48 protein-coding genes and 1 pseudogene are annotated in these 57,671 nt (G+C 48.4%); 11 read left to right on the top strand and 38 right to left on the bottom strand.

Features of this window, described 5'->3' with window-relative positions; genetic code table 11:
* Nucleotides 1-152: 152 nt before the first annotated feature.
* The 8 genes from KDK15_RS10995 to KDK15_RS10960 form a co-directional block, all read right to left on the bottom strand.
* Nucleotides 153-929 (bottom strand): ferredoxin--NADP reductase, encoded by a 777-nt coding sequence (locus KDK15_RS10995; RefSeq protein ID WP_257295399.1) that lies wholly within the window; start codon nucleotides 927-929, stop codon nucleotides 153-155.
* A 237-nt stretch (nucleotides 930-1,166) separates the two neighbouring features.
* Entirely contained in the window at nucleotides 1,167-1,523 is a 357-nt protein-coding gene (gene rplT, locus KDK15_RS10990; protein ID WP_066018014.1) for a 50S ribosomal protein L20, read from the bottom strand.
* A 35-nt stretch (nucleotides 1,524-1,558) separates the two neighbouring features.
* Nucleotides 1,559-1,750, bottom strand: a complete 192-nt coding sequence (rpmI, locus tag KDK15_RS10985) for a 50S ribosomal protein L35 (protein WP_066018013.1) — start codon at nucleotides 1,748-1,750, stop codon at nucleotides 1,559-1,561.
* A 163-nt stretch (nucleotides 1,751-1,913) separates the two neighbouring features.
* Nucleotides 1,914-2,456 (bottom strand): translation initiation factor IF-3, encoded by a 543-nt coding sequence (gene infC / locus KDK15_RS10980; RefSeq protein WP_257295406.1) that lies wholly within the window; start codon nucleotides 2,454-2,456, stop codon nucleotides 1,914-1,916.
* Nucleotides 2,457-2,575: 119 nt separating this feature from the next.
* Nucleotides 2,576-4,498, bottom strand: coding sequence for a threonine--tRNA ligase (gene thrS / locus KDK15_RS10975; RefSeq protein WP_257295398.1), 1,923 nt, complete (start codon nucleotides 4,496-4,498; stop codon nucleotides 2,576-2,578).
* Between the two features lie 256 nt (nucleotides 4,499-4,754).
* A complete protein-coding gene (locus KDK15_RS10970) occupies nucleotides 4,755-8,228 on the bottom strand; it encodes a hypothetical protein (RefSeq protein WP_257295397.1) in 3,474 nt (1,157 codons plus the stop codon).
* 198 nt (nucleotides 8,229-8,426) lie between these two features.
* Nucleotides 8,427-9,815 (bottom strand): hypothetical protein, encoded by a 1,389-nt coding sequence (locus KDK15_RS10965; RefSeq protein WP_257295396.1) that lies wholly within the window; start codon nucleotides 9,813-9,815, stop codon nucleotides 8,427-8,429.
* Nucleotides 9,816-10,228: 413 nt separating this feature from the next.
* Nucleotides 10,229-10,768, bottom strand: a complete 540-nt coding sequence (locus KDK15_RS10960) for a hypothetical protein (protein WP_257295395.1) — start codon at nucleotides 10,766-10,768, stop codon at nucleotides 10,229-10,231.
* A 207-nt stretch (nucleotides 10,769-10,975) separates the two neighbouring features.
* Between KDK15_RS10960 and KDK15_RS10955 the strand changes: the two genes are divergently transcribed.
* Nucleotides 10,976-12,121 (top strand): MalY/PatB family protein, encoded by a 1,146-nt coding sequence (locus KDK15_RS10955; protein WP_257295394.1) that lies wholly within the window; start codon nucleotides 10,976-10,978, stop codon nucleotides 12,119-12,121.
* Between the two features lie 26 nt (nucleotides 12,122-12,147).
* On the opposite strand, the gene KDK15_RS10950 is transcribed toward KDK15_RS10955, so the two are convergent.
* Nucleotides 12,148-14,034, bottom strand: coding sequence for an AarF/UbiB family protein (locus KDK15_RS10950; RefSeq protein ID WP_257295393.1), 1,887 nt, complete (start codon nucleotides 14,032-14,034; stop codon nucleotides 12,148-12,150).
* A gap of 169 nt (nucleotides 14,035-14,203) precedes the next feature.
* Between KDK15_RS10950 and tsaA the strand changes: the two genes are divergently transcribed.
* Together tsaA and KDK15_RS10940 are read left to right on the top strand one after the other, a co-directional pair.
* The gene (tsaA, locus tag KDK15_RS10945) at nucleotides 14,204-15,001 is read left to right on the top strand and encodes a tRNA (N6-threonylcarbamoyladenosine(37)-N6)-methyltransferase TrmO (RefSeq protein ID WP_257295392.1); all 798 of its coding nucleotides are present in this window, start codon (nucleotides 14,204-14,206) and stop codon (nucleotides 14,999-15,001) included.
* Entirely contained in the window at nucleotides 14,998-15,234 is a 237-nt protein-coding gene (locus tag KDK15_RS10940; protein WP_257295391.1) for a YheU family protein, read from the top strand. Before tsaA ends, KDK15_RS10940 begins: the two co-directional genes overlap by 4 nt.
* Before the next feature lie 170 nt (nucleotides 15,235-15,404).
* Here KDK15_RS10940 and KDK15_RS10935 read toward each other — a convergent pair whose 3' ends face one another.
* From KDK15_RS10935 to KDK15_RS10840, 20 genes are all read right to left on the bottom strand, one after another.
* Nucleotides 15,405-16,040: a hypothetical protein gene (locus KDK15_RS10935; protein WP_257295390.1), complete on the bottom strand. Its 636-nt coding sequence runs from the start codon at nucleotides 16,038-16,040 to the stop codon at nucleotides 15,405-15,407.
* A gap of 174 nt (nucleotides 16,041-16,214) precedes the next feature.
* Nucleotides 16,215-16,796 carry a hypothetical protein gene (locus KDK15_RS10930; RefSeq protein ID WP_257295389.1) on the bottom strand — a complete coding sequence of 194 codons (582 nt, stop codon included), beginning with the start codon at nucleotides 16,794-16,796 and terminating at the stop codon, nucleotides 16,215-16,217.
* A 149-nt stretch (nucleotides 16,797-16,945) separates the two neighbouring features.
* Nucleotides 16,946-19,000 (bottom strand): NAD-dependent DNA ligase LigA, encoded by a 2,055-nt coding sequence (gene ligA, locus KDK15_RS10925; RefSeq protein WP_257295405.1) that lies wholly within the window; start codon nucleotides 18,998-19,000, stop codon nucleotides 16,946-16,948.
* Nucleotides 19,001-19,094: 94 nt separating this feature from the next.
* Complete coding sequence (gene zipA / locus KDK15_RS10920; protein ID WP_257295388.1) at nucleotides 19,095-20,345, bottom strand: cell division protein ZipA; 1,251 nt, start codon at nucleotides 20,343-20,345, stop codon at nucleotides 19,095-19,097.
* Between the two features lie 261 nt (nucleotides 20,346-20,606).
* Nucleotides 20,607-24,116, bottom strand: a complete 3,510-nt coding sequence (gene smc / locus KDK15_RS10915; protein ID WP_257295387.1) for a chromosome segregation protein SMC — start codon at nucleotides 24,114-24,116, stop codon at nucleotides 20,607-20,609.
* Nucleotides 24,117-24,432: 316 nt separating this feature from the next.
* A complete protein-coding gene (gene ccmI / locus KDK15_RS10910; protein ID WP_257295386.1) occupies nucleotides 24,433-25,608 on the bottom strand; it encodes a c-type cytochrome biogenesis protein CcmI in 1,176 nt (391 codons plus the stop codon).
* Nucleotides 25,608-26,150 carry a cytochrome c-type biogenesis protein gene (locus tag KDK15_RS10905; RefSeq protein WP_257295385.1) on the bottom strand — a complete coding sequence of 181 codons (543 nt, stop codon included), beginning with the start codon at nucleotides 26,148-26,150 and terminating at the stop codon, nucleotides 25,608-25,610. The genes ccmI and KDK15_RS10905 overlap by 1 nt, the downstream gene beginning before the upstream one ends.
* A complete protein-coding gene (locus KDK15_RS10900) occupies nucleotides 26,147-26,725 on the bottom strand; it encodes a DsbE family thiol:disulfide interchange protein (RefSeq protein WP_257295384.1) in 579 nt (192 codons plus the stop codon). The genes KDK15_RS10905 and KDK15_RS10900 overlap by 4 nt, the downstream gene beginning before the upstream one ends.
* Nucleotides 26,722-28,734: a heme lyase CcmF/NrfE family subunit gene (locus KDK15_RS10895; RefSeq protein ID WP_257295383.1), complete on the bottom strand. Its 2,013-nt coding sequence runs from the start codon at nucleotides 28,732-28,734 to the stop codon at nucleotides 26,722-26,724. The genes KDK15_RS10900 and KDK15_RS10895 overlap by 4 nt, the downstream gene beginning before the upstream one ends.
* Nucleotides 28,724-29,218, bottom strand: a complete 495-nt coding sequence (gene ccmE / locus KDK15_RS10890; protein WP_257295382.1) for a cytochrome c maturation protein CcmE — start codon at nucleotides 29,216-29,218, stop codon at nucleotides 28,724-28,726. The genes KDK15_RS10895 and ccmE overlap by 11 nt, the downstream gene beginning before the upstream one ends.
* Complete coding sequence (ccmD, locus tag KDK15_RS21265) at nucleotides 29,215-29,496, bottom strand: heme exporter protein CcmD (protein WP_257295381.1); 282 nt, start codon at nucleotides 29,494-29,496, stop codon at nucleotides 29,215-29,217. Before ccmD ends, ccmE begins: the two co-directional genes overlap by 4 nt.
* The gene (locus KDK15_RS10880) at nucleotides 29,496-30,230 is read right to left on the bottom strand and encodes a heme ABC transporter permease (RefSeq protein ID WP_257295380.1); all 735 of its coding nucleotides are present in this window, start codon (nucleotides 30,228-30,230) and stop codon (nucleotides 29,496-29,498) included. Before KDK15_RS10880 ends, ccmD begins: the two co-directional genes overlap by 1 nt.
* Before the next feature lie 146 nt (nucleotides 30,231-30,376).
* On the bottom strand, nucleotides 30,377-31,075 hold the full coding sequence (ccmB, locus tag KDK15_RS10875) for a heme exporter protein CcmB (RefSeq protein WP_257295379.1): 699 nt from the start codon (nucleotides 31,073-31,075) through the stop codon (nucleotides 30,377-30,379).
* Nucleotides 31,068-31,721 carry a cytochrome c biogenesis heme-transporting ATPase CcmA gene (ccmA, locus tag KDK15_RS10870; protein WP_257295404.1) on the bottom strand — a complete coding sequence of 218 codons (654 nt, stop codon included), beginning with the start codon at nucleotides 31,719-31,721 and terminating at the stop codon, nucleotides 31,068-31,070. The genes ccmB and ccmA overlap by 8 nt, the downstream gene beginning before the upstream one ends.
* 327 nt (nucleotides 31,722-32,048) lie before the next feature.
* On the bottom strand, nucleotides 32,049-32,510 hold the full coding sequence (locus KDK15_RS10865) for a rhodanese-like domain-containing protein (RefSeq protein ID WP_257295378.1): 462 nt from the start codon (nucleotides 32,508-32,510) through the stop codon (nucleotides 32,049-32,051).
* 241 nt (nucleotides 32,511-32,751) lie between these two features.
* Nucleotides 32,752-33,432, bottom strand: coding sequence for an RNA polymerase sigma factor FliA (locus KDK15_RS10860; RefSeq protein ID WP_373691120.1), 681 nt, complete (start codon nucleotides 33,430-33,432; stop codon nucleotides 32,752-32,754).
* Between the two features lie 74 nt (nucleotides 33,433-33,506).
* Entirely contained in the window at nucleotides 33,507-34,364 is an 858-nt protein-coding gene (locus KDK15_RS10855; RefSeq protein ID WP_257295376.1) for a P-loop NTPase, read from the bottom strand.
* 635 nt (nucleotides 34,365-34,999) lie between these two features.
* Nucleotides 35,000-36,463, bottom strand: a complete 1,464-nt coding sequence (locus tag KDK15_RS10850) for a sigma-54 dependent transcriptional regulator (RefSeq protein ID WP_257295375.1) — start codon at nucleotides 36,461-36,463, stop codon at nucleotides 35,000-35,002.
* A 218-nt stretch (nucleotides 36,464-36,681) separates the two neighbouring features.
* A complete protein-coding gene (locus KDK15_RS10845; protein ID WP_257295374.1) occupies nucleotides 36,682-37,503 on the bottom strand; it encodes an aldo/keto reductase in 822 nt (273 codons plus the stop codon).
* Nucleotides 37,500-38,738: an FAD-binding oxidoreductase gene (locus tag KDK15_RS10840; RefSeq protein ID WP_257295373.1), complete on the bottom strand. Its 1,239-nt coding sequence runs from the start codon at nucleotides 38,736-38,738 to the stop codon at nucleotides 37,500-37,502. Before KDK15_RS10840 ends, KDK15_RS10845 begins: the two co-directional genes overlap by 4 nt.
* A 190-nt stretch (nucleotides 38,739-38,928) precedes the next feature.
* On the opposite strand from KDK15_RS10840, the gene KDK15_RS10835 reads away from it, so the two are divergent.
* The 3 genes from KDK15_RS10835 to KDK15_RS10825 are packed head-to-tail and all read left to right on the top strand — an operon-like array spanning nucleotide 38,929 to nucleotide 43,536.
* Complete coding sequence (locus KDK15_RS10835) at nucleotides 38,929-41,628, top strand: hypothetical protein (RefSeq protein WP_257295372.1); 2,700 nt, start codon at nucleotides 38,929-38,931, stop codon at nucleotides 41,626-41,628.
* 9 nt (nucleotides 41,629-41,637) lie between these two features.
* A complete protein-coding gene (locus KDK15_RS10830; protein WP_257295371.1) occupies nucleotides 41,638-43,320 on the top strand; it encodes an IucA/IucC family protein in 1,683 nt (560 codons plus the stop codon).
* 15 nt (nucleotides 43,321-43,335) lie between these two features.
* Nucleotides 43,336-43,536, top strand: coding sequence for a hypothetical protein (locus tag KDK15_RS10825; RefSeq protein WP_257295370.1), 201 nt, complete (start codon nucleotides 43,336-43,338; stop codon nucleotides 43,534-43,536).
* 7 nt (nucleotides 43,537-43,543) lie between these two features.
* Here the strand turns inward: KDK15_RS10825 and KDK15_RS10820 are convergent, their stop codons facing one another.
* Nucleotides 43,544-44,482, bottom strand: coding sequence for a CNNM domain-containing protein (locus KDK15_RS10820; RefSeq protein WP_257295369.1), 939 nt, complete (start codon nucleotides 44,480-44,482; stop codon nucleotides 43,544-43,546).
* A gap of 334 nt (nucleotides 44,483-44,816) precedes the next feature.
* Here KDK15_RS10820 and KDK15_RS10815 point away from each other — a divergent pair, with 334 nt between their 5' ends.
* The 3 genes from KDK15_RS10815 (at nucleotide 44,817) to KDK15_RS10805 (ending at nucleotide 49,771) form a co-directional block, all read left to right on the top strand.
* Nucleotides 44,817-45,500, top strand: coding sequence for a TetR/AcrR family transcriptional regulator (locus KDK15_RS10815; RefSeq protein WP_257295368.1), 684 nt, complete (start codon nucleotides 44,817-44,819; stop codon nucleotides 45,498-45,500).
* Nucleotides 45,501-45,592: 92 nt separating this feature from the next.
* Nucleotides 45,593-46,696, top strand: coding sequence for an efflux RND transporter periplasmic adaptor subunit (locus KDK15_RS10810; RefSeq protein ID WP_257295367.1), 1,104 nt, complete (start codon nucleotides 45,593-45,595; stop codon nucleotides 46,694-46,696).
* Between the two features lie 3 nt (nucleotides 46,697-46,699).
* Complete coding sequence (locus tag KDK15_RS10805) at nucleotides 46,700-49,771, top strand: efflux RND transporter permease subunit (RefSeq protein ID WP_257295366.1); 3,072 nt, start codon at nucleotides 46,700-46,702, stop codon at nucleotides 49,769-49,771.
* A gap of 61 nt (nucleotides 49,772-49,832) precedes the next feature.
* Here KDK15_RS10805 and KDK15_RS10800 read toward each other — a convergent pair whose 3' ends face one another.
* From KDK15_RS10800 to KDK15_RS10770, 7 genes and pseudogenes are all read right to left on the bottom strand, one after another.
* The gene (locus KDK15_RS10800; protein ID WP_257295365.1) at nucleotides 49,833-50,054 is read right to left on the bottom strand and encodes a hypothetical protein; all 222 of its coding nucleotides are present in this window, start codon (nucleotides 50,052-50,054) and stop codon (nucleotides 49,833-49,835) included.
* Between the two features lie 336 nt (nucleotides 50,055-50,390).
* Nucleotides 50,391-52,262: a TonB-dependent receptor domain-containing protein gene (locus KDK15_RS10795; RefSeq protein ID WP_257295364.1), complete on the bottom strand. Its 1,872-nt coding sequence runs from the start codon at nucleotides 52,260-52,262 to the stop codon at nucleotides 50,391-50,393.
* 59 nt (nucleotides 52,263-52,321) lie between these two features.
* Nucleotides 52,322-53,338 carry a cobalamin-binding protein gene (locus tag KDK15_RS10790; RefSeq protein ID WP_257295363.1) on the bottom strand — a complete coding sequence of 339 codons (1,017 nt, stop codon included), beginning with the start codon at nucleotides 53,336-53,338 and terminating at the stop codon, nucleotides 52,322-52,324.
* Nucleotides 53,339-53,567: 229 nt separating this feature from the next.
* On the bottom strand, nucleotides 53,568-54,176 hold the full coding sequence (locus tag KDK15_RS10785) for a cob(I)yrinic acid a,c-diamide adenosyltransferase (RefSeq protein WP_257295362.1): 609 nt from the start codon (nucleotides 54,174-54,176) through the stop codon (nucleotides 53,568-53,570).
* Nucleotides 54,169-54,318, bottom strand: coding sequence for a hypothetical protein (locus KDK15_RS10780; RefSeq protein ID WP_257295407.1), 150 nt, complete (start codon nucleotides 54,316-54,318; stop codon nucleotides 54,169-54,171). Before KDK15_RS10780 ends, KDK15_RS10785 begins: the two co-directional genes overlap by 8 nt.
* Nucleotides 54,319-54,346: 28 nt before the next feature.
* Nucleotides 54,347-55,096: pseudogene (locus KDK15_RS10775) on the bottom strand (cobyric acid synthase); the annotation flags it as partial.
* A 98-nt stretch (nucleotides 55,097-55,194) separates the two neighbouring features.
* Complete coding sequence (locus tag KDK15_RS10770) at nucleotides 55,195-55,617, bottom strand: hypothetical protein (protein ID WP_257295361.1); 423 nt, start codon at nucleotides 55,615-55,617, stop codon at nucleotides 55,195-55,197.
* Between KDK15_RS10770 and KDK15_RS10765 the strand changes: the two genes are divergently transcribed.
* Both KDK15_RS10765 and waaA read left to right on the top strand, forming a co-directional pair.
* Complete coding sequence (locus tag KDK15_RS10765) at nucleotides 55,616-55,864, top strand: hypothetical protein (protein ID WP_257295360.1); 249 nt, start codon at nucleotides 55,616-55,618, stop codon at nucleotides 55,862-55,864. The genes KDK15_RS10770 and KDK15_RS10765 overlap by 2 nt on opposite strands.
* A 114-nt stretch (nucleotides 55,865-55,978) precedes the next feature.
* Nucleotides 55,979-57,268 carry a lipid IV(A) 3-deoxy-D-manno-octulosonic acid transferase gene (waaA, locus tag KDK15_RS10760; RefSeq protein WP_257295359.1) on the top strand — a complete coding sequence of 430 codons (1,290 nt, stop codon included), beginning with the start codon at nucleotides 55,979-55,981 and terminating at the stop codon, nucleotides 57,266-57,268.
* A gap of 6 nt (nucleotides 57,269-57,274) precedes the next feature.
* Here the strand turns inward: waaA and KDK15_RS10755 are convergent, their stop codons facing one another.
* Nucleotides 57,275-57,550 carry a hypothetical protein gene (locus KDK15_RS10755; protein ID WP_257295358.1) on the bottom strand — a complete coding sequence of 92 codons (276 nt, stop codon included), beginning with the start codon at nucleotides 57,548-57,550 and terminating at the stop codon, nucleotides 57,275-57,277.
* Nucleotides 57,551-57,671 lie beyond the last annotated feature (121 nt).

Raw genomic sequence — 57,671 nt, 5'->3', positions numbered from 1 at the left:
TACATTTAGCCGATGGGAAATGCTGTTAGCTGCTTCATGCCTGTCCTTTGGTTTTTAAAATAACTGTCTTGATAACCACTATTTTACCCAGTGAGGACAGGCACTTTCAGACTCACCCGGATTTTTAACAGTACAAAAGTACAGCAAGATAATTATTTCTCAACGAAAGCCCTTTCAATCACGTAATCAGCGACATCTCCGGTATGAGCTGATGCAGTGAAGCCGAGGTTATCCAGAATGTCACAGGTATCATTAAGCATGGCCTGACTACCACAGATCATGGCTTTATCGGTTTGTGGGTTCAGTGGTGACAGATCCAGGTCATTACACAACTGACCACTGGTAATCAGATCCGTCAGCCGACCGGTATTTCTGAATAGCTCACGGGTAACGGTTGGATAGTAGATCAGCTTCTGACGAATCTCGTCTCCAAGGTATTCATGGTTAGGCAGGTCATCCAGCAGGTAGTCGTGATAAGCCAGCTCACTGACATAACGAACGCCATGGACAAGAATGACCTTCTCAAACCGTTCATAGGTTTCAGGATCTTTGATAATGCTCATAAACGGCGCAAGACCTGTGCCGGTAGCAAAAAGGAACAGGTTCTGAGCGGGCTTCAAATCACCCACCACCAGGGTACCGACCGGCTTGCGACTTACCAGCACGGAATCCCCCTGCTTTAAATGCTGAAGCCTGGAAGTCAAAGGCCCATCAGGCACCTTGATGCTAAGGAATTCCAGGTGCTCCTCATAGTTGGCACTGGCGATACTGTATGCCCGCATCAACGGTTTCCCCTCTACTTCAAGGCCCAGCATGACAAAATGACCATTATGGAATTTGAACGATGAGTCACGGGTTGTGGTGAAGCTGAACAAAGTATCATTCCAATGCTTCACGGTTAACACGGTTTCTTGATTAAATGCTGACATACTTTGCTTCTTTTTCGTTGTTTGCGTCCTTACCAAAGATGACTTCGGAATCCATATCCGACGGTGGAGCCAGGTCCTTTTTATCAGCGACCTTAAAAGCCATGGGTAACCTTAGCAAAGTTCGGGAAAAAATGCTGGACTCAGTCTCTGCCAACAGGAAATAAGCCTGAATGAATGGCCTATAAAAAAGGGAGACCTGCAAAAGCTGGTCTCCCTGTTAAAAACCGGTATAAAAACTTAAGCCAGAGCAGCTTTCGCCTTTTCCACCAGCTGGCCAAAAATCGCCTTGTCGTGAACGGCCAGATCAGCCAGAACCTTCCGGTCGATTTCGATGGCCGCTTTCTTCATACCAGCGATGAAACGGCTGTAGGACAGGCCATTCATGCGAGCACCGGCATTAATACGGGCAATCCACAGAGCGCGGAACTGACGCTTACGCTGGCGACGGTCGCGGTAAGCATACTGACCGGCTTTGGTAACTGCCTGCTTGGCGACACGGAAGACACGTGAACGTGCTCCGTAATAACCTTTAGCCTGCTTCAGAACTTTCTTGTGACGACGGCGTGCAATGACGCCACGCTTAACACGTGCCATGAGTTATCTCTCCTGTTAAATGATCAAAAAAGCGGTTAGTCACGCAGCATACGCTTAACGAGACCCTGATCGGCCGGAGATACCAGTGAGGTACCTCGCAGCTGACGCTTACGCTTGGTGGTCATCTTGGTCAGGATGTGACTCTTGAAAGCACCTTTACGCTTGTAACCGGAAGCGGTTTTCTTGAAACGCTTCGCGGCTCCACTGTTGGTTTTCATCTTTGGCATGAAAAACACTCCGCATTCGCGACGACTGATCTGCGAAACCAGTGTCGGGACAATTAAAAGTAATGCCGCCGAAAGCCGAAGCCATCAACCGGCACGAAGCAACTAAAAAAACGGCCAGGCTCCCTACCCTCAACGAGTACCAAACCCAAACGCCGTTTTTTAATTACTTCTTCTTTTTAGGGGCAATCACCATGATCAGTTGACGGCCTTCCATTTTTGGATGCTGTTCAACGGTTCCGATTTCTTCCAGGTCTTTTTCAACCCGTTTCATCAGTTCCATGCCCAGCTCCTGGTGAGCCATCTCACGACCACGAAAACGAAGGGAGACTTTCGCCTTGTTGCCCTCAGTCAGGAAACGTATCAGGTTGCGCAGTTTTACCTGATAATCCCCTTCTTCTGTACCCGGGCGAAACTTGATTTCTTTCACCTGGATCAAAGTCTGCTTTTTCTTGGCCGCAGCCTTCTGCTTTTTCGATTCGTACTGGTGCTTACCATAATCCAGGATCTTACAGACCGGTGGCTCACTGGTCGCATTGATCTCAACCAGATCCAGTCCCGCTTCCTCGGCCATGCTTAACGCATCACGTATATCAACTACACCGACCTGTTCTCCGTCGGCCCCAATGAGGCGGACCTCTTTTGCACGGATATTTTCATTAATCGGAGCCTTTACTGGGCGACGATCACGGAAGCTGCTGCGTCTGATGGTTGTATCTCCTGTGTAAGCAACTTGGTACGTCCCGCGAAGCCTCTTGGACTAAAGAGTTGCCAGACCATCAGGCAACCCGGGACAGTTTTCTCGAAGTGAATCAGAAAGCGAGCCACTCAGGCAGTACGACCACGCTTCAGTACATCTGCCTGCAGGCGTTCCCGGAACGCTTCGATGGACATGACGCCCAGATCTTCACCGGTACGGGTACGGACCGCAACGGTATTATCTTCCATTTCCTTATCACCGATCACCAGCAGATAAGGAACCTTCATTAAAGTATGCTCGCGGATTTTAAAGCCGATTTTCTCGTTTCTCAAGTCCGCTTTTGCCCTGATCTTCTGTTCAGACAGGTTTTTTTCCAATTTTCTGGCGTAATCGGCCTGACGATCAGTGATATTGAGGATAGCAGCCTGCATAGGAGCCAACCAAACCGGCATGGCACCTTCATAATGCTCGATCAGAATTCCGATAAAGCGCTCGAAGGACCCCAGGGTTGCGCGGTGCAGCATAACCGGCGTTTTGCGCTCTCCGTGCTCGTCCACATATTCCGCCCCCAGTCGACCCGGCATGGAGAAATCCACCTGAATGGTGCCACATTGCCACACCCGGCCAATACAGTCTTTCAGGGAAAATTCGATCTTTGGTCCGTAGAAAGCACCTTCACCAGGCAGTTCATCCCATGGGAGCTGCTGGGCATCCAGGGCTTCAGCCAGGGCTTTTTCCGCTTTATCCCAGATTTCATCGGAACCTACACGCTTTTCAGGGCGGGTGGATAGCTTGTAAATCAGGTTTTCACGGGCAAAACCGAAATCATCGTAAACACCGTGCAGGAAGTCAATGAACTCACAGACTTCTGACTGAATCTGGTCTTCAGTGGCAAAAATATGGGCATCGTCCTGCACAAAACCACGCACACGCATCAGGCCGTGCAGGGAACCGGAAGGTTCGTTACGGTGGCAGGAACCAAATTCAGCCAGTCGCAGCGGCAGGTCACGGTAGCTCTTCAGGCCCTGGTTAAAGACCTGCACGTGACAGGGACAGTTCATAGGCTTAATCGCCATGTCCTTGTTTTCAGAACTAGTGGTAAACATGCCATCGGCGTATTTATCCCAGTGACCGGACTTCTCCCACAGGCTGCGGTCCACCAGCTGAGGGGTCTTGATCTCTTTATAACCGGCCAGGCGCTGTTGGTTGCGCATGTACTGTTCCAGTTCCTGGTAGATCACCCAGCCGTTGGGATGCCAGAACACCATTCCCGGCGCCTCTTCCTGCATATGGAACAGGTCGAGCTTCTTGGCCAGTTTACGGTGGTCACGCTTTTCCGCTTCTTCCAGACGGTGCAGGTAAGCCTTCAGGGCTTTCTTGTCTTCCCAGGCAGTACCGTAGACGCGGGTCAGCATTTCATTATTGGAATCACCGCGCCAGTAGGCACCCGCAACCCGCATCAATTTGAACGCTTTCAACTTACCGGTGGAAGGTACGTGTGGACCACGGCAGAGGTCCATCCACTCACCCTGGCGGTACACGGAGATCTCTTCACTGGCTGGCAGGTCGTTGATAATCTCAACCTTGTACTCTTCGCCCATGGCTTTAAAGGCGCTGATGGCTTCTTCACGGCTCATCACCACCCGTTCAATAGCGAGATCCTGTCTGGCCAGCTCTTCCATGCGTTTTTCAATTTTGGATAAATCGTCCATATTGAAAGCGCGCTCATAAGAAAAGTCGTAATAAAAGCCATTTTCAATCACTGGCCCAATGGTCACCTGGGCACCAGGAAACAGGTCCTGCACGGCCATCGCCAGAAGGTGCGCGGTAGAGTGGCGAATAACATCCACACCCTCTTGATCACGGGTGGTAATGATCGATAAATCAGAATCTTCGGTAATCCTGGCGCTAGCATCCACCAGTTCACCATTGACACGGCCAGCGAGGGTCGCCTTGGCCAGCCCCGGACCGATGTCCTGGGCGACTTCCATTACGGATACTGCATCAGCAAACTCCCGCTTGCTGCCATCGGGAAGCGTAATAACAGGCATGAAGTAGTCCTTACATTGTAATCACTTTACAGTGGCAACCGGTACCGGAGGCTGCTTGTTCTATGGCTCTTGCCAACCCATACGCAGGGCTGAGAGCTGAATACCAGTGGCAATCCATACCAGGGATTGCATGAATTTTCTCAACGTTCATTCAGGAACTTTTGGTTGATAAAACCGAGGGAGAAAATCGTAGGCCTAGCCTCATATCATCGTAGCTAGTACACGAATATGTCAATAAAAGATATTCAAAGCGCTTTTACCCTTCAGAAGACTTTATTCTCAACTGACCGATACGGTCCATTAAGTTGCCCCACTTGGTCAAATCAGCTTGATTAACATCAAATTGTGCTGCTTCCCTGCTCAAGCGCTCACGCATCTGAGTATAAACACTCTTCTGATAAGTGATTGTTTCTTCCGATCTGGCTCTGAGCCCGGAGTGCGAGCCATAAAAGCCGAGTTTCTTCATGATATCAGAGCGAGCAGTCATGACACTGGCAACCATCTTTCTGATGGAGAGCAAGTCAGCCTGCTGATCAAAAAGGTTATTCAGGTCACTTTCCATAATATGCAATAAAAAATCACCAGTATCCCGCAACTGCAAAACAGAGCAATCATTCATCAGTTCTACAGCCTTTTCATACATCTCCACGGTCGACCTGAGCGCCTTAAGCAATGAATTCATCTCATATTGTGATGGCAAGTTAATGGCTAATGATAAAAGTGTCTCTTCTTTTGGTATTTTATAATTGTTTTCTGCCAGCCAGTTTTTTGCATCGCCAGATTTTTTCACCAAGTCATCGGGAATACGTTTTGCAATGAGATCCAGTTGACGTTTCACAGGATTGACTTTTGTTGTGACCGTTACCACCCGGGCAAGCAACTCTTGATACGGTTCCAGCAAGGCATTGCCACAGTCCGCCCATACACAGGCCCGGTCAATCTTATCTTTACAGGCTTTCAGTGCAGACGCCCTGTTGGCATCAGCATCAGCAAGCTGGCCATCTTTATACAACGATACGGCAACGGCCAATTCCTGTTCCCATGGGCTGAGTTCCAACTTGATAGCATCGGCTGCAGTGTCCCTGATGGGCGCGGTAACCAGACAATAACGCTGTTTCTCAGATTCCTCCTCAGGTTGCTCAATGTCACGGGTATGCTTTTCGACCGGATGGCTCTCTTTTTGCTGCATTCTCATGCGCGCTTCAACTTGCTTTCTGCGTATATCCTCCTGCGCCTTACGTTTAGCCAGGACTAACTCGCGACACTCCCTCTTTAATGCCAACTCATCATCGCCCAACATTTTCTCAGCGGAACGAACGGCCATCGAGAGGCGGTCTTGCTTCCCGGATGCCGGTGAGAACCACGGTATGCTTCCGCTATCTTCACCTTTTTTCTGGAATGCATGTAATCCATCACTCAAATCAATCACTGCCCGGGCGACTGAGAGACGGTTTGCCCACGAAGCCCCCGGAAAATGCATCAATTTGTGCAAATAACCAAAAGTTTCCTGTATCTGTATTGCCAGGTTATTGACTTCATTCCAATTCGAGTCTGGCAGAGGCAAATCAAGTGGCAGAGAGTGAAGCGAGCTAATAATCGATGCAGAAATAGCGTAGCACCCATGATGATTAGACTCAGAAATGATGGTGGAAAGAATACTGATTAACCGTTGCTGAAGGTTTACCGGGAAGGTCATTTTTCCCAATTCCGGTGAGGTTAACAGCACCAGAAAAGTCTGTGGCAACAACTTTAGTATCGGTGAACCAGCACCAGCTTCATATTGCGCAATTATTCGACAGTCATGTTCAATCAATTCTGATAATTTGAAAAGGAGCGAACTCATTTGATTTGTTTCTTTGGGCATATAGACCAGATATTTCAGCATTAATGCCCCGATAATCGCCCTGACTTCATTCTGGCTCTCGAAAGAACACTCACCACTTTTCAGGGTATTACATAATTCATGAACCATCTTTTCAATAAGGCCAGCCAGCCCCTCATAACTGTAGTTAAAGCCCTCTTCAGGTTGTTTGACGTAATAGCACTGGGCTCTGCCAAGGAAAGGACTGTGTCTGAAAGGATGGCGCACTAGTTTAGCGCTTTTCTCAGTACTGATAAGTTTATTTAACTCCCTAATCACTTCATCAGGTATAGACAGCTTTTCTAGCCGTGCCCTATTTTCGTCAGCGGCAACATTAACGACTTTTGTTAAGGCCTGCATTGCTGCAGAAAATCCATAACGATCACTTCCTCTTGCACGCAGCCCCCTTGCACTGCCTTTTTTCCGGGCATTTTTTGCTCGTTCAGGCGCATTAACTCCGCGTCGATGCTTTCTTCCCCTGCTTTTGTTGTCACCGCTGCTTTCATTATTTGATTCAGACTGTTCAACCTTTGAGCTCTGGTGCTCAAAGCTGGATCCCGCAGGTTCAGGCGATGGTAGTATGTCTGCAATCAAGGAAAAGCCAAGGTCCTGAATGGCGGCATCGATGTCTTTAATTAGAAAGTCACTTTTCAGAACCGAACGCGCTGAACCTGATTGAAGAGCGACAGGTGTTGTTTCATCAGTAGATGCTGCCAGATCACCAGTCTGATCTTCAGCTGTTTCCTGTCCACCGGGCTGCATTGCCGATGTTATAGCCGACGCCTCAGGGTACATTGGCAAATATGGCTGATCTTGTTGCGGAAAAGGCAATGTTGGAACCTGCGAAATATCGGGACAGTACGGAGGTTGCCGAGTGGTTGCTGAGGGCAGATAAACAACTTGTTGCATCAGAGGCTGAACCGACATCACAACGGGCTGGGCTGTATTGGCTATGCAAGAGTCAGGAAAAACCACTGGCCCCAAAACTACCTGCTGTGAATAAACCTGCTTTTTTGCGTATATCCATTGCTGAATCTTAGGACAAAGAGGCCAAACTTCCTCATTTGATATTGCCTGATTTTGGAGTTCAGTTTCTATAATATTTAACGCATCTGGATGGTGGACTAAACTGTCAAACTGTTGATTCAGCCATGCGGCCCACGCTACATGGGATATTTTGAGTATTACAGGCTTTCCCTCAGAGGGTTGATAGGTGCGTTGTTCAATACTCAGGTATTCGGGGACGTCAAAACTCAGGTCTCTGGGGGCTTCAAGCGTTAATAATCTGATTGAAAAGAACTCTTTGCCATTCAATAGATAATGAAACTGTTCTTCTTGAATTGCCCCTTTTCCATATGAAGAAGAAATACGAGCGTCTTTTCCTTTCTCTTTATGCAAAAAACGCCCCATCACCCCGACTAAATTCTTGCATTGCTCGGGGCTGACCACGATATCCATCTGCAAACAACTGGTAAAGTCTTCATCCCTGATAACATGTACCTGAGCTTCTGAAGCCTGAATTTCTGAAATCATAGAGGGCTGGCGAAACGCCTCAGCAAACACGCCAGTTACCACCGGCAAACCGGATGTATCTTTATTGTAAATAAATAAATACCTAATAACATGACTGATCAGCGCTGTGCGTAAGTTGACAGTATCATGATCGGGGGGAGTAATAACACTCTGGACTTTATTGTCAGGCTGTAAAGACTGAATCCGCCTGTCATGAATAGATTCAGAATCATCAATTGCGCCAGAAGTTCTGGCACCACCCACGATATTTGTGACTAATGCCTGATGTTTCTCATCCGGCGGGGTTTGCGGACCAGTAGAGTAACAGCCAACAGGGGTGTTATTAGAGGGTTCCATCCTGTTATATCTCCTGAATCATGAACTAATTACACTTTGAGTACATAAAACGGGTTTAGTTCCTTTTTGTACCTGAGGATAAATAAGTTAGTAAGACTAACTGTCTTGTTAATGACTTAACTGATCTCTATTCAATACTTCAATACAGGACTTGCCTGAAATTGACTTATCGATAATGCGGGGCATCAGAAAAAAGCACTATTGCTGAGATGCCTCTTTAAGATGCTGATAACTATCGATGGCCTGTTGTAATGACGCCAAAATGAGCCGGGTTCGAAATAGCTTCGTGCCATGATGAATAAAACTGTCTCCATCTTCATAGCCCTGCTCCTGCTCTTCATCAATGGCCTGAATTTGCAGGCTCTGATCGTACCAGGGCTGTTGCTTGACAAATGCATCCCTTTGGTAGGTATTGAGATTGAGTCCCTCAGTCCTGACCCTGTTTGGAACTATCCTGATCAAGTTAAGGTCTTTGTTGATTGTGGCAAAATAGAAACCATCCTCAACGAGGTATTTCAATACACCCTGCTCGTGCAACGTATGCTTTTGCGGTTGATAGCCATGCACCCGGTCATTGCTGTATAACGACCACATATGCAAAAAAGACCGTGCTTTCTCGGTCTTTTTCACCAATATTATCCCGGTATTAAGCAAGGCCCAGCGGTTGTCTCCGGCAACAAGCAGATCAGCGTTCCCAAAATCTTTGATATATTGGTCGAGCATTCCGGAAATACCGGCAAAGTCATTGATAACAATATCATCATCAAGCCACACCACCCATTGACCGGCAGGCACCTCTTCACACTCCAGGACGTTTTTAAGAGCGAAGACTTTCAGCCAGTACAACTGCTTTGCCCCCAGTTCTTCGCGAAATTCAAATGGATATACAAATCGGTAATTGATACCCCGAAGCCTGGCGTAAGCGGCGTGATTTTCTTTGGTCAGCTGGGCGGTCGCCCTGGTTCCTCCGGATAGAATAAGAGCAATTTTTGAGCCCTCCCGGTTGTTATGCTCAAAGCTCATTGAACGGTAGTCCCGAATGATCTTCTCCTGACGGGAATAGTCGACAGTTGCTGAGAGCTGATAACGAAACAATTTATTGATCCGGTCAAATTCATGGATCATTGGATGTCGATCTGAAATAGCCTTACAGACTAAATGAGAAGATTTAACCGCATATGATGGGTCAGGATAATGCCTCATAGCACAATGACCGGCGTAAGAATAGAGAATGTCCTCCTGCTTCTCACTTTCGAATCTTGATTTCTGACAGAAGGCTATGTCCTGACCTTCGTCAGTAAACTTACAGCTGCTGTCCTGTTTATATACAGGAAAGGCCGCCGCGCCCGTACCGGAAAGAATATACAATAGCCCGGCCAACATTGAGGTAAAGCCATTCAGCCTGAAGGGCTTCACGCTTCTTTCGGCCATTGTCGCAGCCATATGGCATTGGTAAGCATTCCCGCTGGTCATAGAATCCACCAAAGTTGCGAACTCTTTCTCTTCCCGCTCTTCCTGAGCCGACATTCGAGTCCCATCGACATGCCGCCCCTGTGGATGGATATAGGTATGGATAAACTCAGTCATATTGGCGCATTGCCGAAGGCGCAGTTGAGTATGACCTGTCCAGAGAGCACTATGATCCCGCGACAATTCTGATGAAAGCTGCTGAGTAACATTTGTTGGTTCAGCTATTCCACTGTTGGCTTCTTTTTCACAAAATGGCCACATTGGCAGGATATGACTGGAAATAAAGCTTGATAACATCCTGAGTCTACTATGTTAGTTTTATATGACTAGGTAATAGACCGAAATAGCATGCGTTTGTTCCCAATTTATTCAAAAGCCAAGTTAAAAAACTGAATATTAAACTGCGTGTGCAAGTTAACTGCCGACTAAAGGTAGACTTTTGCCGGACAAACAACTGAGACTGCTTCTCTCCAGCTGCCTGCCGGAACATGAAACCGTTTACCCCATACCCGCAACAATAGTGATGGGCTTTAGCTTGTCGAATATTGTTCGCCTCTTTTAAAGTCATCTGCCAATCGCATCAGATAAAAAAAACGGAGATTTTCATTTTCAGGGAATTCATTGCGGGGAACATTGCCATACTCTTCAAGATTAACAGACTTCTGAATTTGTTCGGATTGTTCAGCGGTCAGTACGGTCACTGAGCAATTTGGAGAAGGATGTATTACGCTACCACCAAACTCGATTCTTGGGCGCATAGAGCTGTCAAGAACGTAGCCGGAATATTTGTCAAAATGAACAGGATTGGAATATTGACGAAACTTGACTGACCACTTTTCTTCTTTCAACTCCTTTGATAATGTCCACCGCAAATAATCAACGGACTGACTTTGCTCAATTTTCAAGGCAACATTTTGTGCGAACTGAACAGATTGGGCATCAAATTCTTGTTGTGGCAGATTTGTGCTACTGACTGAACGCTGAGCAAGCAGCGTTGTATTTGGCGGCTCCGAATCATCCGGCTTTGCTGAAGTAGCAGGCACGGGCCCAGAGGCTTGAGGCTCATCCACCAAACCGACAACAGGAAGGTTCCCGGCGGAAGTTATTGGCTCCATTAATTAGTACCTATGCTGATGAACAATACCTTTCCGTAGACAATAAAAAAAGAATAAAGTTCTGAAATGCCGGCGTCGAGCTTTCCGCACCAGCAAGCCCATAACAACGGCATAATCTGTCAAACATATAAGATACCCACATAACAAACACTGGATAGCACAATGAACATCGATTTCGATAAAGTGGTGGATCGAACCAAAACCTCCAGCCTTAAATGGGAACGCTTCAGCCCTGACGTTCTCCCCATGTGGGTAGCGGATATGGATTTCCAGTCAGCGCCTGAAATCATCGAAGCACTGCACCAACGTATCGACCATGGGGTTTTTGGTTACACCGAACCAGACAGAGAACTGGAACAACTTGTCGTTGAGCGCTGTCGCAATCTCTATCACTGGGATATTGAGCCACAGTGGATTGTCTGGATGCCGGGTCTGGTCTCTGCCCTTAATGTCTGTGTTCGTGCCTATGCCGACAAAAGCGAAGGGGTTATTTCTCCCGTTCCTGTCTATTATCCCTTTCTTATGGCACCCAAACTGGCCGGACGTGAACTAATCGGTGTGCCATGGATTAATCAAAGCGGCCAATGGGTACTCGATCTCGACAGTCTGGAGCAAAAAATCCCCCCCAGCTGCAAACTACTGATGTTCTGCAACCCTCAAAATCCCAATGGTCGGGTATTTACCCGGGCAGAGCTGGAGAAGCTTGAGCAACTCTGTAAAAAGCATGGCCTTGTGGTTTGTTCGGATGAAGTGCATTGCGACCTGATTCTTGATCGCCATGCTGAACATATTCCCTACGCTGCCATCAGCGAATTTGCCAGAGACAACTCAGTGACTCTTATGTCACCGTCCAAAACCTTTAATCTGGCCGGTTTCGGCTGCGCATTCGCAATTATTCCCAATCATCAGTTACGTCATCAGTTCAACCAGGTTCGCACCGGCATTGTGCCGTCAGGGGACAGCACCTTGATTGGCTACACTGCAGCGAAAGCGGCCTATCGTCATGGTGAACCCTGGCGTCAGTCATTGCTGGATTACCTGCGTGGTAACCATAATTACCTGCTGGAAGCCATCAATAACATCCCCGGCCTTGCCATGGAACCACTGCAGGCAACCTATCTGGCCTGGATTGATGTCAGCGGACTGGGACTGGAAGATCCACACCAGTTCTTTGCACAGGCTGGTGTTGGCCTGTCCCCCGGAAAGCAATTCGGCGATGAAAATTACCTGAGGCTTAACTTTGGCTGCAGTCGATCCGTTCTGGAAGAAGGCGTCGCACGAATGGCCAGAGCTGTGGCGAGCCTCTAAACAACCCTGCCGGAGTCTTTTGTGCCCTAAGACTCCCCCAGGACAGCCTCCAATACCAACATTCGGAAAGCTTCTATCTGGGCTTTGACCCGTATGAGCAGGATATCTTCTAATCTCATGTGAAAACCCATATCGCGGACAATGTCATCAAATGCGAAATCGATTTTCCTTCGAAGCTGGCTTTCATCCTCCAGGTTAAAATTTTCATTACCTATAGCCAATCGATAGAGTAAAACCGGCAGGTCGTTGACAAACGCATCCCTCTGTAGTGCCCGTCGACTTTCATCATTATCCTCATTCATCAGAACCCAGCTGGATTGCAACCAGTTAAAAAGCTGAAGGCAAACCTGTTCAACTGTTTGCTCCCTCTGATATTCATTCAGAAAATCATCCATTGAAGGTATTATTGTCTCTCTAAAGACCCGTTGGTAGTCACTGACTAGCAGTTTAATTCGCTCAACGTCGCGACATGACAATGGTATACAAGTTAAATCCCTGATACGTGAAGGTACCAATAATGTATCCGATGCACTGGGGGACTGATTCTCTTCCGCCTGATTTTTTCCATGGCATCGATTATGGAAAAACACAAATAGACCATGCAAAAGAGAATAATTAATTACGTTATTGATCGCTCCCATAAAATCTTTCAGGACAACACAGTTTCCATGATCAATAAAATTAACCGTAATACCGCCACCTTCCAGTTTCATCATAAAATTGCCAGGCTGGAAGTCGACATTGAGAAAACCGGATTGCTGCCAGGCTTCCAGGTAAACGGTCAGAACCTGCTGGTAAAGGCTATTAATAATCGACTTGATTTGCACCTCACTGAGCTGTTCACAATTATTCCAATCAGGCCGCCATAAACGAAGCCTCTCACTGACTTCTTCCAGACGATCCAGAGAGCAGCCATCAATAAACTCCATAACAAGAATATTACTGTTTGAAAGTGTTTCGTTGACTTCAGGCGCTTTAAATTTCAAGGGTACCTGACATGTCTGGTCCCCAACAGATACTTTGATACTGTAGGCCTTTGTTTCTGACAACCGCTTTAAGACAGCTGCCTGTTTTTCGGTATTTACCAGCTCTCTGGATAAATCGGTTTCCTGCCCAAATGTCTTTACAGCGTTGGAAAACACCTCAACATCGCTTTTTGAAAAGTGTCTCATCAAACCCATTGCGGGAATAATACACTTCGTTAACAGATCTACATCCCCGCCTATACTCCTTGACAAACTGGGCGACACCGTTTTAACCACATAATCAATACCGTTAATGTCAACGCGATCCAGCTGGCAAATGGTTCCACGCCCTACAGTGTTTACATGACTGATATCTACACCATTGGCCCACATCTCATCCAGATAGCCGGAGTTGGCTATTTGTTCATCCAGAAGGTCGAGCACATAGTCACTGTTGAGTTCACCTGCCGGGTACTGACTTACGACTCTCATCAAATCACCGATAAACCCAGCCACTTGTTGATCAGAACCTGTCAGAAGGTGTTGGAACTCATCCATTCTTGCTACCAGATACTGTGCCAATTTCCCGTAGATGCCTGCCAGAGAAAGTATTTTGGCAACAGCTTCTGGCGAAGCTCGATAATAATAGGCTTGAACCAGCATCGAGAACATCTGCATGCCTCTCGAAGTCATGCCAACAGCACTGTCAACGCTCTCACGTAAATTATTACCAGTTTCTGTAACCCTTGATACGACTCGCTGTAACAGCGATTCATTAGAGGCTGTAGCATTTTCGGGCCTTTGGTCTCCCGGAATTTGCGGTTCAGGAGAGACCCTGCCAACCGAACCCAATGACGGTGAATGCCCTGATATGACACTCATCTCATTATTAACAACGGCATCATTAACTACTGCACCGTGGTTAACTTCAGCATTGGTTGCTGACACTCTAAAATCCATAGTAATTTCCCATCGCTATATTGTTAGATTTGCTTCTTTCGACTTGATTGGACGGCAAAAGTTTCAAAAATCTTTGTAATCGCCGCGACAATAGCCCCTCTCTGATTCGCCCGCTGCTGATTCGAAGGTTGCCAAGCAATAATTCCAGGCGCATGATATGGGGATTTTGCGAACACTCCGGGCAACTGTGAAAAAGACTGAACCATCCCGAAAAAGAGCACCTTTTGACGTTGAACAGATAGGTGTTATTCACTCCTGCTACCGCCAGAAATTTGGAATTCCCCGTCAGCCCGGCATTGTCACTGCCGCTGAAGCCACACTGGAACTTCTTCCCCCTTACAACCAGGAAAACCTGGTACGCGGTCTGGATGGGTTTTCACATATCTGGGTACATTTTATCTTCCACAAAACCATGGATGAGGGCTGGCGTCCGACCATTCGTCCACCAAGACTGGGAGGCCGACAGCGCATGGGGGTCTTTGCTACCCGTTCCACACACCGGCCAAACCCTGTGGGTATGTCCGTGGTTGAGCTGCGCAACATTGAATCCGGAAATGGCAAGCTGAAACTGAAACTGGGGGCGGTAGACCTTCTTGATGGCACACCCGTTATCGATATCAAACCCTACCTGCCCTATGCCGACGCACTGCCTGATGCCAAGGGTGGCTTTGCTCCCCTGCCAATGGCAATGGCGGAAGTGAAGTTTACCGATCAGGCCATGAACCAATGCCTGCGTTATCAACAACGAACCGGCAGGCAGCTGATTCTGCTGATCGAGCAGGTACTTGGCCAGGACCCGAGACCCGCCTACCTGAGGGAATCCTCCGGACGACGCCATGGCACCGCCCTGTGGGACCTGAATGTGGTCTGGGAGTTCACCAACCAACACTTCCTGGTTAAAGAGCTGGAACCCCTGAAGCTTGACGTGAAAACAGTGACAGGTAATGGGCAATGATTATTCCCTATGAAATGATTGAGCGGGAAGCGCTCAACCGTCTGATCGAAGAGTTTGTCAGCCGTGAAGGGACGGATAATGGCTATGAAGAAGCACTTTCAACGCGAGTAGCGCAGGTATTATTCCGCTTAAAATCCGGAGACATGGTGATCGTATTTGATCAGGAAAGCCAGACACCGAATATTCTGCACAAGGATGTTGCGACGCAAATCCTGAGCGAACAGGACGTCTGATCATCCTTTCAGAAGGCTGTCCAGGAAAATAGAACCACTATTCTGGACAGGATCGCCCAGACAAGGTCGACTGGGCGGACAATATGCGGATCGTTGTCGTTTACTTGATACAGGGTGTGTTCTACCGCTTGTCAGCGACGTTTATCTGTCTACAAAAATTTCATGACTGGCTATGCCCGGCCGTGATAATTTGTGTGAAAACTTCGAGTAGCAATGTCAAATGTAACTGAGACAGGGCCTTTTTCAGTTCTGACGACATTAACTGGATCAACATTAAAAAAATTCTGTGCCGGCTCATCAGCAACAGGACCACATAAATAGGTGGTTCCAGGATTTTTCTGCACTTCCTCCTTCCAATGGTTAGCTTTAGTTTCAGCAACACGAGGTAATTCTGGACAAAGCAACATCGTAGCCATAGTCGAGAATCGCGGATTGGGGTTCAGTAAAAAGTTAAAATCTAAGGCCTCCATATGCCAGGCTACATAACCCTTACCATTATCAGGAACATGAACAAGGCATAAACTACCATCCAGCTCTACAGCTTGAACATTCCTGTTTATGGTAACCCATTGATAACCAACAGTTTCCAGCTTTAGAATACCATTATCATCACCTTCAAACTCATCATCAGAAGACTCAATGGAATAGGCAACTAACGGTTTAGCCGGAGCACCATGGGTCTCTGGATTATCAAGGCCAACGGTTTTAGCGGTGTCAACATTTTTAGGGGTAACAACATTGGTCTCTTGGAAAAGTTCCGGTAGATCCAATGTCGAAGGGGTTGGTAATGAAGAAGAAGGAATCATAAGTACTACCTTTATTGAATACCTGTTCTCTTGGTCAGACAAAATAAAGCTGGAAAGGTTCCGAAGCTTTACTTCAACACTTCAAAATATCAAACACCCACCGGTGAGCGGGCAATCCGACGATTCAATGCCCCAGACCAATGATCTGTTAACGTCTGTTACCCTCTATATCCATTACAGGTTGCAGCGGCGCAATTGCTCACCATAGTTACTGGCTCTGCGCTTTACTGTGCTGGCAGTGCTTAACAACCATTTCTTTTTCTTATGGGTTCCCTTGCGATAACCGTTCCAGCCTTCATGGTAATTCAGGTACTGCTGATCGGCGGCCCAGAGTGAAGTGCCATTCAGCTTGCGGGACTTGTGGGTATACCAGCCAATAAAGTCAATAGCGTCGCCAAAGTCTTCGCGGCTGGGGAAGAAACCTCCGGCTTCGCTGACATATTGATCCCAGGTGCCATCCTGCGCCTGTGAGTAGCCATAAGCGGAAGAGTTACGGGGTAATGGAATGAAAAGGAACCATGGCCTTGGCGGCTGGGCATCGTGCCGATAAGATGATTCCTGATACATAATGGCCATCATGACCTGGATGGGGGTACCCCAGCGTTGGTTGGCTTTTTTTGCGTCTTTATACCAGCCGCGTTTTTCCTTGAAGACACTGCAAAGATTGTGGGGCTTCTCGGGTGGTGCATTACCGGCACAGCCTGCCAGCACGGCAGACAGGATCAAAATAAACAGCTTTCGGCTCAGGTTTGACATTCAGCCACCATCCTTCGCTGGTGATAATTTCAACCACAGAGATCACCAAGGAATAGATATACCTTTCTTAGTGCATCCAGTCCCGACCCATTTAAGAGTTGATCGGGACTCTGTGATCGGATTCAACTCACATCAAATTGCCGCAGGCACTACACGCCCCAGGCCTGCCTCATCTGCATAAAGTCATCTTCAGTGACGACACGCACTCCCAGCTTCTCAGCCTTGGCCAGTTTTGAACCGGCCTTGTCACCGGCCAGCAAGGCTGATGTTTTTGCTGAAACAGAACCGGTCACCCTGGCGCCCAGTTTTTGCAGGATGTCCTTACCTTCATCGCGGGTCATTGTGTTTAACGTCCCGGTCAATACCCAGGTTTCACCAGCAAGCGGTTGACCTCCTTCCTCTACGACAGAGGATTCCGATTCCCACTCAACACCTTTCGCCAGAAGTGCATCAATCACTTCGCGGTTGTGTTCCTGACGGAAAAACTTCTCAATATGACCAGCGACCACAGGGCCAACATCATCAACGGTTTGCAAGTCCTCTTCCGAAGCGGCCATCAATTTATGCAAATCACGGTAGTGACCTGCCAGCCCCTGTGCGGTGGCCTCACCCACTTCCCGAATGCCCAGTGAGTAAATAAAGCGGGGAAGCGTGGTTTTTCTGGACTGATCAAGGGCATTAATCAAATTCTCGGCCGACTTTTTCCCCATACGCTCAAGGCCAGAAACCTCCAGGGCAGTGAGACTGAACAGATCGGCGACCGTGGCGATCAATTTACGATCGACCAGCTGCTCAACCAGTTTATCCCCAAGACCATCAATATCCATTGCCTTGCGGGAGGCAAAGTGCTTAATAGCCTCTTTGCGCTGGGCTGAACAGAACAGTCCTCCAGAGCAGCGCAATATGGCTTCTTCACGTTCCAGTTCAGAGTCACATACCGGACAGCGATCAGGAAACGTGATATCCCGAGCATTATCAGGACGCATGGAGTGGATAACCTGGTTCACTTTGGGAATAACATCACCTGCCCGGAGGATAACGACGCTGTCGCCTATTTTGATATCCAGGCGTTCAATTTCATCCATGTTGTGCAAGGTCGCATTACTGACCGTCACCCCGCCAACAAACACCGGCTGCAGACGGGCGACCGGGGTGATAGCACCGGTTCTTCCTACCTGAAACTCCACTTCCTTAAGGGTAGTGATCGCTTCCTGTGCCGGGAACTTACGGGCGATGGCCCAGCGCGGAGCCCGGGCAACAAACCCCAGGGCCTGCTGCCGGGCAATGGCATTCACTTTATAAACAATACCGTCAATTTCGTAAGGCAGCCCCTGACGTTTCTCAGCCATGGTTTGATAGTAGTCTTCACAGGCCTGTACACCTTTGACAACTTTCAATTCGGGGCTGACTCGCAAACCCCATTTTTTCAGGCAGGCAAGAATCTCACTGTGCGTGTCTGGCAGTACTCCGTCATCGACAACGCCAACACCGTAGCAATAGATCGTCAATGGTCGTTTAGCCGTTATCCGTGAATCCAGCTGGCGTAAACTGCCAGCTGCTGCATTTCTCGGGTTAACAAAGGTCTTCTCACCTTTGGCGCTGGCCCGCCGGTTTAACTGTTCAAAGCCAGCCTTTGGCATATACACTTCGCCCCGGACTTCAAGGCGTCGAGGCCAGTCATTGCCCATCAACTTAAGTGGGATTGATTCAATCGTACGAATGTTGTGGGTAATATCTTCCCCGGTAGTGCCATCACCACGGGTAGCCGCCCTGACCAAACGACCATCTTCGTATAACAGGCTGACGGCAATACCATCCAGCTTGGGTTCGCAGGCGTATTCAATGTCCTCAGTGGTGTCCAGCCGCTCTTTAACCCGGCGATTAAAGTCCGCCTGATCTTCTTCATCAAAAGCATTATCCAGAGAGAGCATGGCCAGTTCATGGCGGACCTGGCCAAACGCTTTCAAAGGAGTAGCACCGACCCGCCGGGTCGGAGAATCTTCAGTAATCAGCTGTGGATATGCAGATTCCAGTGATTTCAGGCGGATAAACAGCTTATCGTATTCACTGTCTGGAATTTCCGGTTCATCGAGAACATAGTAACGGTAGTTGTGCTCACCGATCTGCTGACGCAGCTGAAGTATCTCTTGTTCTGCAAGCTCAGGGGAAGGAACCGGTTGAATATCTGAAGAAGTCATGCTCATGGAATTATCAAAGGCCAGCGGGTTCTCTGTTTGGGAACCCGCTGAAGAAAACATCAGGCTGCTGGCTTTTGGCTATAGCACGCCCGCAGGAATATCAATGCACCGGCTGTTTCGCCAGCTGCTTTCGCTCATATTCACGAATACGCTGACGACAGTGTTCAAGGGTCTGCTGAGTCATCACGCTGAACTGTTCATCTTTAAGTTCCCCCCCCAGATCAAGGGCAAGACGACGGGCTGTCTCTTCCATCAGGGCAAAGGCCTGCATGGGTTTTTCCGGCCCCGGCAGACTCATAAACAGACTCAAAGCCGGTGTTTCGGTGGCTTCCAGATTATCAATGGTAAAGGTACCCGGCTTTACGCCATTGGCCATGCTGAACAGAATTTTTCCAGTGCCATCGGCATTGGTATATCGATGGAAGATCGACATATCCCCAAAGCGCATGCCTGACGCCAGCATGGACTGCATCAACTGGTCACCGGCAAAAATGCCGCCGCCTTTTGACAGCACATTGATCACGATCACTTCACTGGCGGGCGGGCGGTCTTTTAACTTCTCAGCCTTCTCACGCCCCCCCAGATTGAGTTCTTTCTGTGGGTTTGAACTCTCTCTGGCCGAAACGTCACGTTCCTGAATCGAGGACTTCCCCTGACTGGATGCCACTCTTGGACGACCGACAAACTCTTCTGGCCCGGTATCCAGTCTGGATGTTTCGCGTGAGCGAACAGATCGGTCAGAGCCTTCAGCCCGTAAAAAGCCTTCAGCCCGTGAAAAGCCTTCAGCCCGTGAAAAGCCTTCAGTTGGTAAATTATCCTCAGCAGATGAAAAGCGTTTACTTCTTGAGGATTGCTGTGACTCGTCCAGATTCATAAGCACCGGAACAGGCTCATCCAGATCAAGCGTCCTTTGAACTCTCGCGTTTTCCCCGGCTGCAGAATCCCCGGCGGCACTCTGCTCAACGTGTCGTTCAGCTTCTTCAGGTTGACGATGGCGCTGTCTCGTCGACTCAGAGTAAACAGGCGGTTCTTCAATACCCTCTTGCGGGTAGCCAGCGAAATAGTCATCCCCAGAAAACCCGGGCTCAACACGGGATCTGCCAGGATCTTTTCTGGCAAATCCTTCTTTCAGAATGCTATCTTTCAAAGTGCTTCCTTTAAGCGCACTGGGTCGGGCACCACCATTGGGCAGTTCACTGGAAAAATCATCGTCATAGCCTTTGACTTCTTCCAGACCAAAGCTGATTTCCGATGACCTTTTTCTGGCCAGTCGCATCCTGCGATAACCATCAGCCAATACGCCGACGATTACCAGTATTCCTATGAGTATTAGCCAATCTCGCAAACTCATGTCCTTGCTGCCCTGTAGACCTTGAAAACAACGCCCGAATGCAGTTTGCTTCCCTGTGATAACACCTTATGACATTAACTATTATGAAAAATAGACCACTGTCATTTATCACATCTGCTTTAATTACTGCTGCAATCGGCCAACGTTGCAATATTACAATAAAAAAATAACAAATTAAGCCATGAACGTTTACTTTATGCTCTTAATAAACTGCGTAATGTCAATGTCATAGCTTATTTTTCCAACCCTTAAGCATCCCACTTACAACTCAGCCATTGCCGCCGCCTGCTCAATATCCACCGATACCGGTCTGGACACGCCAGGCTCATGCATGGTAACACCCACCAGCTGACTGGCAGCCTGCATGGCGATTTTGTTGTGAGTGATGTAAACAAACTGCACTTTATCACTCATTTCAGACACCATTTTGGCATACCGCCCAACGTTGGCATCGTCCAAAGGGGCGTCAACCTCATCCAGCATACAGAAGGGCGACGGGTTCAACTGGAAGATGGCAAATACCAGGGCAATAGCCGTCAGTGCCTTTTCACCACCGGAAAGCAGGTGGATAGTGCTGTTTTTCTTGCCCGGAGGCTGAGCCATTATAGCCACTCCGGTATCCAGCAGATCTTCTCCGGTTAAAGCCAGATATGCCTGACCACCGCCGAATACCCGGGGGAACAACTCCTGGAGACCGGTATTGACCTTATCGAAAGTCATCTTGAACCGTTGACGGGTCTCCTTGTCGATCTTGCGAATGGCATTCTCCAGGGTATTCAGGGCTGACTCCAGGTCATCGTTCTGGGCATCCAGATACTGCTTGCGCTCCGACTGGGTTTCGTACTCCTCAATAGCCGCCAGGTTAATTGCGCCCAAACGCTCAATTCGTGCGACAATCCGTTCCAGTTCCTGCTCCCACTGCTGCTCAGAAGCGTCATCCGGAAGGTTCTCAAGTACCGTTGCCAGATCAAACTGATCTTCTTTCAGCTGTTCAGCCAGTGTCGTTCGACGAACCTGCATGCCCTGCCAGTCCATCCTCAGCTTTTCCAACTGTTCGCGAATTTTCTGCGCCTGCTGCTCAGCACTGTGACGAACCTTCTCACCAGCACGAATCCGCTGCTCCACTTCTTCAAGCGCCATCCGGGCCTGCTGCATCATCTCTTCCTGCTCTAGGCGCCTGGCCAGCATTTCCTCCAGCTGTTCCCGCAGATCCCCCTCTGGTGAGTTGGATTCAGACATGGACTCCCGGAGAAACTCCCGTCGCTCCCGGAGTTTGGTAGACTGCTGACTTAAACGCTCAATCGCTGCCTTCAGAGAGCCTATCTGGGTATTGATGGATTGCTGACGAAGGGCAAGTTGATGGGCCCGCTCTTGATCAAAACGAGCCTGATGACGCACCTCTTCAAGACGGGCCTGAAGTTTCTCACGATGCTCCTGCATCGCTTCCCGGCGACCAATGTCTTCTTCCATATGGTCCAGTGCTTCCTGCAGGCGCATGCGGGACTCGCCAATCACCTCCTGCTCCAGCCCGTACTGCTCCCTGACTTCCTGCAGCTCCTGTTCAAGGCGTCGACGGCGCTCGGAAAACTGTTCTAACCGGACCTTTCGGGCGCCAAGATCCGCCCGAACCTCACCCTGTTTCCGGTTGAGATCGGACAGTTGCTTCTGCAGCTGCTCTCTTTGAGTCTCATGCTGCTCGAGCTTTGCCCTTGCGCCTTCCAGCTGCTCTTTCAATAGCAGGCTGCTTTCTTCCAGGGTCGTGAGCCTGTCACCCAGAGCGTCCATCTCTTTCTGGCGTTCCAGAACACCGGCATTATTATCAACCCCCCGGTTAACCCGAAGCCAGCCGCAAGAGAGCCAAATACCATCCGGTGTAATGATCGATTCACCAGCCTGGAGTTTTGAGCGCAGGGAAAGCGCGGTTTCCAGTGAATCTGCGGCATAGATTCCAGCCAATAGAGGCAGAGCTTCCTGACCGATGATCACTTTGTCAGCCAACAGTGGCAGCTCACTTAACGAAGGGGCGTGCTGCTGGGCTGAACCAGCCTCCAGCAGTACCAGTGATCCCTGCTCCAGGGCACCCAGCGCATCAGCCACCGGATCAAGGCTATCCAGGCACACGGCCTGCAGGCTGTCGCCCAGTGCGGTTTCAACCGAACGTTCCCAGCCAGCATCTACCTGCAGCTTATCCATCAGACGGGTGTGCTTATTGAGCTGGTGTTGCTCAAGCCACTCAATGGTGTCCGTGTCCTGATGCAGTGATGCCTGGTGCAAAGCCTCAAGAGAAGCATGACGCCCTCGCACCATGCTGAGTTCATCCCGGTTGCTTTCCAGCTCCGCCGTCAGGTTCTGCACCTGATCACGCTGTTGCTCAACCGCTTCAACACACTCTTCAATGCGCAGCTCGACGGTTTCTGCTGTCAACTCCAGTTCGGTCAGCTTTTCCGACAGGAGCGTCATTTCCTCCTGGTCTTCAGTCCCACCAAGCGCGGCAGACTCTTCCTTAAGGCGACCTTCCCGTTCCTGCAAGCGCCCCATCACCTGCTCGGCATGATTGATTCTGGACTGCTCAACTTCAGCGGTTCGCTTTGGTTCATGGGATCGCTGATTGAAATTATCCCACTCCTGTTGCCATCGCTGCATGGCTTCTTCTGCCTGAGTCAGGGCATCACCAGAGTCCACCTCCTGATCCTGCAGCATGGCCAGTTCCGGCTCCAATTCGATCAGTTCTTCCTGGAAAGCCTCCAGTTGCTGCTGATCATCCGCCAGCTGTTCACGGGCTTCTTCCCAGCTGTGTTCCACCTGCTCAAGGTCGCGACTCAACTCTTTGGCCCGCTCTTCCCGGTGCTGCAGGGTCTGTTCAATACGGGTGACTTCATTGCCCGTGCCGTAATAGCTGGATTGCGCTTCATGAAAACGATCACTCAGCTCCATCTGCTGGACACGATCATCTTCCATGGCGGCATCCGCTGAACGCTGTTGACTGATCGCCGCTTCCAGCTGAACCTCGAACTCACGGATGGCCTGTTCCTGGGACTGGGCTCCGGTATTGATGGTCTGCCATTTCAATGCCTGCAGCTGGGCCTTTTTCAGCCGCTCCTCGGCTTTGTACTCTTTGTACTTTTCCGCCGCCTGAGCCTGTCGTTGCAGGTGGCCAAGCTGGCGCCCCAGCTCTTCTCTCAGATCGGTCAGTCGTTCAAGGTTTTCATTGGTCCGGCGGATACGATTTTCCGTCTCACGCCGGCGCTCCTTGTAGCGGGAGATTCCGGCTGCTTCTTCGATAAATACCCGAAGCTCTTCCGGTTTGGATTCAATCAGATTGGAGATAATGCCCTGACTGATAATGGCATAACTTCTGGGCCCAAGACCGGTGCCCAGGAAGATATCCATAATATCTTTACGGCGACACTTGCTGCCGTTGAGAAAATAGGTGTTCTTGGCATCGGAGTTAACAGTACGCTTGACCGAGATTTCCTGGTAAGCGGCAAACTCTCCGGTGACCCGCCCTTCGTTATTATCAAAGATCAGCTCTACGGACGCCTGATTGGCAGGCTTACGGCTGTTGGACCCTTTAAAAATGACGTCGGTCATGGACTCGCCACGCAAATGCTTGGCGGACGATTCCCCCATTACCCAGCGAACCGCATCAATAATATTTGACTTGCCACAACCATTGGGGCCTACAACCCCACACATATTGGAGGGAAAGTGAACCGTTGTGGGGTCCACAAACGATTTGAATCCGGCCAGTTTGATGGATTTTAAACGCATCGTTTCCTTTAGCTCTTCACTGTCGGGGCCCGGCTCGGTATACGATGTATGAGCCTGAATACTGACCAATAGTTCACACTATGGGGCTTTATGCTCCGGTAAAACCACCATTTATAGCATGTTGCTTTGGGCTCCGGTTCCTTGTCATAGCGAATCGTTTGTTTGAAGTTATTTCTTTCAAACCAGTTCTCACACATTACCACAGTAATTAGAAAAGTGGCCCTTTCCGAAATGAAAAAGGCAACTTCCAGTATTTCTGATAGTTTGAGACTGTTTTGCGGTTCTTTAGTTCAAACGCTGATAAACAGCGAATATTCTAACCCGCTGGCGTAAATGTCAGCCTGATGGGCTCAGTTACCGTGGTTTTCACCCCTTTTGCCTGCACCTGATAATCAGGGGACATCACATTGCCAGTGAGACTGATCCGTGCGGTGATATCAAGACTGTCTATTGATGACAACAGCTGTCCACCCATCATCATGGCACTGTTATCATCAAGCAAAACTTCCCTCGGGAGGTCTCCAACACTCAGTGGCACAGCAACCACCGGAGGCTGTCTGGCATCCCCGGCCGGGCGGGCAAAAACCACCACCCGCGCATCATCTGGCAACCCACCCATTCCAGGGGCCAGATCAATCACGACCCGAATGGCAACCACGGTATCACCCAGCAGTGAACGTGCCTGATTAATACCCGCACTCAATGACTGCCGGGCTTCGGGATCTACTTCATGGGTCAACGCCAGCTGCCAGGCGGTAATGGCTTGCTGGTAGTTACCATTGGCAAAGGCATCAATCCCTTTTAATCCCAATGCTGTGGTATTCTGGTTATCTTTCAGCAGTGTCTGCTGATAGAGTTCGCGAATTTCAGGTGTAACCACATTATTGCTGTTTAAAAACAGCACCTGGGCCAGTTCTGCGGTTACCTGGGGATGGTCATTACTGATGCTGGCAAGGTGCCGATAGGTGTTAACCGCTTCATCCAGCTTGCCTGCTCTCAGGTAATGGCTGCCCAGCATGAACAGCGCCTGATTATTCTCAGGTCGTTTGGCCACCCAGCCTTTAAGGACGGTTTCCACCTGCTCGCTATTGAGGTTGCCATTTTTCATGGCGTTTACCACAGCAATCTCGGTGGTTGCACCCAGCTTAAAATAAAGGAGTACAGTGGACACAGGGACAATCAGTGCAATCAGCAGTGCAAACCCCGGCTTCTTCAACAGGGAGTATGCGCTCACTGGCTGTTCATCACCTAACTCATCAGCCAGTTTTTTCTTCAACTCCCGTTTCAGCCTTTCCGCTTGTTCTGCTGACACCAGCCCCTGTTGCAGCTGCCAGTCCAGATCTGCCATCTGGTCACGGAAACTGGCGACGTTTGCAGACTCTTCAGACTCACTATCATCCGGTGCTGACACTGCTGGCTTTATCAATGGCCAGACCGAAATCAGCACGGCAATGGCAATCAGCAATACGGCTACTAACCAGAACTCCATCATTACTCTTTACCATCCGTTTTATTATCTTCTGATGAGTGTGTGCTCAAATAGTCTGTCAGAAATCTATTCAGCTTTTTATCCAGTAACTCTTCTTCTGCGTTATGTCCATCGGGAGCCACGTGTGCCGATTCCGAAACAGTCGCTTTATGCTTGCGAACTACAACAACAAGTACTGCCAGACCGGCCAACAGCATCAACAGAGGCCCAAGCCAGAGCACAAGATTCACCCCTGAAATACGGGGTTTATAGAGGACGAAGTCACCGTAGCGGGCGAGCATAAAATCGATAACTGCCTGGTTGTCTGCGCCTTCATTTAACAGGCGGTGGACTTCTCGCCGAAGATCCTGGGCAATGGGCGCATTAGAATCCGCTATGGACTGGTTTTGACACTTCGGACAACGCAACTCATTGGTCAGCTCGAAAAAACGCTGTTCCTGTTCCGGTGTCGAAAACTTATAGGAGTCGATAACGCCATAGGCCGTGCCCATAAACAGTAGGGTCCACAGCACAATGATCAACCGGGAGGTTATGCGCTTTATCATTTGGCCTCCCCTTCATGATGATTTACCCGTGCTTTGAGCACTTTTTTTTGCAAATGCCTGAACCTGGGCTCAAGGTCATTCTTCCACACATTGGCATCAACAATGCCGACATGCTTATAACGGATAACGCCCTGATGATCGATTAAATAGGTTTCCGGTGCACCGTAAACCCCCAGATCAATGCCCAGTGAACCACTTTTATCATTGATGCTGAAACGATAAGGGTCATGCAGCGTCTTCAACCACTTTCTGGCTTCAGGCTGATCATCCTTGTAGTTCACACCGTAAATGGGTACGCCTTTATTGGCCAGATCCACCAGATAGGGGTGCTCGACACGACAGGCAGGACACCAGGTAGCCCAGACGTTGATCAGGGCAACGTCACCCAGCAGGCTCTCTCTGGTCACTGTTCTGTCAGGATTCTTAACCGTTGACCGCTCAAAGGTCGGCAAAGGCTGATCCAGCAGGGCAGATGGCAGCTCTCCCGGGTTCTCCCGGAACAGTGCCACATAAAACATCAGGCAAAGCCCAAGAAAGATTGCCAGCGGCAAAAACAGTTGCAAACGTCGCTTCATGCGCTGGCGACTCCCTCATTGCCAAATGGCCTCAATGTGTTCACTTTCTGACGAACTTTCATCCTGTATCGTCGGTCTGAGATCGCCACAACACCACCCAGTGCCATAAACAGGGAGCCCAGCCAGATCCAGCGGACAAAGGGCTTGATATGAAGTCGCAGTGCCCAGCTGCCGTCATCACCCAATGGTTCACCCAGGGCAACGTAAATATCGCGGGTTAATCCGGGGTCAATGGAAGCCTCGGTCATAGGCATTTGCTGAGCGGCATAGATTCGCTTCTCAGGGTGTAACAACGCTATCTGACGACCATTTTCGTATACAGTGACAGACCCATAGTCGGAGGTGTAGTTTGGGCCGTGCTGTAAACTGACACCATCAAAACGGAACTGATATTCACCAAGAGTTACCCGGTCGCCGGGAGCCATCCGTAAATCACGCTGGCTGCTGTAGCCACTGGTGATGGCGACACCAACGATGGTGACTGCCAGACCCAGATGCGCCAGATGCATTCCGTAATACGCTGGTTTCAACCGCTTTAATGCATCAACCAGCCCGGCTTTTGCCCGGGTGTTTCGGGTTTTATTCAGAATATCCCGGACCATGGTCAGCACGATCCACAGCACCAGGGCCATGGCCAGCACTTCACCGATCAGGAAATTCTTTGCAAAAGCGTCACCATAGAACAGGCTGAACCCTAAACCACCAATAATGGATACCAGCAAAATCCATCGGGTCTGGCTGATCAGCCATTTGACGGAACCGTTCTTCCAGTTGAGCAGAACACCAAACCCCAGGGCAAAAGCCAGCAACATGGCCATTGGGACAAAAACAAAATTGAAGTAAGGAGGCCCTACCGAAATCATGCCCATATCGAGGGATTCCAGCAGCAGCGGGAATAAGGTTCCCAGAAGTACTGTAGCGGCACTGGCGGTCAGCAAAATATTATTGACCAGCAGCAGCGTTTCCCTGGATGCCATGGAAAAACTGATACGACTGCGCACCTCAGGAGCCCTGAGGGCAAACAGCGTCAGCGATGCACCGACGACAATCATCAGATAAAAGAGGATAAAGACCCCTCTCTCCGGATCATTGGCAAAGGCGTGGACCGAGGTGAGCACGCCGGAGCGAACCAGGAACGTGCCCAGCAGGCTCAAGGAGAAGGTAAAGATGGCCAGCAGCAACGTCCAGCTCTTGAACAGACCGCGTTTTTCTGTCACTGCCAGAGAGTGCATCAGTGCCGTTCCCACCAGCCAGGGCATCAGAGAAGCGTTTTCCACCGGATCCCAGAACCACCAGCCACCCCAGCCAAGCTCGTAATACGCCCACCAGCTACCCAGTGAAATCCCCAGGGTCAGGAAAACCCAGGCCACTGTCGTCCATGGTCTTGCCCATCGGGCCCAGGCGGTGTCAAGCTGCCCACCCAACAGTGCGGCAATGGCAAAGGCAAAGGCAACGGCAAAGCCAACGTATCCCATGTACAGCATGGGAGGATGAACGATAAGGCCAAAGTCCTGAAGCAGTGGGTTCAGGTCAGCACCATTTTCCGGCGGGAAAGGCAGAATTCGGTTAAACGGGTTTGACGTCAGCAGAGTAAACAGCAAAAAGCCAACGGTAACCATCCCCATGACCGAGAGCACTCTGGCGGACAACTCAGGAGGCAGGCGGTCGCTCTTAACGGCAACCATCGCCATCCAGCCAACAAGGATCAGCACCCACATCAGCAACGACCCTTCATGTCCTCCCCAGGTGGCACTGACTTTATACTGTACTGGCAGCAGACTGTTTGAATGCCTGGCTACGTAATCCACCGAAAAGTCGTCGGTAACAAATGCCCAGACCAGACATAAGAACGAAAAGCCAACAAAGGCAAACAATCCCCAGGACAGGGAGCGGGCCTGATTCATCAAACGGATATTACCGGTATAACTGCCCACCAGCGGAAAAACGCTGAGCAAAAGACTCAGGCACAATGCAATAATCAGAGCCAGCAGGCCAGCTTCAGCTACCATCTTGCAGGCTCCTCAGCTCACTTTGAGCAGTGGTTTGTACCGTCGGCTTTGTGTAACCCGGATGTGCCTCATCAATGGCTTTCTGAACTTCCGGCGGCATGTAGTTTTCATCATGCTTGGCCAAGACCTCCGTCGCTGCAAAAACACCGTCATCACCGAGCGTTCCCAGGGCAACAACACCCGAGCCTTCAACAAAGAGGTCAGGCAGAATACCTTCATAGTGAACCGTCACTTCTCCGGCACCATCAGTGATGCGAAAGCTTACCTTCAGGCTTTCGGTATCGCGCTCAACGGAACCCGGAACAACCAGGCCACCACCGCGCATCCGCTGACCTACCGGAGCTTCACCGGCAGCCATCTGAGCAGGAGAGAAGTAATGATTAATGTTCTCACGCAGCGCAAACAACATCAGCGCCACTGCCACCCCAACGCCTGCCAGCAGCAGTAATACGAGTATTAATCTCTGTTTGCGAACTGCATTCATTGGGCACTCCTCTTTACCGACTCCAGGCCTTCTTCCTGTCGCTCAGTGCGATTCTCAGTGTCATCACCACTGCCTGTAGTGACCTCATTCACGATCACTTTTCTTTGGACCAATCGCACCTGTCTTCTCACTTGTACAATAACCCGACGCTTTGCCATCAACGGCGCAATCAGATTGTAAGCAATCACTGCCAATGCGATGGCGTAGGCACTCCAGACATAGAGTCCATGCCCCTCCATGGCCAGAAAACCGCTCCAACTGTCAAAATACATAGACATTAACTCACCAGCTCTTTTACCCAGCGGGTCTTTCTTTCACGACTGATAATTTCTATACGTAGACGAAGCACCATGACCAGGGTAAAAAACAGATAAAACCCGAGAATGGCCAATAACAGGGGCCACAGCATTTCAGCGGCCATGGATGGTTTTTCAGTGAGCTTCAATGTGGCGCCCTGATGAAGGGTATTCCACCAATCCACCGAAAACTTGATGATCGGGATGTTGACAACCCCTACCAGGCTGAGAATGGAACAGGCTTTTGCGGCCGCTTCTGTTGTGTGGATGGCACCACGCAGGGCAATAATGCCGATATAGAGAAAGAGCAGAATGAGCATGGCGGTCAAACGTGCATCCCATACCCACCAGGTTCCCCAGGTCGGCTGCCCCCAGATGGCTCCGGTAACCAGAGAAAGTATGCAGAAGGAAGCCCCAATAGGTGCCATGACCTTCAGCGCCATATCAGCGAGTTTGATTTTCCAGATCAGGGTCACAGCAGCAGCCGTTGCCATCATCACATAGACCGACTGGGCAAGAAACGAAGCAGGTACATGAATAAAGATGATTCGGTAACTGTTGCCCTGCAGGTAATCCGGAGGGGTAAACGCCAGCCCCCAGACAAGCGCCACCAATATCAGCACCAGGGATAACACCTGAAGCCAGGGCAACCACTTACCGCTGATATCATAAAACCACTTGGGAGAACCCAACTTATGAAAAAACGTCCAGTTCATACTCTTGTTCTACTTACCTGAGGCCGCCACCAATGCAACCTGATTTTGCAGGGATTCTCTGCAGGCAGAGAGTGCTGGAAATTTCTTAACTTTTCAAGAAATTGCCTGAATAAATGCAAGTTTCTTAACCATATCAAACATATTCATTACTCATTAATCACCCTTAATGCCCCGGCAATCGCCAGCGGTGCCAGACATATCCCAAGTATCAGGAACACAGCCAACCAGAGAATATGGCCTGTATACGGCATGTTTTGCATTGCAGCACTAACGGCTCCTGTGGCAAAAATCAGTACCGGTATGTAAAGCGGTAACGCAAGCAGGGTCAGCAACACGCCGCCACGTTGAACTCTTACCGTTAATGCAGAACCAATGGCTCCCGCCAGACTGAGCACTGGTGTTCCCAGTAGCAGCGTAATCATAAGAGGGTAAAAAGCTTCTGATGGCAGATGTAACATGATGGCCAGCAATGGCGCCATAAGTGTCAAACAAAAACCACTGGTCAACCAGTGACTGAACACCTTGGCCAATACCAGTAAGGGCAGCGGGTGTGGCGACATCAGTAATTGGTCCAATGCTCCATCGTCCTGGTCACTTTTGAATAATGAGTCCAGCGACAACAAAACAGCCAATAAAGCACCAATCCAGATAACGCCAGCCGCCAGTTCTGATAACACCTCCCGATCCGGTGCAATCCCAAGGGGAAATAAAGTAGCCACCATCAGAAAGAACACCATGGGATTAATAGCCTGACCGGGTGAGCGAAAAGTAAGCGTCAGGTCCCGGCGAATCAGGGCAAGGCAGGCTGAAAAACCACGCATGGATGGCTGGTCAACGTTAGACATCTTCCCCCCTATTGCCATCAGCAATCCTTTCTTCGGCAAAGCGCTCCAAATTCAACTTACGCAGTTTCCCCCGGCGATCATTCAATGGTTGATGGCTGGTAACCAGCACCATCCCTCCCCGATGGGTGTGCTCATCAAAGAGTCTCTCCAGCCAAGAGACACCTTCAATATCAATTGCAGTGAATGGCTCATCGAGAATCCAGAGCCGTGCCGGGCTGGCAATCAGACCGGCAAAAGTTACCCGCCTTAACTGACCGGACGATAAATGGCTACAGGGAATATCTTCATACCCGGCAAGCTGCACTCGATCAAGGGCAGAGAGCAATACTTCCCGATTGATGATGGTATTGGCCAGCCTGGCTCGCCAGACAAGGTTTTCAAGGGGCGTCAGGTCAGGTTTCAGCCCTGGTTTATGGCCAAGAAAAAAACAGTCAAGACGAAAGTCAGCATACACTTTCGATAAAGGCTGGTCGTTCCAGAAAATACCCCCACTCAGACTGGATGAAAAGCCAGCAATAATACGAAGCAGCGATGTTTTTCCAGCACCGTTTCGCCCCTCAATCTGGAGTATTTCTCCACTACCAAGCTGAAAGGACAAGTTACTGAACAGCAGCCTGTCGTCCCGCTCACAGCTCAACTGAACCACATTAAGCAAAGCGAACTCCTGAATCTTCTAACAATCACCAAAAGCGTGTATCGCCGAGACCCTGATTCGCAAAGCAGCACAGCCATAAGAAAACAGCCATGAGCATTAAAAGCCCTGCTTTCTACGATGTCCCTGAATAGCGTCGGTTGGCGATTATATCAGGAAATTTTGCTGACTGCGGGGGTAAATACCGTTCATTACAAGCATTGAAGAAGCCCGGAAAGTTCTCAGGGCATACCGATCTTCACTCCCTTATAGAAAGTGAAGATAGAGGGTATTTATAAAATGGGCACAAAAGGAAAGTCTTTGTGGGAAGCCTGGCGTTTTTTACTGCGCCATAACCCCTGTTGTGTAGGACTCACCCACGACATCAGACTTCAATGTCACCGGATAATCCAAGGCCAACCAAGAATAATAACCGTCCCTGAGGAAAAACACGCGCTCATAACCCCATAATGCGGCCAGATAACTGCCGATGGCCCCTCTCATATGGTATGTGCTGTTACCGTAGATCACGATAGGAGTCTCTTTTTCCAGAACCCCCGGAACCAATAGTTGACGAAACCCACCCCTTAGATCAAGACTGTGAGATCCGTCTACGTGTCCATATTGCCACTGTTGATAGGGGCGCACATCGATAAAGAGTGCGCCAATATCATGAAGGCGCTTTGCCTGGTGGGTATTGATGGTAATAACACCATTTATTGCTTCTGGTGCTTCTTCCTGAGCCGGAAGAATAAAGGAGAGTGCCGACAACAGCATGGCAGCCGAGATAGAAGTCCATTTCATATAATGCAGGTCCGTTATTAAACAACTTAATAAAAGAATTATATGGAGCTAAGACCCACCCACTTGGAACAATAAGAAACTAAAAAAAATGTGTTCAAAGCAATGCAGCATATAACCAGCATATATTTCTGAAAACAGGTCAACTCAACTGAACGTTGTCAAAATCAAAAAGAAAACGATCAGTTTCCCGACGCTTGACCATATTTTGTCACTGCACTGTTAAAACAGCGTGGCTGAGACGTTAACTCAGCCAGTTTTGCAGCCGCGACCTTAAACGCAGTGCAGCCTGAGAGTGAATCTGGCTGACTCTTGATTCACTGACGCCTAATACTTTACCGATCTCTTTCAAATTCATCTCTTCATCGTAATAAAGCATCAATACCAGCTTTTCTCTTTCTGGCAGCTTATCAATGGCTTCAATCAGGGCTGTTTTAAATTTTTCTTCCTGAATATCTGCAGAGGGCCCTCTGTCTCCTGAGCGAGCCTGCATTCTTGATTCTTCACTATCAAATAACTCTTCGTAACTAAAAAGACGACACCCTCTCAAATCACTCAGAATGGTGTAATACTCATCAATTTTCACATCAAGCTCTTTGGCGACTTCAGCATCCCGGGCATCTCTTCCCAGTTTGGCTTCAACAACCTGAACCGCCTCAGTAATACGGCGACTGTTTCGATAAACTGATCTTGGACCCCAGTCCCCTTTTCGAATTTCATCCAGCATTGCTCCACGAATTCGAATACCCGCAAACGTTTCGAAACTGGCACCTTTGGATGCATCATATTTTGAGGCTGCTTCAAGCAACCCAATCATTCCTGATTGGACCAGGTCATCAATCTGAACACTGGCAGGCATTCTTGCGGCAAGGTGATTAGCAATTCTTTTTACCAATGAGCGATGTTTTACCACCATCTCTTCCATGCTCAATGTCTTTTTTTGCGCCGACTTAGCTTGTGCCGACTTAGTTTGCACATCCTGTGCGGTCTCTGTCATGATTAGATCCTCTCCTTGATCCTACCAGGCAAAAAGAATTCTATACGACCTTTTGGCTCAGGCACCGGTAATTTTGATAGCTGATGTCCAATTCTGTGAAACGCTCTTGCAGCCCGACAATCGTGACTGACAGTCAACAGTGCCGATTGCTTTAATACCGCTTCACTTACAGTCTTATCATGTGGAATTGCCCCCAGATAGCTTAAAACTATCTGTTTGTCGTCTTTCAGATACTCCTGTAGCTTCTCAAACTGTTTAGCACCGCCTCTTCTGCTGCTTACCAGATTAACAACAATATAAAACTGGTGAACATTGAAAACCCGATACAGAAGCCTTATCTGTCGAACAGCATCAATAACAGACACGTCTTCCTGGCTGACAACAACGACTACCTCTGTTGCTGCCTGAATGAGAGTTACATTATCCGGGGCCAGGCCCGGAGCCGTATCAATAATCAAAGTATCCAGATCTGAAGCAAGATCATCCATGTCCTGAATCAGCTCTACTGCCTGAATAATTTGAATACTGTCTTTCCAGTCCCCTTGAGCAGCCGGTGTAAATACCCTTACACCTGAAGGACCATCCAATAGTCCTTTCTGCTGATGGCTGAAGATCTCATTAGCTAACTCGCCTTCAGCAGGAGATGAAAAAATAAAATCAGACGACAATTGTTTTTTTAAACCATCGTTGTTCATCCCGAGGTTGAACTCAACATCTGGTACAGAAAGATTACCATCCATCAAAACGACACGCTGACCCAGCTTTGTCATAGCCAGAGCTAGGTTTACTGCAACTACGGTTTTACCGACACCTCCTTTACATCCTGAAACCGCAATCACTCTTTTCTTTGCTTGCGCCATCGTTCCCACTTTAATTTTTCAATTGCTCAGGAAATGCATATAGAAAAACGACAAAATATACATATCAATGAACATGCCAACTTTGATTTGAAAAATAAAAACAGCCACCAAACCCCAAAAGAACACATAAAGAAAAATGAAAAAACACAACCACCTGTTTTTTAACAATTTTCTAAAACAACACCAATTTCAATTCGCTATTTTTTTGACATAGATTAATTTTCGGTTGCTTTGAAAATATCTTGAACACTTTTTTGAACTATCTAAAAAGATAGTTATTTGACAGTGTCACTTTACAGTGACACAAAAATGGCATCATTTAATCAACAAAACAGGCAAGGAAGAAGAACCAGCTCATCACATGATGTCAATTAGCGTATTCATTAAATATTCAAAGAGAGGACTAATATGGAAACCAATCAACGACAATTATCGAACAATAAAACGGCAAGCAGTAGAAGGGAGTCGAAGTACAACCGAACAATACAGAAACAAAAACCAGAAAGCATTGGTCAACTCAGTAAATCTGAGAATGAATTTCGTTATTGGTACTACCAGGAGGCTGACCGAGAATAGACTGCTATCAAAAAAAATGGCTACAAGAATATGTAGCCATTTTTTTACATCACTGAATATCAGGTTTTAACAGAATCCTCATATCTCTGAAGGCCATACTTGCGCATTTTTTCCACCAGGGTCGTTCGCCTTATCTGCAGCTTGTCCGCAGCCCTGGCAACAACACTATTACAGTCACTCAGCGCCTGCTGAATCAAACTCTTTTCCAGTCGGGTCAAATATTCCTTAAGGTTCAACCCTCCTACAGGCAGTACTGCAAGGTCTTCCGAAGTGGCAGCACCGGCTGGCTGAATACTGTCCGGAAATAAATCAGCCACACCATCATCTTCCAGGCTGATCAAATCGAGGTGGCAGAAACTTTCTGGCAGATCCTGAACCCCAATAACCCCATAGGGATACATGATCGCAAGACGCTCCAGAAGATTTGCCATTTCCCGGACATTTCCCGGCCAGTCATGCCGACAAAGGGATAATATTGCCGCTGAACTGAGTCGAATTGATCCCCTGGCCTGCTTCTCCATATTATGGGTCAGCTCATTAATCATCAGCGGAATATCTTCAGGTCGCTCTTTAAGAGAAGGCATCTCAATGGGGAAGACATTCAAACGGTAATAAAGATCTTCTCTGAAGCTTCCCTCAGTGATCATACCTTCAAGATTCTTGTGGGTTGCAGCAATAATTCGAACATCCACTTCAATGGGCTCTGTTCCACCAACCCGATCGAACGTCCTCTCTTGCAGCACCCTGAGCAACTTAACCTGCATATGCAGAGGCATATCGCCTATTTCGTCAAGAAACAGCGTTCCGCCCTGGGCTAGCTCGAACCGTCCCTTGCGACTGGTCACAGCCCCGGTGAAAGCACCCTTTTCATGGCCAAAGAGCTCGCTTTCTAACAGATCTGTGGGGATAGCACCGCAATTGACCGGGACGAAAGGCGCGCTTCTGCGGTAGGAATGTTCATGAAGATTGCGGGCAACCACTTCTTTTCCCGTGCCGGACTCACCGGTGATCAAAACATTGACGTCCCGATCCGCCACCTGGGCCATGGCTGCCCGAACTTTCCGGATACGCTCACTCTTGCCAACCAGTCCGCGGAACAACTGCACCTGCTGGTTATAACCAGTCTGGTGTGCCTGGCGCCACTGCTCACGGTAGACCTGACCATAATGCAGACTGGATAATAGTTGAGGCTTACTGCATGGCCAGTCAACCCGTGCAATGATTTGTCTGGCAAGTGCTAACGACAGATTGTCTGGCAGTGACTCCGCAATCCGGATGACCGGAACGCCACCACACCAGCCCTGAACTCTGGAAAGCATTCCCTGCAGGGAACTTTCTGCCTGTAAAAAATCACCCAGAAATAGTGCACTGAAGGTTTCCGGAGGAAAAGCACTAACGGCATCTTCCCAGTAGGCTGCACCGATAGCCACTGTGTGATAGCCCATGAACTGCAAAATAGTGCTGAAGTCATGCCGACGCTGCTCCGCGTCTTCAATGATGAGTACCTGCTCAGCTGTTTCCATAAGACGACGATCCTTGTCATCCGATTAATTTATTACAGCGTAGATACAAATTTTCGAAATTAAATTACTTCTTATTATTTCAGTAAATAACCAAAAAATGGATTCGTCAAATTTTTGTTTGTTTTTTATTTCAAAAAATCATAAAAGAAAATTATTTAAACCCTATTCATTTTGCATGGGAGCCGCCCCTACAGATAGATAGAAGCTCCCGGATCACCTTAAATTCGACTGGCTTTCAGAAACGCCTCTACATTCTGTTGCATATGAGCAGGATTAATGGTGCCAACAATAGCTGAAGAAACCGCCGGGTGTGAAAAAACCAGTTTCATACTTTCCAGAACGGGATCCTGACCCAACAGGCAAGCATGACCACTGGCAAAGGCCTTCTTGATAAAGATGCCCTTCCCATGTTCTTGCGCGTAGTTCAGTACCGGCTTTTCACCCTGTTCGTTCAGGTTATAGGTCACCATGGCAACGTCGGAATGTTTCAGCGCCAGAATGCCACCTGCAACCGTTTTGGTGGACATACCCGAAGCGAGGATTTTCCCTTTTTTTTTCAGATCAGCCAGCACTTCCAAACAACCTGTCTGCTCAATGATATTGACATCATCACCATTGGAATGAACCAGCAGCAATTCAATCACATCAGTATTCAGGCGCTTCAGGCTTCGCTCAACACTGAAGCGGATATGTTGCTCCGAGAAATCAAAATAAGACTCCCCCTGGCCATTTTCAACAGCGATAAACTCTTCGCCAACCTTGCTGCAGATGACCCACTGGTCACGCAGCCCTTTGTGTTTTGTAAACAACTGACCAAGGCGTTCTTCGCTGGTACCGTAGGCTGGAGCCGTATCCAGCAGGTTCATGCCCAGGGTATGAGCCAGGGTAAGCAGATCTAACATTTCACGGTCATCAGGAATCGTAAAATGTTCCGGGTACTTTACGCCCTGATTCCGGCCAAACTTAACAGTACCGAAACCCAATGGCGATACCTCAAGATCAGTACCGGCTATCTGCTTTTTAACAAGACACTGGCTCATAATGTCTTCCTTTGTTCAAAATGCCCTTGCCAAAAATTTGGACAGATTTCAGGCCGACAAAATCCTTCAGGCATAGCTAAACTGTTATCAGCCGCTGGACGAATATTAGCTTCCTGCAGCAAACTAACCACTTCATCAGAGAGGTTAGGAGCCAGCGCCAATTTGGTCGGCCAGGCGACAATACCATTGGCCACCGGCTGACAGAATACCGCATCCGGGCGAAGCAGGCGGCTCTGTTTTGGCTCAGCACGATTGACCCGCAGGGTATCCCACTCAGCCTGACTCAGGTCTACCCAAGGCAACAGCGCTTTCAGCTCTTTTTTCGCCGTTGCAATCAACTCCTCAGCAGACTGTTTGACACCATCTTCCGCAATGCCTCCGCCGAGATACCAGACCCACTTGCCATCCCCATCCGGATGGCTGGTAATGGTCATTCTCGGCAGTGGTGTTGTTCCGAGACAGTGGGCGTAGATAGGCTCAGGGTGGGTATGACGAACCATCACCATCTGCAGGGGGCGTACCTGCATTTTTGGATTACTGACACCCCAGGTATTCAAAAGCGCCTCAGCACCTTCACCAGCAGCCAGCACAAACCGTTTGGCTTTCAACAAGGTTGTCTGGCCAGTGCTATCCCCTAAGGCAATAGCATCAATCTCACCGTTGGCATCGGTTAACAACCGGGCATTACCCTGCTCGCTCCAGTCTACTTTAATCGTTTTATCTTCCAGGCCACTGACCAGGGCCTGGGTAACGGTGGCAATATCCAGAACGATTTCATTGAGCTGATATACCTTTCCGCGGAAACCATCATGTTTAAAAATGGCCGGAAACTGTTCCCTGGTTAATGCATCAACCCGTCCACGGAGCGCTTTACTGGCAAAGAAAGAGGTCATTCGTGAGCCAATATCACCCGGTGACCATAGGTAGTGGTATTCAGACAGTATGTGGGCCGAACGGAGATCCGGATCCGCCTCACCGCTCTTTCCAGCCAGGGCATTACGCCAGCGCTCCGGCATACCGGCAATGGCCTGGGAAGCATTGGTTAACTGACCAGTTAATGTATATTTTGTGCCTCCATGAACAATACCCTGAGATTTTATGGTCTGACCACTGCCCAGAGCGTTCTGCTCCAGCAACAGGGTTCGATAGCCCAGAGTATTCAACGTGCGAAATAACCAGAGACCGGCAATACCACCGCCAATCACCACCACATCGGCTTCTACAGTTTGAGACATAAGAGAGTTCAACTATCTGAGGTGACCTGAAATGGGCGGCATTATAACATAGCTCACAGTATTAATTGTCAGGACTGTGATCGACAGTTTTGACTCACGACCAGTGACTGATGAACGGAATCGTACTCATGAACTTTCTATCAACTCCCGGGTCAATATATTCATTTTCTGCGTTTATCAGGATGTATCCATGCCCCCTATTCATTCAACGCCCTTTACCGCTACAATCCCTCAAATTATATCCGCTGCAGGGGTGCAACAACCAGTATCCTCCCCCCATTCTGATCAAACATTGGCAGTAGCCATGGATATACCACAGCCCCCTCATGAAACAATCCCTGATATTGATCATGGTGCTATTGTTCAGCAAATTATCAGTACATCAAACTTGTCAGGAACCTGGTCACATCAAAGCATTAATCGTCTCACTCAATGTTTTGATTTAAAGACCCGGGCCAAAGTCATCAGCCTTCTTGAAGACCCATCAACACTCAGGCAGCTTCAACCACTACGACATCAAATTGCCGAGCATATGGAGTACCTTCGGAATTTTTTTCATGAGCATGAAGGGGATGTCAATACTATTGAAACAGCCATTGCCAACCATGTTGATCAACAAGCGGAAAAAATGGCTGCCATTGAGAAACGAAAGCTTATCAGTCATTGGCTCCATTGGGACCGATATGAAGTCGATCAGTTAGCCGAAAGCACTCTGACAGACACCTATCGGAAGTGCAAAAGTGATAAGCACCTGGGGGATAGCGTCAGGGCCAAGCTCTCTCATCTAATAGAACTCGCTGAAATACAACCGGAGTTTAGAGAGATGTATACGGTAGACATTGACTACCAACAGGCTCCCTATGAAACTGAAGGGCGTTTCCTGATCAGAATCCCCGATGGCAATCATGCGCTTGGCTATGGTTTTTTCGACCTGCTATTCAGCCAGAACTTACTGCATGATGGGGAAGTTGATTATGATGGAAAAACCGGGTTTTCATTAAGTAAAGATCAAATGATTAAACTAAGTGAGCATCTGGAAGAATTAAACAAATGGTATGACGATTTTTTATGTATAGTTGGTGACTTGCTGGGGGTGGATGACAGCATTTCAGGGGATAGCGCTGATCATTTTGTCAGTATCGGAAAAAAATCAACGGCCGAAATTCTCAGAAATCCAATACGTATGACAACAGCGTGTCAACGTTTGATTAGCCCTTTACCACACGCACTACCTTTTTTGCTGTTCAATACTCTTTCCATCAATCTTGAGAATCATGATGACAAAGACTTTTTGAAGGGTAAGTTTGAATCAATTTACTCAGAACTTGAGATGTATGGTGCTAACGGAGAACCCAAGCAGTTTCTCCGTGGAACCTACAGCACCAATCTCAATGTTGAGCAGTTACGTCTCATTTGTCCGCACCTCAACAAGTTATTGAAGCTTCAACAATTGCTGAAAGAGGTTACGAGTACCAGAAATCTGCGCACTGCCATTGACGTATTGAAGGAACTGGGAATAAGCGAACTGGACTCCATAAAAAGTTATAAATCAGCTTTACTCTATGAGATTTACCAACAAATAAAAGGTACCAACAGTCATCAGGCATTACTTTCCATTCAAAACGCCTTGACGAACATCCAACACATTTCAAGCATTGAATCGAAATCGCTCGAACTTTGTCATGACCTGTTACGGCATCACTCAGTATGCTATTTCAGGAAACCGGCGAATCAACCGGTCATTGACGAGGAGCAACTCTACGCTATTTATGCTGATAGCGAGAGGGATGTCATGTACACGGGTAGGCAGCTGCACAGGAATATCAGGGCTCTATGCCAGACACTCCGGGGCTGCCATGCGTATCAGCAATACAAAGCCAGCAACCCGGGTATTGATGGGGCTTTAGCCGCATTAGAAAGAAACTTTATTCATCGGCTTAATCACTATTCACGCATGAGGGATCAAGGTCACAGCGGTCGCAGGATGGTTGACGAGTCTGTTGAGTATTTTGAAATGTTTGTCAGCCAGTTATTTTATGCAGAAGTTTATAACCTGACAGACAATTCAATCAGCAATGCTCTAAATAATCTTGTCGCCATTGTTGGCAATGATTTAGAAGGATGCAATGAAGGTTTCTCAGGCAGAATACAATCACTGTTACTTCCGTTGGTTTCTGGCAGTAACAGCCACATAAAGGACTGTATTCAGCAATTTTTGCAAGACAGCGTTACAGCATCTCTTGCCAGTGCAATTGGACACAGTAGTGAATCCTCCATGGCGGCTCGCTGTCAGGAGCAAGTAAATCACTTCATGGGACTTTCCATCGTCTCCGGCCAGGCTCAAGCTGATGCGTATGAGAACCTCACTCCTGAAAGTAAGCAAACCATTAGCCATCTTTTGCATTCCCACTACACCCCCGTTTCGCTTTATCAACATGTTTATCGTTTTGTATCCGATGAGTTCTGGCGTCTAAATCACGAGAGAAGTGATGATGACATTTATCAACTGATGCATCTGCTCGGTTTTGGGACTGATCAATCATTAGGTGCTGATAATGAAACATATCGAGAACAAATGGATCAACAATACCGGGTAAGGGGTAATGTACTCAATCGCTGGCAATACGCACTCTTTCAGCAGGATCTGCCCAAGCACCTTGTTGGCTATCTGGTTAAAGAGCAATTCATAGACGCTAAACGTCTGAATGAGAACGATGGCTTATATATCCACCGGGAAGCGTCACAAGACAGTGATAAAATTGCGCCTCCAAGACGCCTATTTGCAACCGGCGGCACAATGGAGACCAGACGTTTGGAAGCTAACCGTCGATTTGGTTTTCAGCCAGAAAGCAGGATGGCTCAGGCTGGATACAGAGTGGAAACATCATAGGTTAGGAAGATGATAGCGGCCGCGACTGGTATCCCCCATGTTTACCCTGCGCTGACAGAGGTGGAAATTCGTTCACTGCCTGGCAATAACCAGTCATCCGAACGAAAAAGTTTGTCTCTTATTGATCAGTTTTTTCAGGCTGACATCCAGTCCTGCAGGGAAAAAATGGACAGCAGTCCCCTTTGGGATACTTTCAAAGCACTGCCAGACACCTTCTTAGCGTACATACACGCCGAAAAAAACCGGTTGGCGATGTCAGAAGAGAGCCGGTACGTTGTTAATGAAAATCAACAGATAGTTGCCGGGTTTCATCATGGGTATGAAGCAAGCGATGATCAATATCATCCTGGCACTTTCCATCCTTTTATGATGAAAGGCTACTGGATTCCCTGCTCTGAAGGAAAACTGTTTCGGCTCCACAAAGGGCATTGCTCAATCACGCGCACGGTCGAAGGTCAGGATCAAATCCTGTATCTGGTACACCCAAAATCCACAACGCTGTTTGCCCCTCTGATGTTAAAATATCAGCATACACAGGTTAATGTTCCCACTTTAGCGTTAAGCTCATTCAGAACCTTGTTGATAGCCTTGCCCGCTGGCAGCACAACGGAATTTGCCATGGTCAAAGTCAGCCTGAATGAGAAAATAGGGGGTGTTCGCAGGTTGCTTTATCAAAAAGAGTGTGCAGCCAGCGTAGCGAATTCAGCGGTATTGAAACATAAACAAACAGAGAAATTTACGTGTCTGGAAGAAAATTTGTCTTTCGTTCCTGACACCCGCCTGATTGATCAGAAAGAAGAAGCCGTACGGCTATCCGGTGCTGGTATGATCCACAGACCTGTTCCGGAATTATTCACGACTCAAGGCCACTACATTATTCCACTATATGCACTGTTTGGCATCAACAACTGGCCTTTGCTCAATGCCCTGGTGGAACAAAGTCAAAAAACACCTACTCAGTTTATTACTGATGCATTACTCAAGCCCATTGCGGAAGAAATGGTTGATCATATTTACAAGCAGCGCTTTTATCTCGAGTTTCATGGTCAAAACGTATTGTTGAAGCTGACCATGAATAAAAACGACTTACCAGCTATTGATTTTATATACCGTGACATGGGTGGCGTGAACTGCCGTCTGAGTGACGTCCAGCTAAAACAGCTGCCGGAGCATCTCCGTGATCATGCTCAGTACTGGGAACCAAACTTTATTTCTGATGCCGCCGTAATAATGGAGGGTATCGCCAAAAAAGTACTATTTAACCTGACGAAAGTTTTTTTTAAATTAGAACCCTCTGATAGAGATCCGAAATTTTGTCACTGGCGTGCTGAAATGGTGGCCCATGGCTACCAGGATAACTGGACCATGCCGGGAACCGATGGGAGTAAGGATGAACATCGAACGCTCCACACCCGTGATACTTTTTACCGCTATGGATATTATGAAAAAATATTTGCCCAAGAGTTGCTAGAAGTGATGTCGCGCAATGGTATTTTCCTGAACATCAAGAGAAAATGCCCTGACTATGACTACTCATTTTTCATGGATAAAATAGGCAACATTGATTCCTGTGACACACCCTGCGTAGAGTTCGAGTGGTTTTCTGAACTTGTGAAAATGACACTTCCTCACTATTTCCAGCATCAGGATGCATACTCCCGAAGAAAGAATATGAGTATGGTAAGACCATAGGAGGCTCCTGATACTATGCCTTTAACTTCTGAAAAAAATTTCTGCACCTCCATTGCCAGCCACATTCAAAAACAGGGTGTCTGCCCAACCGGTGAAGACGGAGAGTTTCATACCCTGGTCCTCAATGCGCGGCACTTTTATCAACGCCTCGAAATTACCACCGGAGAGGTTATCGATGATGAATGGGGATACAGCCAGTTAACAATAGCAGCCTGATTCGAAGTCAGCGCAGTAAAGCCTGGTACAACTTTTTCGCGGTGACAATCCGGGTCTGTTCTACCGTCTCTCCCAAAAGCAGGATAATGGACGCTCTGGCCTCTTGAAGTGCTGTTATTGCCTCATGCAATGAGGTTTCCGGTGCCAGATTAATGGTTTTTCTCATAAGCTCTCCCACTGAGATATCAGCCTCTTCATTAACCAGACAACGGGCAATATGCCGATAGAGAACAATACCAGAAGGCTTACCATCGGTCAGAACCACATAACGCTTACAGGGATATGTGCGAATCGTCGTTTCTACAGAAGCGACGGTTGCCTCGGATGAAAGACAGACAGCGGGTATTGAGCGCTCAACCAGCTCAGTCAGCTGGCGCTGATGGGAAGTCAGTACTGCATCAGCCAGTTTTCGCTGACGTTTACCAATCACTCCACGCTTATTGTAATGCTTGATAATACTCCGGAGTTCATCACTGCTTCTGGCTTCTTCAATGGGCTTGGGTAAAAGACGGGTCCAGACCAGGGCTAACAAGAGCACGGGTCTGGTCACTGAATACATGAGATGGATAAAGGGTGAATATCTGGCAACGACCCTATCAGCAATCTGCACTGCCAACAGTTTGGGCAGTACCTTGGCGAATACCAGCATAAAATAAGCGAGCAGTGCCGTAAAAATAACCATCCAGAGATCGTTAAACTCCCTGGCAGCCAGAGCTCCAAGGAAAGTACTGCCAGAAATACTGATCAAAGTGCTTAACAAAACGATCGCTGACAGGTGCTCCCGTTTTTTCTGAAAGACTTGTTGGATAGCCTTTTTATTGTCGGGTCTTTTGTACAGAATCGTGACCAGCCTTAACTCATCGACCGCTACCACAGACGCTTCAAGAAGGGATAAAAAAGCAGTAACAGCAACAATCAGGCATGCAAAAAGAACGACCAGGAGCATCCATACCTCCAGAAGAACAGCAATGAGACAGCAAGCAGTTTAAGTGTGGGCCAATTAGCTGAGCAAGCCCGCCACCATAAAAAAAGCCTGTAATATATTGTTTTCGACCACTTTTCTTCTTTATTTACGTTAGCTCTATGCTTATCAGAGCAAATGAAGTACCTGGAAAAGAGAACCTGATTCGCCTGAAGTGTGGATACCCGGATCATTATTTTATTCAAAACAAAATTCGAATATAATTCGATTTTTATTCAAACAATCCTATTCTTTAACTCCTGCTCTCCACTACGGTTTAATTGCCATGTCTGCATCCGACAAACGGACACAGAGAGAAATGACTATTATTCAGTCCACCCTGACCATTCTTAAGGTAAAGGACTTTATGGACCTGAAAATGTCTGAAGTTGCCAAACAAGCTCAGTTCTCAATGGGAACCGTATATACGCACTTCTCCAGCAAGGAAGATCTGTTGCTGGGGTGCTCCATCAATATCTCCAGAACGATTGCTTCTGTATTTCATAAAGTGCTCAACAGCCCGGCACCCGCCATGGAACGTCTGCTGACGCTTAATATGGCGATCTGGCTGTGTTATGCCAGACAGCCACATCACTACTTTCTACGACAACTGGCAATGACCCCGGATATCTGGCAACGGGCATCAACAGGACGGGCACAGGCACTGGACGACATCTATCATGAGATGAGCCAGATGGTTAAAGCACTGGTCATTGAGTTAATGATTGACAACCCTGCAATAACCGATCAGAACCGCGAGGATGCACTGGTTGATATTTTGATGGGGATCTGGAGTCTGGGTGAAGGTCTGTTCCAGATCAGCATGTCCGGGTTTGGCCTGAAACAACCCTACCTTCAGAAGGACAATGGCTTCAGCCTGCTCACTTCCAACCTTGCCAAATACCTGCAAGGCTGGGGATGGAGAGCACCATTTGCACCACCCATGATTGACAACTGCAAGCTTCAGGCTGAGCAGGCTGTTGCCACATTTACAGATCAGTGAAACCTGCCAACGTTTATTGATTCCAGGAACCCGGCAAACATCAATCATGTCTACCGGATACTTCTATCCTATTGTTTTGGAGCTACCTCAAAATGCATCTCACCCCTTCATCCCGATCATCCATCGCCGTGATGGTGTTAGCGACGCTAACCCTGCTGACCGGTTGTGAACAGGAGCAAACCGAACACAAAGAAGTCATCCGGCCGGTAAAATTATTTGAGGTAAAAGATCCTCAGAAACAGCGGTTACGTTATTTTCCCGGCAAAGTAACGGCGACCGAAGAAGCCGAAATATCCTTCCGTATACCCGGGCAGATCGACAAGATCGAGGTTAAACAAGGCGATGATGTTACTGAAGGACAGGTGCTGGCCTATCTTGATGACCGGGATATCCGCAATGAGCTTCAGGATCGTCAGGCTAATTATGAACTTGCCAAGGCAGAGTTTGAACGCGCCAGCTCCCTGTTAGGAAAGAAAGTCATTTCACAATCGAACTACGATACTGCCAGTGCCAGAGTGAAGTCTGCCGAGGCGGCGCTGAAATTAAGCCGGGACAAACTGGCTTATACCACACTGACGGCACCCTTCAGTGGCCGGGTTGCCCAAACTCTTGCCGAGGCTCACCAGCAGGTCCAAGCCCAGCAGCCGGTACTCATTTTACAAAGCAGTGACCGACTCGATATCAGTATCCAGGTACCTGAAAGTATCGTCTCCCATGTGAACGCAAAGGCGGTCAACAATGGCTATCAGCCTATTGCTACCTTCCCCGGTGCACCTGGCAAAGAGTTTCCGGTCAGCTATAAAGAGCATGCTACACGGGTAACTTCGGGCACCCAGAGTTATGAGGTCATTTTCACCCGGATGGCACCAGCCAATATGAACATTCTTCCCGGTATGACCGCCACAGTCATTATTGACCTGGCCCGGGTCATTGATACCCAGGGGCAACCAGGATACGTTCTGATCCCCATTTCAGCCGTAGCCAAAACTGACACTGACAATAAGACGGTGGTCTGGCGTTTTGATCAGGATACAAGACAGGTTACCCCTATCGAAGTGACCACAGGGCGTATTACCGAGGCGGGAGTTCAGGTTCTGTCAGGTCTCAATACCGGTGACCAGATCGTTACTGCAGGTCTCAGTCAGCTATACAATGGCATGTCAGTCAAACCGCTGCACAAGGAACGGGGACTGTAAGCCATGAATATTGCCGAATATTCCATTTCCCACCGGGTGATCAGCTGGATGTTTGTGGTTATCCTGCTGGTTGGTGGTGCAATGTCGTTTTTTGGACTGGGTCAGCTGGAGTTCCCTGAATTCACCATTAAACAGGCCATGGTGATTACTCACTACCCCGGAGCTTCCCCGGAGCAGGTGGAAGAAGAAGTTACCCTGCCGCTGGAAGAAGCCATTCAGCAGATGGAGTATGTCAAACACATCGACTCCATCAGCAGCAATGGTCGTTCCCAGATTATGGTGGAGATGAAAGAGCAGTTCGACAAACATAAATTGCCCCAGATCTGGGATGAATTACGCCGTAAGGTCAATGACAGCCAGAGTGGTCTGCCGCCCGGCGTCTACCCCTCGGTTGTCGTGGACGACTACAGCGATGTGTATGGCATGCTATTCAACATTACCGGGGAAGGTTACACCTCCACGGATCTGGAAAACTACGCCGATTACCTGAAACGCGAGCTGGTTCTGGTTGAAGGGGTCAAGAAAGTCTCAATCGCAGGCGTCCGTCAGGAGCAGGTGGTCGTTGAGATGTCTCAAGCCAAACTGGCTAATCTGGGTATCGCCCCAGCCTGGATATTCTCCCTGATTCAGAACCAGAATGTGGTCTCCAATGCTGGTAATATGCTGGTTGAAGGGCGTTCCATACGCATTCATCCCACCGGTGAGTTCAATGACATTCATGAACTGGAGCAGCTGATCATCAGCCCGCCGGGTAGCACACAGCTGGTTCGACTGGGCGATATCGCCAATGTTCGTCGTGACTTCGATGAAACACCGAACACACTCTATTACTCCAATGGTCGCCAGGCTCTGTCACTGGGCATTTCATTCGCTTCCGGTGTTAATGTGGTGGATATAGGCGACGCTATTCGTCAGCGCATCGATGAGCTTCAGTCCGAGCAACCGATTGGCATTGAGCTCACCAAAGTGTACGACCAACCCGCAACCGTTTCGGAATCCGTCAATGGCTTCCTGATCAACCTGCTGGAATCCGTTGCTATTGTTATTGTCGTATTGCTGCTGGCCATGGGAGTACGTTCAGGCCTGCTGATGGGTGCAGTTCTGCTGCTGACCATCCTCGGTACTTTTATAGCTATGAAGATCATCGGTATTGATCTCCAGCTGATTTCCCTGGGTGCCCTGATCATTGCCCTGGGGATGCTGGTTGATAACGCCATTGTCGTCACAGAAGGCATTCAGGTCGGTATTCAACGGGGTCTCACCCGACTGCAGGCCGCAAAGCAGGTAGTCAGCCAGAACCAGTGGCCACTGCTGGGTGCCACCGTCATTGCCATTATGGCATTCGCACCTATTGGCCTCTCTGACGACGCCACTGGTGAATTCTGCCTTTCGTTGTTCCAGGTACTGTTGATCTCCCTGTTTCTAAGCTGGATCACAGCGATCACCCTAACCCCCTTCTTCTGCAATATTCTGTTCAAGAAGGATGAGCTGGCTGCCCGGCAGGCGGCAGGTGAATCCATAGATCCCTACAAAGGGGCGCTATTCACCCTGTACAAACAGTTGCTTGGGTTCTCCCTGGTACACCGCCCCATTACCATCAGTTTGACAGTTCTGGCACTGGTACTGGCCATCATGGGGTTTGGCCTGGTGAAAAATGTTTTTTTTCCTCCATCCAACACACCGATTTTTTTTGTGGATTTCTGGATGCCTGAGGGCAGCGATGTCCGTGCTACCGAAACAAGAGTGGAAGAGTTTGAGCAGCAGGTACTGACCCTCCCCGGAGTAAAAAATGTAACAACGGTGATTGGTCAGGGCGCACAGCGTTTTATTCTCCCTTACAAGCCGGAGAAGCGATACAGCAGTTTTGGTCAGCTCATTATCGAGACGGATAACCTGGAAGTCATTACACCGCTGATCCCAACATTGGAAACCCTTCTGAGCGAAGACTTCGGTGATGTGGAATATCGAGTCAAATACTTACAGAATGGCCCTTCACCCGCCGCCGAAATTGAAGCCCGTTTCTATGGAGAGGACCCGAAAGTATTACGATCTCTGGCGGTGCAGGCCATAAATGTACTGCGGAATGAGCCGATGACCACTCATATACGACATGGATGGCGTAATCAGGTCAGCCTTATTCGCCCTCACCTGGATGAAGCCAGTGCCCGCCGCAGCGGTATCTCCAAACAGGCTCTGGACGACGCTCTGCTGGTGAACTTCACCGGCCGTCAGGTTGGCGTCTATCGTGAAGGCAGCCAGTTAATGCCGTTGATTGTTCGCTCTCCAAAATCCGAACGTCTGAATGCCGATAGCATTACTGATTTGCAGGTTTGGAGTGCTGACTATAACAGTTATGTGCCCATCACCCAGGCCATTTCCAGTTTTGATACCGAATGGGAAAACCCGCTGATCATCCGCAGGGACCGTAAGCGTATGCTGTCAGTGATGGCTGACCCTGAGTTACTGAGTGATGAAACCGCCGACAGCGTCTTCCGCAGGGTACGTGCACAAATCGAAGCCATTCCACTGCCCGATGGTTACCAGCTGGAATGGGGCGGCGCTTATGAGCTGTCCTCTAATGCGCAGAGTGCTGTATTTGCCTCGATACCGCTGGGCTATCTGGGGATGTTCCTGATTACCGTATTCCTGTTTAACACCATACGACAACCTATAGCTATCTGGTGTACGGTTCCCCTGGCACTGATTGGCGTTGTGGCCGGGCTGCTCACGCTGAATGCACCGTTCAGTTTTATGGCACTGCTGGGACTGCTCAGCCTGTCGGGCATGATCATCAAGAACGGTATCGTTCTGGTTGAACAGATCAAACTGGAGCTGGAAGAAGGTCGGGAAGAACATGAGGCCATATTCCATGCCTCGGTCAGCCGCCTGCGGCCAGTCTGTATGGCAGCCCTGACCACCATGCTGGGCATGATTCCACTGCTGTTTGATGCCTTTTTCAAATCCATGGCAGTGACCATTATCTTCGGCCTGGGCTTTGCTACCGTACTGACACTGATCGTACTGCCGGTGATCTATTCACTGCTTTATAAAATCAGCTTCAAGGGAGACTATTAAGCTTAACGAAAGAGTACTGAGATAGTTTCAACCCCACACTCAAGGTGTGGGGTTGATTAATTCAAATACTGCCAAAATGTGGCTCTGGATGAGAGGCCAGCATTTGAAAATCTAACGCTTGTGGGTCCAATACTTTTAGCAGGAGTTCTTCATTAGCGGGAGTCATTACAGCAGAAAAGATAGTCATAGGATTTGCAACTGGAGCGCTTTTTTCTCGATTCGATATATAGTTAAAAACCTTCTTTTGTGTAGTCATATCACCAGCAGCAATGTTCTTAATCATTTTGTCCCTGCGTGTCACTGGCCCCATTCCCCATCGCTCATTCAGTAGCGCATCATCTCCCCCCCAGCCATCTACACACTGTTTCGAATTCAGGACATTCATCAATATCTGTATTTTTATTTAACTTATCCCTCTGCTCTGTTTTTCTCTGTCTTATCTCTCCCCCCATTCCTTTCTCCACTGCACTCTGGTGTCTCTCTTACCACTTCCACGTTGGAAGTTGTGCTAAAACCTTTAAAAGAACCTTGCTTTGTTCCTGAATTCAAGTAATACCCGATCTAATCGAACAGCAACCTACCCCAGTCAACAGGTGTTAATGACAAAATAGCTTAATACTTACAGTTCCGGAGACCAGATTAAGGTAGCAAATACGCCTCGGGGTTCCTCAATGTAGCCATATGCTGTTGAATAATCTTTATCCATCAAATTAACCACTTTAAATTGGGTTTTAAACTCACGAGTGACTTTAACTGTTGCTCTTAAGTCCAGAGTTCCAAATCCGGGCAGCCGATTAGTTTCATTATCAGGACTATCCCAAACCGCACCTTGCCCCTTGAGAGTTGCTCCAAACGTCCAACGACCAAAATCTTTATCCGCGTTTACAGCAAAAAGCTGCCTGGCTCGACGATTTAAAGTTTTTCCAGCATTCGTGCCATTACTGAATTCCGGTTTGAGAAAGCTGACACTACCGGAAATAGCCCATTCTTTTATAACCGTTGTCCCTGAAAGCTCAATACCTTTGATAGTTGCATCGGTGTTTTCCAGCGCAGACTCACTACCAAATTTTCCGTTCCACAGGAACATGTCAGTCATATCATTATGATAAAAGTTAATCGACCAGTCAGATTTAGCACCCAACTGACCTCGCAACTCAATTTCTGCATTTTTAGACGACTCTGGCTTTAAGTCTGAATTACCATTCAGATCCCTGAATGCTGGTGTTCTGAAGGCTGTTCCATAGGAAGCAATAAAACGCATGTCCTCTGGCAAATCTATTGCCCAAGAAGCACTTCCTGTTGTCTTATCTCCATACGCTTCATTTTTATCGTAACGACCCGATATTTGCAGCTCCTGAGTTTCCATAGACGTAGTATTCTGGGCAAAAATACCAACGTTATAGCGTTCTTTTTCTTTGTAATTCCATGTTGAGTCTACTCTGTCATTAGAGTAATCAATACCTGACGTTAAAAACTGATTTTCACCCCATGCGATATCATTTACCCAACCTGCAGAATACCTCTTACTAGTGACAGTGCTAACACCAAAAGGTGGTTTTCCACCAGCATCATCACGATAATTTCTTTGATATCCAGCTTCTAATCGGCTATACCAGGATTCATTGATGGATCCTGAAACAAAAGCATTCATATTGGATGTTTCAAAGAATGATACTGGAAACCCTGTATAGTCACTCACATTATCATATTCAGCTTTTCCTTCAGTGTGAGATGCATTCACACCTGCAGTAATGTCGTTGTCAAATACCTTGGTTAAACTACCAGAAATAGATTTATTTCTGAAAGCGTCATCATCTCCATCGGATCCCTGCTTATTCGTAGTTCGGTCATAACCCTGAGTTTCAAACAGGTGGGCTCCAAAATTAAATCGTGTACCCTCTGACTCACCACCAAAATTCAGACCGTACGCTCCAGTCCCACGACTACCACCACCTGCTTTAACCGTCAGTTTAGGCGCTCCTGTCCCCTTCCGGGTGATGATGTTAATAACACCACCAACAGCGTCAGCGCCATAAAGAGTAGAACGAGGTCCACGAACAATCTCAATACGCTCTATCTGGTCAGGGTCAAGATACTCCAACGGTGCTGCACCGTTTGCTCCGCTGTTTAGCTTCTGCCCATCCATTAGAATCAAAGTTTGTGCAGTAGAAGTTCCTCGAAGAAAAACACCGGATGTACTTCCCGGCCCACCATTAGAAGCTATTTGCACTCCAGGAGCATGTTTCAAAAGTTCAGTAACAGAAGAAGCCTGACTCCGCTCAATCTGCTCACGATTAATCACCGTCACAGGAGCCAGTGTCTCATCAACTGTTTGAGCGGTTCTCGCTGCAGTAACAATAATCCTTCCGAGTTCATAAACCTCCTCTGCCAGGGCAACAGAACTCATCACGGATATTACAACAGCAATAGACAGCCTTGAGCCAATAAAAACCCCCGTGCGTATAAAAATAGAACGATGATTAAACGACATTTTATTTACATCCTTAACGTAAGCGAATTGTCTTTAAAATTTTGCAGGAGCCTGCCTTTTCAGAGCGGACTCTCTTCACTAAGTGGTGTCTGGGCAGCCATATATGTGGAATGGCTTGCCTTTGAGCGTACTGCTTGTAACTGGTGGCAGATCATCTCGGCCCCTTCAAGAATCCTGGGCGTTGGTCTGGCAATCAGATCACTGGGTACCGAAAACAGTTGATGGCGCTGTACCGCCTGCAGGTTTTGCCACTGGCTCCAGTAGTCCAGCAAATCTTTCCGGGTTTCCGGGGTATCACCTTTCGGATCGGAGCCAATAATGACCTGTGGATCACGGGTAATCAGGGATTCGATGCCGATTTTGGGAATACGCCCGGAGACATCACCATAGATATTCCGGCCACCACACAACGAAATTACATCATCAATAAACTGGCCATTACCCACCGTCAGCAGTGGGGATCGCCAGATTTCAAAGAACACAGAGACGGGGTCACGCTGGGCATAATGACTCTGCAGTGTGTTCAAACGAGCGGTAAAGTCTCCAACAATCCGGTCGGCTACTTTTTCGGTCCCGGCCACCTGCCCGAGACTTCGGATGGCCTGCTGAATGTCGGCAAAATTCACCACATCGATATGAAAGGTGCTGACTCCCAGGGACTCCAGCTGATCAATCACCTTGCGGGAATTACCTGCGGTCCAGACCACCACCAGATCAGGCTTCATGGCCACAATGGCTTCAACACTCACACTGGGGTAGCCACCCACATTGGGCAGTTGTTTGACCGCTTCAGGGAAATCGCTGTGCTGATCAACAGCAATGACACGATCACCGGCACCGGCAGCAAATAACAACTCAGTAGAACCCGGGGACAGGCTGATGATTCTCGGCGAACGGGTATCCAGGCAGACAGCGCGGTCGCTCATATCGGTCACACAATACTGGCTGTCAGACTCACTGGCCTGAGCAGTACTGAAAGGCAACGAAACGGCATTGGCCAATGCCATCGCCATAACCAGCATTACCCCGGACAGCCTGTTCTTCTGTGTCTTGTAGGGTATGGAATGTGTTTTCATGGTGTCCCTGAGTCACAATCAATCTCAGGACGGCACAAGCGGCCACTGGCTATCAAAAAAGCACAGTGTAGAGGAGGTGGGTTCCCAGCCGCCAGGTTACCCGCCCGGTTTTAGCCTGCATGTGCAGACTACTCTTGGGCTTTGCAAAGGCAGGCCTTACAAAGTTTCGGAATACTAACCAATCATTTGTCCTAAATCACTAGGGCTTTGTTGATTTCTTGTACTTATTTTAATCCTGACCCGCTGTTTTGCTTTTCTCGGACGCCTGCCAAAGGACCTCCCCTTCATCCTGACGTGCACAATGACGGCCCAGAACATACATGAGATCGGACAAACGATTCACAAATTTCAGTAATGGTTCGTTGACCTTTTCATCACTTTCCTGAAGTACTTCGTTTAACTCGATAATATGCCGCTCAGCCCGACGGGATACGGTTCGGGCCAAATGGCAATGGCAGGCAGACTGACCACCACCGGGTAGCGTGAAGTTTTTCAGTGGCGGCAATGGTTCATTGAGTTCGTCAATCAGAGCCTCAATCGCTTTGGTATGGGCTTCCTGAATCAGCTGATAACCCGGCATGGCCAGCTCACCGCCCACATCAAACATCCGATGCTGGATATCCTGAATTTGTTGTAACTGGTTTTCAGTGACTTCATTGCCCTGCTTCAGGGAGTGGATCAACAAGCCAAGCCAGCTGTTGGTTTCATCCACGGAACCAATGGCATGAAGCCGGGGATGTGACTTTGGCAACTGCTGACCATCACCAATGCGGGTCATGCCCTGGTCGCCAGTTCGAGTGTAGATACGGGTTAGCCGGTAGCCTTTTCTTTCAGTCATATCTCAGGTTCTTCCAATCAATTTTTGAACCACAAAGTGCATAGATTTTACTCATATTGAGATGTTCTTCGATAGCATCTGCCATTCGGTTAATACCCTCTTCCCGCAACAGGTGATAATCAATCCTTGAAGCTTCCTGCAAACCGGCCCATGTCAAAATTCAAAAGAGTTTTCTGTTTTTTAATCTGTTGCTGAGCAATAACCGCATCTTCTGCCGCAAGATGTAACCCATGAAGGTAAGGTAAAACGCCCAGCACCGGCTTGCCGGTCTTTTCTTCAAGCCAGCGAAGCCCGGGCTCAAGCAGTTTTACGTCACCCCCAAAAACGGTTAATCACAAATCCTTTCACCCGCGCCTGTTCGGACTTCGAGAGCAGCGCCAGGGTGCCGTACAGATGGGCGAAAACCCCACCTTTATCAATGTCCGCAATAATAATCACCGGACAGTCCGCTTGTTCAGCAAAGCCCATATTGGCTACGTCGCCTTCCCACAGATTAATCTCTGCCGGACTACCGGCTCCCTCCACCAGCACCGTTTGATAATGGCTCTGCAGTCGATGCCATGAACGCAAAATGGCGGCCATCACTTCCGGTTTATAGGCATGATACTCAGCCGCATTCATTTCCCCCATGGCTTTGCCATGAACAATCACCTGGGCGCCGATATCACTGTTCGGTTTCAGCAAGACAGGATTCATGTCCGTATGAGGTTCAAACCCTGCCGCAGCCGCCTGAAGCGCCTGAGCCCGGCCAATCTCACCACCATCCCGGGTAACGGCACTGTTCAGTGCGATATTCTGGGGCTCGCTACCGAAATATTATGACGCCTGAATACCCGGCAAAGTCCTGCGACAAGGGCACTTTTTCCAGCGTCACTGGTGGTACCCTGTACCATCAAAGTGTGTGTTGGGTTGCTGCCCATAACGGGAATTCCGGCCGGTTAGAAAGGTATGGTAAGGGCAGAAAAACTCAAGGGTAAAAAATATCTTATGGAAGAACTTTTAATAGATTAAGGAGTCCTTACATATTGCACCCAATGTAACCTTGGATTAGCAAATTTATGGAGACCAGTGCAACGGCCAAATTGTTAACGCCACAACAATGTTCAGGTTCTGCGATAGATTCTGAAACAACCAGCATTGAAGAAGAACAGGCTCCACCTTTACGTAGGTCCTCCACATTAAAAACTGTCAGCTTCAGAGGGAGAATGTCGCGCACCCTTTCTGTTTTACTTCCCAATACAGAAAGGCCTAAAGCAGAAACCAGACAGCATAACGGTTTTTTTTCATCAGTGTTTACCAGAGCGGTTACCCGAAGCAGTTCCGTCCAAACCCAGATGAGTTCCAATAGCCTGTCGGGAAATGAAGCTGGCAGCGAAGCAACCGCGACAAATAACATTACCCCCAACTCAAGGCAGATATGGTCTCCGGTAAAAAAAACCATGATAACCATTCCATCCTATGATTCTGATCGGAAAGCTTACTCCCTGGCAATGAAAGCGTATATTCTGGATGATAAACAGCTGTATGATCTATCCAAAGGTAAATCTGTAAAGGGTATTGATACCTCCAGAATTGACCTCAGTGATCTTAAAGGCAAAAAATCATGGGATCTTCGAAGTGTCCACGGGATGAGAGAAAATTGGATGTCTGAATTAAAAGGGCATATATCCTCCGGGCATGCGTCATGAATTAAATGCTATCTTTACCTGGTTTCCCGCCTGCTTCTTCCCGCAACTCTCAGGAAGGCAGGCAGGAATTTTGTTAATATTTAACTCCAAATACTTTTTAACCTGTGCTAACTCATGAGTCGTTTCTTTTATTCGCTGTTTTTATACCTGATTTCACCCTTGGCAATGGTTCGCCTCTACCTGCGTTCCAAAAAGGCACCAGAGTACTGGCAGAGAAAGAGGGAACGATTTGGCTTCTTCAGTCTTCCCGCCTCAGATAAGCCCATTATCTGGGTACATTCGGTCTCCATGGGGGAAACCATTGCCAGTGGCCCGCTGGTAAAGCAACTGCAGCGAAACTACCCAAACCATCAAGTGTTAATTACCACCATGACACCCACTGGCTCAGCCCAGGTTGGCAAAATTCATGGCGACAGCGTAGACCATGTCTATGCCAGCTATGATCTTCCCGGCGCTGTCAGGCGATTTCTGGACAAGGTAAAACCGGTCGTGGCCATTGCCATTGATACCGAGCTGTGGCCCAACACCATCGCAGCCTGCCACAAACGTTCGATTCCAGTACTGATTACCAATGCCCGACTCTCTGAACGCTCGGCAAGAGGGTATGGGCGTTTCGGTTTTCTCACCCGTCCCATGCTCAAAGAGATCAATATGGTTGCCGCCCAGAACCATGAGACGGGTCGGCGATTTCTGCAGCTAGGCCTGCCCAAACAACAGCTCAACGTTACTGGCAGTATCAAGTTTGATCTGGATGTCGCTCCAGAAATCATCACCACAGGTCAGGCACTTCGGCAGAAGTGGCAGCAGGGTATGGGCAGCGACATACGTATTCTGGTGGCCGCCAGTACCCATGAAGGTGAGGATCAGCAGGTTCTTGATGCGTTCAAAACCATTCTGGCAGAGTCGCCGGAAGTACGATTACTGTTAGTACCCAGACACCCTGAGCGGTTTGACCGTGTCCACCAGCTGATCAAGGACAACCAGCTCTCTGTGGTCCGTCATAGCCAGGGAACCCCGCCCTCTGATGAGACCAGAGTTATTCTCGGGGACACCATGGGCGAAATGATGAAGCTGTTCTCCGCCTCTGATATAGCCTTTGTGGGTGGCAGTCTGGTACCAACGGGTGGGCATAATCTGTTGGAGCCAGCCGCATTAAACCTGCCGGTTTTGTCCGGGCCTCATGTGTTTAATTTTGAAGAGATCAGCGAATCTCTGATTCATGCGGGAGGTTTGAAAATTGTCAACGATAGCAGGGCGCTCGCCCGGAGCACCATCAGACTAGTGCAGGATAAAGATGAGTATCAAAGCATGAGCCTGCATGCCGGAGAGTTTGTCCGTGACAACCGGGGAGCTCTGAAAAAGACATTGATGCTGGTTGATCATCTTATGTCATCCAGCAAATAAAAATTTCTACAGTCCGGGGCGTAAATTTGTATTAGAAGACTTGGTGGCCAGCATTGAATCCACCGCAGGATCAATATTCAAACGACTGCCGTCTACAAAGTAATAATCGTTTCCGGATTGCAACCCCTGGATGGACAGTTTGCCAAGAATCCGACTCATAACCCTTTGCTGTTCTTCCAGGTCTTCATAGGCAAAGGTCTTTAAAAAGGCCTCCGCCAGAGTACACCCATCATCCACATAAGTCTTCATCCGGGTTTCACAGTTCTTGATATGCTCATCCATGACATTATCGTCCCTAACCGAGTATTTACTCAGTATAGAAGAGTGGATTCAGTATCAGCGGCCCTTTTAAGTAGTTGGCCAAATGGAATCGTATTTTCTGGCTAAGTGGGCAGTTACTATG

Source organism: Endozoicomonas sp. YOMI1 (genome assembly GCF_024606345.1).
Classification (GTDB): domain Bacteria; phylum Pseudomonadota; class Gammaproteobacteria; order Pseudomonadales; family Endozoicomonadaceae; genus Endozoicomonas.
This window is presented reverse-complemented; position numbering and strand designations above follow the sequence as displayed.

What these genes read in the sequence shown, in the direction of transcription:
- KDK15_RS10995 (WP_257295399.1), bottom strand. Translation starts at nt 929, where the DNA reads ATGTCAGCATTTAATCAAGAAACCGTGTTAACCGTGAAGCATTGGAAT.
- rplT (WP_066018014.1), bottom strand. Translation starts at nt 1,523, where the DNA reads ATGGCACGTGTTAAGCGTGGCGTCATTGCACGCCGTCGTCACAAGAAA.
- rpmI (WP_066018013.1), bottom strand. Translation starts at nt 1,750, where the DNA reads ATGCCAAAGATGAAAACCAACAGTGGAGCCGCGAAGCGTTTCAAGAAA.
- thrS (WP_257295398.1), bottom strand. Translation starts at nt 4,498, where the DNA reads ATGCCTGTTATTACGCTTCCCGATGGCAGCAAGCGGGAGTTTGCTGAT.
- KDK15_RS10970 (WP_257295397.1), bottom strand. Translation starts at nt 8,228, where the DNA reads ATGGAACCCTCTAATAACACCCCTGTTGGCTGTTACTCTACTGGTCCG.
- KDK15_RS10965 (WP_257295396.1), bottom strand. Translation starts at nt 9,815, where the DNA reads ATGACTGAGTTTATCCATACCTATATCCATCCACAGGGGCGGCATGTC.
- KDK15_RS10955 (WP_257295394.1), top strand. Translation starts at nt 10,976, where the DNA reads ATGAACATCGATTTCGATAAAGTGGTGGATCGAACCAAAACCTCCAGC.
- tsaA (WP_257295392.1), top strand. Translation starts at nt 14,204, where the DNA reads ATGGGGATTTTGCGAACACTCCGGGCAACTGTGAAAAAGACTGAACCA.
- KDK15_RS10940 (WP_257295391.1), top strand. Translation starts at nt 14,998, where the DNA reads ATGATTATTCCCTATGAAATGATTGAGCGGGAAGCGCTCAACCGTCTG.
- KDK15_RS10935 (WP_257295390.1), bottom strand. Translation starts at nt 16,040, where the DNA reads ATGATTCCTTCTTCTTCATTACCAACCCCTTCGACATTGGATCTACCG.
- KDK15_RS10930 (WP_257295389.1), bottom strand. Translation starts at nt 16,796, where the DNA reads ATGTCAAACCTGAGCCGAAAGCTGTTTATTTTGATCCTGTCTGCCGTG.
- ligA (WP_257295405.1), bottom strand. Translation starts at nt 19,000, where the DNA reads ATGAGCATGACTTCTTCAGATATTCAACCGGTTCCTTCCCCTGAGCTT.
- zipA (WP_257295388.1), bottom strand. Translation starts at nt 20,345, where the DNA reads ATGAGTTTGCGAGATTGGCTAATACTCATAGGAATACTGGTAATCGTC.
- smc (WP_257295387.1), bottom strand. Translation starts at nt 24,116, where the DNA reads ATGCGTTTAAAATCCATCAAACTGGCCGGATTCAAATCGTTTGTGGAC.
- ccmI (WP_257295386.1), bottom strand. Translation starts at nt 25,608, where the DNA reads ATGATGGAGTTCTGGTTAGTAGCCGTATTGCTGATTGCCATTGCCGTG.
- KDK15_RS10905 (WP_257295385.1), bottom strand. Translation starts at nt 26,150, where the DNA reads ATGATAAAGCGCATAACCTCCCGGTTGATCATTGTGCTGTGGACCCTA.
- KDK15_RS10900 (WP_257295384.1), bottom strand. Translation starts at nt 26,725, where the DNA reads ATGAAGCGACGTTTGCAACTGTTTTTGCCGCTGGCAATCTTTCTTGGG.
- KDK15_RS10895 (WP_257295383.1), bottom strand. Translation starts at nt 28,734, where the DNA reads ATGGTAGCTGAAGCTGGCCTGCTGGCTCTGATTATTGCATTGTGCCTG.
- ccmE (WP_257295382.1), bottom strand. Translation starts at nt 29,218, where the DNA reads ATGAATGCAGTTCGCAAACAGAGATTAATACTCGTATTACTGCTGCTG.
- ccmD (WP_257295381.1), bottom strand. Translation starts at nt 29,496, where the DNA reads ATGTCTATGTATTTTGACAGTTGGAGCGGTTTTCTGGCCATGGAGGGG.
- KDK15_RS10880 (WP_257295380.1), bottom strand. Translation starts at nt 30,230, where the DNA reads ATGAACTGGACGTTTTTTCATAAGTTGGGTTCTCCCAAGTGGTTTTAT.
- ccmB (WP_257295379.1), bottom strand. Translation starts at nt 31,075, where the DNA reads ATGTCTAACGTTGACCAGCCATCCATGCGTGGTTTTTCAGCCTGCCTT.
- KDK15_RS10865 (WP_257295378.1), bottom strand. Translation starts at nt 32,510, where the DNA reads ATGAAATGGACTTCTATCTCGGCTGCCATGCTGTTGTCGGCACTCTCC.
- KDK15_RS10860 (WP_373691120.1), bottom strand. Translation starts at nt 33,432, where the DNA reads ATGGAAGAGATGGTGGTAAAACATCGCTCATTGGTAAAAAGAATTGCT.
- KDK15_RS10855 (WP_257295376.1), bottom strand. Translation starts at nt 34,364, where the DNA reads ATGGCGCAAGCAAAGAAAAGAGTGATTGCGGTTTCAGGATGTAAAGGA.
- KDK15_RS10850 (WP_257295375.1), bottom strand. Translation starts at nt 36,463, where the DNA reads ATGGAAACAGCTGAGCAGGTACTCATCATTGAAGACGCGGAGCAGCGT.
- KDK15_RS10845 (WP_257295374.1), bottom strand. Translation starts at nt 37,503, where the DNA reads ATGAGCCAGTGTCTTGTTAAAAAGCAGATAGCCGGTACTGATCTTGAG.
- KDK15_RS10840 (WP_257295373.1), bottom strand. Translation starts at nt 38,738, where the DNA reads ATGTCTCAAACTGTAGAAGCCGATGTGGTGGTGATTGGCGGTGGTATT.
- KDK15_RS10835 (WP_257295372.1), top strand. Translation starts at nt 38,929, where the DNA reads ATGCCCCCTATTCATTCAACGCCCTTTACCGCTACAATCCCTCAAATT.
- KDK15_RS10830 (WP_257295371.1), top strand. Translation starts at nt 41,638, where the DNA reads ATGATAGCGGCCGCGACTGGTATCCCCCATGTTTACCCTGCGCTGACA.
- KDK15_RS10825 (WP_257295370.1), top strand. Translation starts at nt 43,336, where the DNA reads ATGCCTTTAACTTCTGAAAAAAATTTCTGCACCTCCATTGCCAGCCAC.
- KDK15_RS10820 (WP_257295369.1), bottom strand. Translation starts at nt 44,482, where the DNA reads ATGCTCCTGGTCGTTCTTTTTGCATGCCTGATTGTTGCTGTTACTGCT.
- KDK15_RS10815 (WP_257295368.1), top strand. Translation starts at nt 44,817, where the DNA reads ATGACTATTATTCAGTCCACCCTGACCATTCTTAAGGTAAAGGACTTT.
- KDK15_RS10810 (WP_257295367.1), top strand. Translation starts at nt 45,593, where the DNA reads ATGCATCTCACCCCTTCATCCCGATCATCCATCGCCGTGATGGTGTTA.
- KDK15_RS10805 (WP_257295366.1), top strand. Translation starts at nt 46,700, where the DNA reads ATGAATATTGCCGAATATTCCATTTCCCACCGGGTGATCAGCTGGATG.
- KDK15_RS10800 (WP_257295365.1), bottom strand. Translation starts at nt 50,054, where the DNA reads ATGATTAAGAACATTGCTGCTGGTGATATGACTACACAAAAGAAGGTT.
- KDK15_RS10795 (WP_257295364.1), bottom strand. Translation starts at nt 52,262, where the DNA reads ATGTCGTTTAATCATCGTTCTATTTTTATACGCACGGGGGTTTTTATT.
- KDK15_RS10790 (WP_257295363.1), bottom strand. Translation starts at nt 53,338, where the DNA reads ATGAAAACACATTCCATACCCTACAAGACACAGAAGAACAGGCTGTCC.
- KDK15_RS10785 (WP_257295362.1), bottom strand. Translation starts at nt 54,176, where the DNA reads ATGACTGAAAGAAAAGGCTACCGGCTAACCCGTATCTACACTCGAACT.
- KDK15_RS10765 (WP_257295360.1), top strand. Translation starts at nt 55,616, where the DNA reads ATGATAACCATTCCATCCTATGATTCTGATCGGAAAGCTTACTCCCTG.
- KDK15_RS10770 (WP_257295361.1), bottom strand. Translation starts at nt 55,617, where the DNA reads ATGGTTTTTTTTACCGGAGACCATATCTGCCTTGAGTTGGGGGTAATG.
- waaA (WP_257295359.1), top strand. Translation starts at nt 55,979, where the DNA reads ATGAGTCGTTTCTTTTATTCGCTGTTTTTATACCTGATTTCACCCTTG.
- KDK15_RS10755 (WP_257295358.1), bottom strand. Translation starts at nt 57,550, where the DNA reads ATGGATGAGCATATCAAGAACTGTGAAACCCGGATGAAGACTTATGTG.